Source organism: Chitiniphilus shinanonensis DSM 23277 (assembly GCF_000374805.1).
GTDB lineage: Bacteria > Pseudomonadota > Gammaproteobacteria > Burkholderiales > Chitinibacteraceae > Chitiniphilus > Chitiniphilus shinanonensis.
Map to the genome: position 1 here is coordinate 115,344 of NZ_KB895342.1, position 50,912 is coordinate 166,255.

The 50,912-nt window shown below is 68.1% G+C and carries 45 protein-coding genes (1 of these 45 only partly in view); 23 read left to right on the forward strand and 22 right to left on the reverse strand.

Features of this window, described 5'->3' with window-relative positions; genetic code table 11:
- The 7 genes from C556_RS21655 to C556_RS0110195 all read right to left on the reverse strand — a co-directional run.
- Positions 1 to 673, reverse strand: partial view of a bifunctional diguanylate cyclase/phosphodiesterase gene (locus tag C556_RS21655; protein WP_018748144.1) — the start only. 2,390 nt of this gene lie to the left of the window's left edge; only the first 673 of its 3,063 coding nucleotides appear in the window; it begins with the start codon at positions 671 to 673; its stop codon lies off the left edge, out of view.
- Positions 674 to 805: 132 nt separating this feature from the next.
- Positions 806 to 1,750 carry a septal ring lytic transglycosylase RlpA family protein gene (locus C556_RS24095; protein WP_018748145.1) on the reverse strand — a complete coding sequence of 315 codons (945 nt, stop codon included), beginning with the start codon at positions 1,748 to 1,750 and terminating at the stop codon, positions 806 to 808.
- 254 nt (positions 1,751 to 2,004) lie between these two features.
- A complete protein-coding gene (rodA, locus tag C556_RS0110175; RefSeq protein ID WP_026262981.1) occupies positions 2,005 to 3,117 on the reverse strand; it encodes a rod shape-determining protein RodA in 1,113 nt (370 codons plus the stop codon).
- Entirely contained in the window at positions 3,110 to 5,062 is a 1,953-nt protein-coding gene (gene mrdA, locus C556_RS0110180; protein ID WP_157236081.1) for a penicillin-binding protein 2, read from the reverse strand. Before mrdA ends, rodA begins: the two co-directional genes overlap by 8 nt.
- 11 nt (positions 5,063 to 5,073) lie before the next feature.
- Complete coding sequence (gene mreD, locus C556_RS0110185; RefSeq protein WP_018748148.1) at positions 5,074 to 5,580, reverse strand: rod shape-determining protein MreD; 507 nt, start codon at positions 5,578 to 5,580, stop codon at positions 5,074 to 5,076.
- The gene (gene mreC, locus C556_RS20045) at positions 5,580 to 6,461 is read right to left on the reverse strand and encodes a rod shape-determining protein MreC (protein ID WP_018748149.1); all 882 of its coding nucleotides are present in this window, start codon (positions 6,459 to 6,461) and stop codon (positions 5,580 to 5,582) included. Before mreC ends, mreD begins: the two co-directional genes overlap by 1 nt.
- 161 nt (positions 6,462 to 6,622) lie before the next feature.
- Positions 6,623 to 7,669, reverse strand: a complete 1,047-nt coding sequence (locus tag C556_RS0110195) for a rod shape-determining protein (protein WP_026262982.1) — start codon at positions 7,667 to 7,669, stop codon at positions 6,623 to 6,625.
- A 374-nt stretch (positions 7,670 to 8,043) separates the two neighbouring features.
- On the opposite strand from C556_RS0110195, the gene gatC reads away from it, so the two are divergent.
- From gatC to C556_RS0110285, 17 genes are all read left to right on the forward strand, one after another.
- Positions 8,044 to 8,331, forward strand: coding sequence for an Asp-tRNA(Asn)/Glu-tRNA(Gln) amidotransferase subunit GatC (gene gatC / locus C556_RS0110200; RefSeq protein ID WP_018748151.1), 288 nt, complete (start codon positions 8,044 to 8,046; stop codon positions 8,329 to 8,331).
- On the forward strand, positions 8,328 to 8,918 hold the full coding sequence (lpcA, locus tag C556_RS0110205) for a D-sedoheptulose 7-phosphate isomerase (RefSeq protein ID WP_018748152.1): 591 nt from the start codon (positions 8,328 to 8,330) through the stop codon (positions 8,916 to 8,918). The genes gatC and lpcA overlap by 4 nt, the downstream gene beginning before the upstream one ends.
- A gap of 64 nt (positions 8,919 to 8,982) precedes the next feature.
- The gene (gene gatA, locus C556_RS0110210) at positions 8,983 to 10,434 is read left to right on the forward strand and encodes an Asp-tRNA(Asn)/Glu-tRNA(Gln) amidotransferase subunit GatA (protein WP_018748153.1); all 1,452 of its coding nucleotides are present in this window, start codon (positions 8,983 to 8,985) and stop codon (positions 10,432 to 10,434) included.
- A gap of 143 nt (positions 10,435 to 10,577) precedes the next feature.
- A complete protein-coding gene (gene gatB, locus C556_RS0110215) occupies positions 10,578 to 12,005 on the forward strand; it encodes an Asp-tRNA(Asn)/Glu-tRNA(Gln) amidotransferase subunit GatB (protein WP_018748154.1) in 1,428 nt (475 codons plus the stop codon).
- A gap of 276 nt (positions 12,006 to 12,281) precedes the next feature.
- Positions 12,282 to 12,911, forward strand: coding sequence for a glutathione S-transferase family protein (locus tag C556_RS0110220; RefSeq protein ID WP_018748155.1), 630 nt, complete (start codon positions 12,282 to 12,284; stop codon positions 12,909 to 12,911).
- 275 nt (positions 12,912 to 13,186) lie between these two features.
- Positions 13,187 to 14,224, forward strand: a complete 1,038-nt coding sequence (dusB, locus tag C556_RS20050; RefSeq protein ID WP_051083228.1) for a tRNA dihydrouridine synthase DusB — start codon at positions 13,187 to 13,189, stop codon at positions 14,222 to 14,224.
- Complete coding sequence (locus tag C556_RS0110230) at positions 14,221 to 14,484, forward strand: helix-turn-helix domain-containing protein (RefSeq protein WP_018748157.1); 264 nt, start codon at positions 14,221 to 14,223, stop codon at positions 14,482 to 14,484. Before dusB ends, C556_RS0110230 begins: the two co-directional genes overlap by 4 nt.
- 201 nt (positions 14,485 to 14,685) lie before the next feature.
- Entirely contained in the window at positions 14,686 to 16,248 is a 1,563-nt protein-coding gene (purH, locus tag C556_RS0110235) for a bifunctional phosphoribosylaminoimidazolecarboxamide formyltransferase/IMP cyclohydrolase (protein WP_018748158.1), read from the forward strand.
- Positions 16,249 to 16,261: 13 nt separating this feature from the next.
- Positions 16,262 to 16,837: a hypothetical protein gene (locus tag C556_RS0110240; protein WP_018748159.1), complete on the forward strand. Its 576-nt coding sequence runs from the start codon at positions 16,262 to 16,264 to the stop codon at positions 16,835 to 16,837.
- 21 nt (positions 16,838 to 16,858) lie between these two features.
- The gene (gene purD / locus C556_RS0110245; RefSeq protein WP_018748160.1) at positions 16,859 to 18,133 is read left to right on the forward strand and encodes a phosphoribosylamine--glycine ligase; all 1,275 of its coding nucleotides are present in this window, start codon (positions 16,859 to 16,861) and stop codon (positions 18,131 to 18,133) included.
- A gap of 273 nt (positions 18,134 to 18,406) precedes the next feature.
- Positions 18,407 to 19,654, forward strand: coding sequence for a glutamyl-tRNA reductase (gene hemA / locus C556_RS0110250; protein WP_026262984.1), 1,248 nt, complete (start codon positions 18,407 to 18,409; stop codon positions 19,652 to 19,654).
- A 66-nt stretch (positions 19,655 to 19,720) separates the two neighbouring features.
- Complete coding sequence (gene prfA, locus C556_RS0110255) at positions 19,721 to 20,797, forward strand: peptide chain release factor 1 (protein WP_018748162.1); 1,077 nt, start codon at positions 19,721 to 19,723, stop codon at positions 20,795 to 20,797.
- A gap of 187 nt (positions 20,798 to 20,984) precedes the next feature.
- Positions 20,985 to 22,712, forward strand: coding sequence for a diguanylate cyclase (locus tag C556_RS0110260; protein WP_018748163.1), 1,728 nt, complete (start codon positions 20,985 to 20,987; stop codon positions 22,710 to 22,712).
- A 113-nt stretch (positions 22,713 to 22,825) separates the two neighbouring features.
- The gene (locus C556_RS20055; RefSeq protein WP_018748164.1) at positions 22,826 to 24,568 is read left to right on the forward strand and encodes a GGDEF domain-containing protein; all 1,743 of its coding nucleotides are present in this window, start codon (positions 22,826 to 22,828) and stop codon (positions 24,566 to 24,568) included.
- Entirely contained in the window at positions 24,565 to 25,626 is a 1,062-nt protein-coding gene (locus tag C556_RS21660) for a hypothetical protein (protein WP_157236083.1), read from the forward strand. The genes C556_RS20055 and C556_RS21660 overlap by 4 nt, the downstream gene beginning before the upstream one ends.
- Positions 25,627 to 25,856: 230 nt before the next feature.
- Complete coding sequence (locus C556_RS0110280; RefSeq protein WP_018748166.1) at positions 25,857 to 26,924, forward strand: type II asparaginase; 1,068 nt, start codon at positions 25,857 to 25,859, stop codon at positions 26,922 to 26,924.
- Between the two features lie 133 nt (positions 26,925 to 27,057).
- A complete protein-coding gene (locus C556_RS0110285) occupies positions 27,058 to 27,402 on the forward strand; it encodes a YgiW/YdeI family stress tolerance OB fold protein (protein WP_018748167.1) in 345 nt (114 codons plus the stop codon).
- A gap of 57 nt (positions 27,403 to 27,459) precedes the next feature.
- On the opposite strand, the gene C556_RS0110290 is transcribed toward C556_RS0110285, so the two are convergent.
- On the reverse strand, positions 27,460 to 28,377 hold the full coding sequence (locus tag C556_RS0110290) for a LysR family transcriptional regulator (RefSeq protein WP_018748168.1): 918 nt from the start codon (positions 28,375 to 28,377) through the stop codon (positions 27,460 to 27,462).
- Positions 28,378 to 28,469: 92 nt separating this feature from the next.
- Between C556_RS0110290 and C556_RS0110295 the strand changes: the two genes are divergently transcribed.
- From C556_RS0110295 to C556_RS0110320, 6 genes are all read left to right on the forward strand, one after another.
- The gene (locus C556_RS0110295) at positions 28,470 to 29,573 is read left to right on the forward strand and encodes an alkene reductase (protein ID WP_018748169.1); all 1,104 of its coding nucleotides are present in this window, start codon (positions 28,470 to 28,472) and stop codon (positions 29,571 to 29,573) included.
- Complete coding sequence (locus tag C556_RS0110300) at positions 29,570 to 30,583, forward strand: zinc-binding alcohol dehydrogenase family protein (protein WP_018748170.1); 1,014 nt, start codon at positions 29,570 to 29,572, stop codon at positions 30,581 to 30,583. The genes C556_RS0110295 and C556_RS0110300 overlap by 4 nt, the downstream gene beginning before the upstream one ends.
- A 459-nt stretch (positions 30,584 to 31,042) precedes the next feature.
- Positions 31,043 to 32,896 carry a ribonuclease catalytic domain-containing protein gene (locus C556_RS20065; RefSeq protein WP_018748171.1) on the forward strand — a complete coding sequence of 618 codons (1,854 nt, stop codon included), beginning with the start codon at positions 31,043 to 31,045 and terminating at the stop codon, positions 32,894 to 32,896.
- A gap of 4 nt (positions 32,897 to 32,900) precedes the next feature.
- Complete coding sequence (locus C556_RS0110310) at positions 32,901 to 33,482, forward strand: hypothetical protein (protein WP_018748172.1); 582 nt, start codon at positions 32,901 to 32,903, stop codon at positions 33,480 to 33,482.
- Positions 33,483 to 33,589: 107 nt separating this feature from the next.
- The gene (gene panD, locus C556_RS0110315) at positions 33,590 to 33,973 is read left to right on the forward strand and encodes an aspartate 1-decarboxylase (RefSeq protein WP_018748173.1); all 384 of its coding nucleotides are present in this window, start codon (positions 33,590 to 33,592) and stop codon (positions 33,971 to 33,973) included.
- Between the two features lie 244 nt (positions 33,974 to 34,217).
- Complete coding sequence (locus C556_RS0110320) at positions 34,218 to 35,114, forward strand: carbohydrate kinase family protein (protein ID WP_018748174.1); 897 nt, start codon at positions 34,218 to 34,220, stop codon at positions 35,112 to 35,114.
- Between the two features lie 78 nt (positions 35,115 to 35,192).
- On the opposite strand, the gene C556_RS0110325 is transcribed toward C556_RS0110320, so the two are convergent.
- The 14 genes from C556_RS0110325 to C556_RS0110390 form a co-directional block, all read right to left on the reverse strand.
- Positions 35,193 to 36,446, reverse strand: a complete 1,254-nt coding sequence (locus C556_RS0110325; RefSeq protein ID WP_018748175.1) for an EAL domain-containing response regulator — start codon at positions 36,444 to 36,446, stop codon at positions 35,193 to 35,195.
- Positions 36,443 to 37,606 carry a protein-glutamate methylesterase/protein-glutamine glutaminase gene (locus tag C556_RS0110330; RefSeq protein WP_018748176.1) on the reverse strand — a complete coding sequence of 388 codons (1,164 nt, stop codon included), beginning with the start codon at positions 37,604 to 37,606 and terminating at the stop codon, positions 36,443 to 36,445. The genes C556_RS0110325 and C556_RS0110330 overlap by 4 nt, the downstream gene beginning before the upstream one ends.
- Entirely contained in the window at positions 37,603 to 38,118 is a 516-nt protein-coding gene (locus tag C556_RS0110335) for a chemotaxis protein CheD (protein WP_018748177.1), read from the reverse strand. The genes C556_RS0110330 and C556_RS0110335 overlap by 4 nt, the downstream gene beginning before the upstream one ends.
- Positions 38,118 to 38,939: a CheR family methyltransferase gene (locus C556_RS0110340; protein ID WP_018748178.1), complete on the reverse strand. Its 822-nt coding sequence runs from the start codon at positions 38,937 to 38,939 to the stop codon at positions 38,118 to 38,120. The genes C556_RS0110335 and C556_RS0110340 overlap by 1 nt, the downstream gene beginning before the upstream one ends.
- On the reverse strand, positions 38,940 to 39,452 hold the full coding sequence (locus C556_RS0110345) for a chemotaxis protein CheW (protein WP_018748179.1): 513 nt from the start codon (positions 39,450 to 39,452) through the stop codon (positions 38,940 to 38,942).
- A gap of 45 nt (positions 39,453 to 39,497) precedes the next feature.
- The gene (locus tag C556_RS0110350) at positions 39,498 to 41,246 is read right to left on the reverse strand and encodes a methyl-accepting chemotaxis protein (protein WP_018748180.1); all 1,749 of its coding nucleotides are present in this window, start codon (positions 41,244 to 41,246) and stop codon (positions 39,498 to 39,500) included.
- A 130-nt stretch (positions 41,247 to 41,376) separates the two neighbouring features.
- Positions 41,377 to 41,922 carry a chemotaxis protein CheW gene (locus C556_RS0110355; protein ID WP_018748181.1) on the reverse strand — a complete coding sequence of 182 codons (546 nt, stop codon included), beginning with the start codon at positions 41,920 to 41,922 and terminating at the stop codon, positions 41,377 to 41,379.
- 92 nt (positions 41,923 to 42,014) lie between these two features.
- Positions 42,015 to 43,646, reverse strand: coding sequence for a methyl-accepting chemotaxis protein (locus C556_RS0110360; RefSeq protein WP_018748182.1), 1,632 nt, complete (start codon positions 43,644 to 43,646; stop codon positions 42,015 to 42,017).
- Positions 43,646 to 45,844 carry a chemotaxis protein CheA gene (locus C556_RS0110365; RefSeq protein ID WP_018748183.1) on the reverse strand — a complete coding sequence of 733 codons (2,199 nt, stop codon included), beginning with the start codon at positions 45,842 to 45,844 and terminating at the stop codon, positions 43,646 to 43,648. Before C556_RS0110365 ends, C556_RS0110360 begins: the two co-directional genes overlap by 1 nt.
- A 107-nt stretch (positions 45,845 to 45,951) precedes the next feature.
- Positions 45,952 to 46,269 (reverse strand): STAS domain-containing protein, encoded by a 318-nt coding sequence (locus C556_RS0110370; protein ID WP_018748184.1) that lies wholly within the window; start codon positions 46,267 to 46,269, stop codon positions 45,952 to 45,954.
- 391 nt (positions 46,270 to 46,660) lie between these two features.
- Positions 46,661 to 47,029, reverse strand: a complete 369-nt coding sequence (locus tag C556_RS0110375) for a response regulator (RefSeq protein WP_018748185.1) — start codon at positions 47,027 to 47,029, stop codon at positions 46,661 to 46,663.
- A gap of 72 nt (positions 47,030 to 47,101) precedes the next feature.
- Positions 47,102 to 48,202, reverse strand: a complete 1,101-nt coding sequence (locus C556_RS23855; RefSeq protein ID WP_083930540.1) for a methyl-accepting chemotaxis protein — start codon at positions 48,200 to 48,202, stop codon at positions 47,102 to 47,104.
- 340 nt (positions 48,203 to 48,542) lie between these two features.
- Positions 48,543 to 49,991, reverse strand: coding sequence for an ATP-binding protein (locus tag C556_RS0110385; protein WP_018748187.1), 1,449 nt, complete (start codon positions 49,989 to 49,991; stop codon positions 48,543 to 48,545).
- Positions 49,992 to 50,159: 168 nt separating this feature from the next.
- A complete protein-coding gene (locus tag C556_RS0110390; protein WP_018748188.1) occupies positions 50,160 to 50,876 on the reverse strand; it encodes a response regulator in 717 nt (238 codons plus the stop codon).
- Between the last annotated feature and the right edge of the window lie 36 nt (positions 50,877 to 50,912).

A 50,912-nucleotide genomic window follows, 5' to 3' on the forward strand; every position in this document is an offset into this window, starting at 1 on the left:
ACAGCAAGGTGGTGCCGTCGTCGCGGAACACCCGCAGCGTGGTGCCGCGCTGGGCGTCCAGCGAGCGGTAGAAGTTGGCGAAGTAGCCCGGCGACAGACCGGCCATCAGCACGCCGGAGAACGACGCGCCCGGCCCCGACAGGCCGGTGACGATGGGGATCACTTCGCCGCCGCCGCCCGGATCGGGGCTCGCTTCGGCGATGTAGTTGGGCGTGCCCGGCAGCGCGCGGATGGCCCGGAAGTAGCGCTCGTTGCCGAGGTTGAGCTGCGGCGTGGGATAGGTGCGGGTGGTGGCGGCCAGGTGGCCGTCCTCGTAGATCACCGCCAGCGAACCCAGTTGCGGATAACGCACCACCACCCGTTGCAGGTAGGCATACAGGCACTCGTCGTCGCGCGCGGCGAGGCACTTGCGGAACAGGGTGTCCTGCTGGATGGAGAACAGCGCGTTGACCGACGATTCCATGGTCCGGCCGACGTGTTCCTCGCTGGTGCGCGCGAGGGTGAGCAGGTACAGCTCGGCCTTATTCTGGGTTTCCTGGTAGCTGCGCAGGGTGGACCAGCCCAGCGCACCCAGCGTGAACAGCATCACCACGACGGACAGCACCACCAGCAGGACGCGGATGCGTGCAAACGAATGACCGTCGTCTTGCTCCAGGGCAGGCGGCGGAGTCACAGGTTTCGTCTCCTCGTGGACAGGGGTGGTGGATGATGAACGGCGCCCGCTCCACGCATTCTTGGGGCAAAGCGCCGGGGCTGGCAAGCGGCAGTCATCCGCCTGAAACAACGGCGCGTCGCGCCGCCGCGGCTATCTGCCGATCACCGCCGTCAGATCGTGCGCGTCGGCCAGCTGCCGGGCCGCCAGTTCGGCGGCGCGCCGGTCGGGATACGGCCCCAGCCGCACCCGGTGCACGGTGCCGGCGGTCTGGATCACCAGCGGCGAGCCCGGCGGCAGTTCGCCGGCCAGCCGCGCGTGGAACGCCTCGGCGTTGGTGCGCGACGAAAACGCGCCCAGTTGCAGGTAGACCCCGCCACCGCTGTCGGCAATCGGCGCGGGCAGGGGCGCCGCCACCGGCGCGGTGGTCTCGACCTGCGTGGCGACATTGGCCGGCGGCGGCGCGCCATTGGCGGCCAGGCTCTCGACCACCACCTCGCTGCTGCCCTGCATGGCGTAGCCCAGGCGGCAGGCGGCGACGAACGACAGGTCGATCACCCGCCCCTTGTGGAACGGGCCGCGGTCGTTCACCCGCACGATCACGCTGCGGCCGTTCTTCACGTTGGTGACGCGCGCGTAGCTGGGAATCGGCAGCACCGGCGACGCCGCGGTCATGGCGAACATGTCGTAGACCTCGCCGCTGGAGGTCTTCTGCCCGTGGAACTTGCGGCCGTACCACGAGCCGACGCCCTGCGCGCGGTACTCGCCGGCCTGCCGGAGCGGGGTGAAGCTCTGGCCGAGCACGGTGTAGGGATTGTTGGCGAAGCGGTGCAGCGGCTCGGCGCGCGGCGTCGCCTCCGGCACCAGATCGATCCACGGCGGCAGATCGAGCGGACCGTCGTCCTTGTAGAACGCACCGTTGCCGGCGCGGGCATAGACGCAGGGGTTGTTGCTTGGCTGCTGCGCCAGCACCGGCGGCTCGCCCCCCGGCCTGGCCGCCACCGGCGGCTGCGGCTGGGACGGCGCCGGCGCGCGGCTGGGCGTGCTGGAGCAGGCGGCAAGCAACGCGGCACAGCCGCCCAGGCAAACGATCTTCAAGCTGGCTTTCAAGCGGACACCTCGCGCGAACCTGCGAACGGACATGAACTTCAAACCCCACATCTTGAAACACAGAGCACACGGAGAACACAGAGAAAGGCGGGAGAAAAAGCCGGGAAGGGAGCGAGGCCGGGAATAGCCTGGACCGCCCTCACCTCTGTTTTTCTCTGTGGAACTCCGTGTTCTCTGTGTCCTCTGTGTTTCAAGATGTGGGGTTGGTTTCACACCCTTCCCTCTTCTCCCTTCCCACCCACCTACCCCTTCATCAGCTTGCGGTCGCGCTGGATGCTCATCAGCAGGCCGAAGCTGGCCAGGATCGACACCATAGAGGTGCCGCCATACGAGATCAGCGGCAGCGGCACGCCGACCACGGGCAGGATGCCGGACACCATGCCCATGTTGACGAAGACGTAGGTGAAGAAATTGAGCGCGATCGAGCCGGCCAGCAGGCGGCCGAAGGTGGTGGATGCGCCGTGCGAGATCATCAGCCCGCGCGCGATCACCAGCAGGTACAGCAACAGCAGCAGCGCGTTGCCCACCAGGCCGAATTCCTCGCCGAACACGGCGAAGATGAAGTCGGTGGTGCGCTCGGGAATGAAGTCGAGGTGGGTCTGGGTGCCAGCCAGCCAGCCCTTGCCGAACCAGCCGCCCGAGCCGATGGCGATGGTGCCCTGGATGATGTGGTAGCCGGCGCCCAGCGGATCGCTGGTCGGGTCCAGCATGGTGGCCACGCGGCGGCACTGGTACTCGTGCAGGATGTTGATGCACAGGTTCCAGTGGGTGACCACGTAGGCCAGCCCGCCGAAGGCGGCGGCGCCGGCGGCGATCAGCCGCCACGACAGGCCGGCGAAGAACAGCACGTAGAAGCCGCTGGAGGTGATCAAGAGGCCGGTGCCCAGGTCGGGCTGCTTCAGGATCAGCCCCACCGGCACCACGATCAGCAGCGCGCCGACCACGAAATGCCGCCAGTTCAGGTGCACCTCGTGCAGATGGAAGTACCACGCCAGCATCAACGGCAACGCGATGCGCATCAGCTCCGACGGCTGGATGCGGGTGATGCCGATGTTCAGCCAGCGCGTGGCGCCGTGGCTGGTCACGCCGAAAAACTCCACCGCCAGCAGCAGCAGCACGCCGACCAGGTAGGCGGGCAGCGCCAGTCGCATCAGCGTCTGCTGGCGGATGTTGGCGATGCACCACATCAGCACCAGCGAAATGCCCATGAAGGTGAGCTTGTCCGACACCCGGTCGACGTCCTGGTTGGACGCCGAGTACAGCAGCACCGCCGACACCACGAACACCAGCAGCGTGAACAGCAGCAGCCACGGATCGATCGGCTGCTTGAAACGTTCCCACAATCGCTTAATCACCGGTGCGCTCCGCGGATGGCTGTTCGACGACGGACGCGTTCTGCGCCACCGGGTCTTCGGGCTTCTTGCCCAGCAGGTAGAAATCGAGCACCTTGCGCGCGATCGGCGCGGCGGCCGCGGCGCCGAAGCCGCCGTTCTCCACGATCACCGCCAGCGCGATGCGCGGCTGCTCCACCGGGGCGAAGGCGATGAACCACGAGTGGTCGCGCAGCCGTTCGTGCACGCTGCGCGCGTTGTACTTGCCGCCCTTGAGCGAGAACACCTGCGCGGTGCCGGTCTTGCCGCCGGCGGTGTAGCCGGCATTGCGGAACGCGTTGGCGCCGGTGCCGTTGGTGATGACGCTGGCCAGACCGCGGATCACCCGCTCGATGTTCTCGCGCTTCCACGGCAGCGTGCGTTCGGGACGCGGCTCCACCTGGGTCAGCTCGCCAGTATTGGGATCGACGATCTGGTTGACCACGTGCGGCCGGTAGGCGACGCCGTAGTTGACCAGCGTCGCGGTGGCGTGCGCCATTTGGAGCGGGGTGTAGCTGTTGTAGCCCTGGCCGATGCCGATCGACACCGTTTCGCCGGCGTACCACTTCTGCTGCGCCGGGTTCTTGAAGCGCTTGCGCTTCCACTCGGCGCTGGGCAGCACGCCGGGACGCTCGCCGGGCAGGTCGATGCCGGTGCGCTGGCCGAAATCCATCCCGCTCATGAAGTTGGCGATGTAGTCGATGCCCATCTGCACCGCCAGCTGGTAGTAGTAGGTGTCGCTCGACACGGTGAGCGAACGGTCGAAGCTCATGCTGCCGTAGCCGCCGGCCTTGGAGTCGCGGAAGCGGTGGCCGCCGAACACGAAGTAGCCGGGATCGGCGATGGTCTGGTGCACCAGCGGGAAATTGCCCTCCAGCGCGGCCATCGCCATGAACGGCTTGAAGGTGGAGCCGGGCGGATACTCTCCGCGCAGCGCGCGGTTGAGCAGCGGCTTGTCCAGGCTTTCGTTCAGTTCCTTCCAGGTCTGCGGGTCGATGCCGTCCACAAACAGGTTGGGGTCGAACCCCGGCTGCGAGACGAAGGCCAGCACGCCGCCGGTGGCCGGCTCGATGGCGACCAGCGCGCCGCGCCGGCCGGCCAGCAGGCGCTCGGCGACCTCCTGCAACTTGATGTCCACCGACAATTGCAGATCCTGCCCCGGGCGCGGCGACACCCGGCGCAACGTGCGCACCGCGCGGCCGTTGGCGTCGATCTCGACCTCCTCGAAGCCGGTAGTGCCGTGCAGGTAGCGCTCGTAGCTGGCCTCGATGCCGATCTTGCCGATGTGCTCGCTGCCGCGATAGTTGGCCAGCGTGCCCGCTTCCTCCAGGTCGGCCAGGTCGCGGTCGTTGATGCGCCCGATGTAGCCGATCAGGTGCGAGGCGATCTGGCCGTAGGGATAGTGGCGGAACAGCCGCGCCTTGATCTCGACGCCGGGAAAGCGATAGCTGTTGGCGGCGAAGCGCGCCACTTCCTCGTCGGTCAGCCGGGTCTTGATCGGCAGCGACTCGAAGTCCTTGCTTTCCTCCTGCAGCTTCTTGAAGCGGCGGCGATCCTTGGGCGTGATCTCGACCAGCGTATTGAGCGCGGCGATGGTGGCTTCGAGGTTGCCGATGCGCGACGGGGTGATTTCCAGCGTGTAGGCGGAAAAGTTGTGCGCCAGGATCACCCCGTTGCGGTCGCGGATGATGCCGCGCGACGGCGGCACCGGCACCAGCGAAATGCGGTTGGCCTCGGCCAGCGTCATGTACTTGTCGTGCTGGATGCCCTGCAACCAGAAGAAACGCGCCAGCAGCACGCCGAACAGCAGCAGCACGAAGCCGGCCGCCGCCACCAGCCGCAACTCGTAGGCGCTGCGCGCCTCGCGGTCGTTCTTCAGCTCGTTGTTGCTGCTGCGCCGTGTTTTGCCCCGCGTGGGGGCACCGAACATGGGGCGGTGCTTCATAGCGATTCGGGCACGCTCTTACGCTGGTATACCAGCAGCAGGTTGGAGATCGGCACCCACAGGAACGCCGACAGGAACGGCCCGATGAAGTAGCTGACGCCCACCATGTCCGCGCCGGTGATCAGCCGCAGCACCGCCATGATCACCTGCGCCAGCAGCAGCAGGCCGAGCATGGCCAGCGCCTGCTGCCAGAACGGGAAGATGTTGATCTGGCGCGAGCGCGACAGCACCAGGTAGACGATCACCGAATACGCCAGCGTGTGCTGGCCCAGCATGTTGCCGTCGGCCACGTCCATGGCCAGGCCGAACACGAAGGCCCAGCCGACGCCGACGCGGCGCGGCTGGTTCAGCGTCCAGTACAGCAACATCAGAGCGACGAAGTCGGGCGCGAAATGGCTGCCGATCAGCTGCCATGGCAACAGGTTGAGCAGCAGCGCGCCGATCAGGGTCAGCAGGATCAGGCTGGGGCGTACCGGGCGCGGCAGATGGCTGGTAACGGGCATCAGGCACCTTTGGCGGCGGGTTCCGACGCGGCCGGATAAGGCGGCGGCGACGGCGGATTGTCGAGGATCAGCAGGAAGCGATGGCTGTCGATGCCGGCCACCGGCTGGCACTGGATGCGCGGAAACGGCGAGCCGCTGGGGCGCTCGATATGCGTCACCCGCGCCACCGGCAGCCCCGGCGCGTACAGGCCGTCCAGGCCCGACGTCACCAGCAGGTCGCCCGCCTTGATGTCGGCGTTGGGCGGCAGGTAGCGCACCTCCAACGGCTGGCCGGCGCCCATGCCGTAGACCACGGTGCGCAGGCGGCTGCGCTGCACCATCACCGGCACCGCGTGGTTGCGGTCGGTGATCAGGCGCACCTCGGAGGTCATCGGCTGCACCCGCACCACCTGGCCGACCACGCCCTCGGTATCGACCACGATCTTGCCCGGCTTCACGTCGCCGTTGACGCCCAGGTCGACGATCAGCTTGGCGGAGAACGGATCGCGCCCGCTGTAGAGGATCTCGGTCAGGCGGCTGCCCTGCGAGCTTTGCTGCTGACGCAGCGCCAGGCCGCGCAGTTGTTCGTTCTCGGCGAGCAGCGCATCGACGCGCATCGCCTTGGCGCGCGCCACCAGGATCTGGTCGTTCAGCTTGCGGTGTTCGGCGATCAGCACCGCCTGGCGGGTGAAGAAATCGCGGGCCTCGTGGAAGGCGGCGAACGGCGCGGTGGCCAGCCATTGCAGCGGGTACAGCACGAACGACACCTGTTCGCGCACCCGGCCCAGCACCTGGAAGTGGACATCGCCCACCATCAGGGCGACGGAGAGCGTCGAAAAGATCAAAAGCCGCGTCAGCGGCTTCGGCCCTTGCTTGAAGAAGGCGGGTTGAGTGGCTTGCATGGACGATCGATAGGCCAGGTGTCAGGCACGGGAAGGCGGGCTTGCCGCCCTCCCCTCTACGAATTGGGAACCACTAACAAAACCCGGCGAAGCGGCCCCGGCAGGAAGCGAACCGCGGCCAGGAGGGCTCTGTCAGCGGCTCAAAGCCGCTGAACCCGCGTTCAGTCGTTGATGAAGATGGCCACGCCACCCTTGTCCAGCTTTTCCAACGCCCGACCGGAGCCGCGCACCACGCAGGTCAGCGGATCGTCCGCCACGATCACCGGCAGGCCGGTCTCTTCCATCAGCAGGCGGTCCAAATCGCGCAGCAGCGCGCCGCCGCCGGTCAGCACCATGCCCTTCTCGGCGATGTCGGCGCCCAGTTCCGGCGGGGTCTGTTCCAGCGATTGCTTCACCGCCGACACGATCTGGTTCAGCGGCTCGGTCAGCGCTTCCAGGATCTCGTTGGACGAGATGGTGAACGAACGCGGAATGCCCTCGGCCAGGTTGCGGCCCTTCACTTCCATCTCGCGCACTTCGGCGCCGGGGAAGGCCGAGCCGATGCGCTTCTTGATGTCCTCGGCGGTGGTGTCGCCGATCAGCATGCCGTAGTTGCGCCGGATGTAATTGATGATGGCTTCGTCGAACTTGTCGCCGCCGACGCGTACCGACGACGCGTACACCACGCCGCCCAGCGAGATCACGCCCACCTCGGTGGTGCCGCCGCCGATGTCCACCACCATCGAGCCGGTGGCTTCCTCGACCGGCAGGCCGGCGCCGATCGCCGCGGCCATCGGTTCCTCGATCAGTTCCACCTTGCGCGCGCCGGCGCCCAGCGCCGATTCGCGGATGGCGCGCTTCTCCACCTGGGTGGAGCCATAAGGCACGCAGATCACGATGCGGGGGGGCGAGCTGAACAGTCGGCTCGGGTTCACCTTCTTGATGAAGTGCTTGAGCATCTGCTCGGTGATGGTGAAGTCGGCGATCACGCCGTCCTTCATCGGTCGGATCGCGGTGATGCTGCCGGGAGTGCGGCCCAGCATCTTCTTCGCTTCGGCGCCCACGGCCAGGATGGTCTTCTTGCCCGACGGGCCGCCTTCCTGCTGGATGGCGACGACGGACGGCTCGTCCAGCACGATCCCCTTGCCCTGCATGTAGATCAGGGTGTTGGCCGTGCCCAGGTCAATGGCGATATCGTTGGCGAAATAGCCGGAAAGCATACCTAGCATCGTGTTCTCGCAATTCAGAATTCGTGGGGCAGAACGACACGGCAAAACCGCGCCGGTGAAGGATTCGTATGGGCCGCGGCGCGCATGGCGGTGCGTGGATTCCGCATCGCACCATGCCCGGAAAGGGCGGCCCAACGCCCGTTTGGGCGAAACAAACCCGGTATGATACCCTAAGAGCCCGCCTCGGTAGGCATCCGCGACACGCCATCCGCGCAAAAATCCACCCGGCATCGGGTGGTACGCAAGCGCAGCGCGATGCGCGAGCGCGCCACCGGGTCCGACGGTCGCCCAGCAGGGCGCCGCCACGGCCCCCGCCGCCCCGGAACGCCGCGCCTCCAGCCCCGGCGCAGCCCCCAAGCAGCAAGGAAAACCACATGTCGCTGTCCCTCGACGACGTCAAACGCATCGCCCGGCTGTCCCGCATCGCCGTCACCGACGACGAACTGGCCGCCACCCAGACCCAGCTCAACCGCATCTTCGGCCTGATCGAGGAGATGCGCGCCGTGGATACCACCGGCATCGAACCGATGTCGCACGCCCAGGACGTGGTGCTGCGGCTGCGCGACGACGCAGCCACCGCGCCCAATCGCCGCGAGGCCTTCCAGGCTGTCGCCCCCGCCGTCGAGGACGGCCTCTACCTCGTGCCCAAGGTGATCGAATGAGCCTCTCCGCCATCCGCCAGCATTTCGACGAAGCCGCCGCCCTGCTGGAGCGCGTGCGCACCGACGACGCCTTCCTCGCCGCCGTGGACGCCGCCGCCGCCGTGCTGGTGCACGCGTTCAAGCACGGCCACAAGGCCATCTCCTGCGGCAACGGCGGCTCGCACTGCGACGCCATGCACTTCGCCGAAGAGCTTTCGGGCCGCTATCGCGGCGACCGCCCCGCCATGCCGGCGATGGCGGTGTCCGACCCCACCCACATCACCTGCGTCGGCAACGACTACGGCTTCAACGAGATCTTCGCCCGCCAGGTGGCCGCGTTCGGCCAGGCCGGCGACGTGCTGTTCGGCATCACCACCAGCGGCAACTCGGCCAACGTGATCCGTGCCGTCGAAGAAGCGCGGGCCCGCGGCATGCAGGTGATCCTGCTGATGGGCAAGGACGGCGGCAAGCTCAAGGGCGTGGCCGACGTCGAGATCGTCGTGCCGCACTTCGGCTATGCCGACCGCATCCAGGAAATCCACATCAAGGTCATCCACACGCTGATCGACCTGGTCGAGCGCGGCATGGGCTACGTCGACCAGGCATAACGCCGCCCGCACCGGCGGCGCCCCCGGGGGCCGCCGCGACCAGATCGCAAACAGGTTCCAACCAATGATCGAATCCTCCCTCAAGCAACTGTCCGCCGCGCTGGCCGCGCGGCAGGTGTCGGCCGTGGAGCTGGCCGGCGAATTCCTCGCCCGCGCCAAGCAGTACAACGGCGAGTTGAACGCCTACATCACGCTCGACGAGCAGAAGACGCTGTCCGAGGCGCACGACGCCGACGTGCGCCGCGCCGACGGCACCGCCGGCCCGCTCACCGGCATCCCGGTGGCGCACAAGGACATCTTCTGCCAGGAAGGCTGGCTGACCACCTGCGGCTCGAAGATGCTGGGCAACTTCGTCTCGCCGTATTCCGCGCACGTGATCGAGCAGTGCCGCGCCGCCGGCCTGGTCACGCTGGGCCGCACCAACATGGACGAATTCGCCATGGGCTCGTCCAACGAGAACAGCGCTTTCGGCCCGGTGAAAAATCCGTGGGACAAGAACGCCGTGCCCGGCGGCAGCTCGGGCGGCTCGGCGGTCGCGGTCGCCGCGCGCCTGGCCCCCATCGCCACCGGCACCGACACCGGCGGCTCGATCCGCCAGCCCGCCGCGTTCTGCGGCGTCACCGGCATCAAGCCCACCTACGGCGTGGTCAGCCGCTTCGGCATGATCGCCTACGCCAGCTCGCTCGATCAGGGCGGTCCGTTCGCCAAGAGCGCCGAGGATTGCGCGCTGTTGCTGAACGTGATGGCCGGCTTCGACGAGCGCGACGCCACCAGCCTGCAACGCGAGCGCGAGGACTACAGCCGCGACCTGGAGCGCCCGCTGGCCGGGCTGCGCATCGGCCTGCCGCGCGAATACTTCGCCGACGGCCTGGCCGGCGACGTGGCCGCCGCCATCGACGCCGCCATCGCCGAATACAAAAAACTGGGCGCGCAGATCGTCGAGGTCAGCCTGCCCAACACCCGGCTGGCGATCCCGTCGTACTACGTGATCGCGCCGGCCGAGGCGTCGAGCAACCTCAGCCGTTTCGACGGGGTGCGCTACGGCCACCGCGCCGCGGACTTCGACGGCCTGGTCGGCATGTACGAACAGACCCGCGCCGAAGGCTTCGGCTGGGAAGTGAAGCGTCGCATCCTCACCGGCACCTACGTGCTGTCGCACGGCTACTACGACGCCTATTACCTGCAGGCGCAGAAGATCCGCCGCATCATCGCCAACGACTTCCAGGCCGCGTTCCGCGACTGCGACCTGATCGCCGGCCCGGTGGCGCCGACCACGGCGTGGAACCTGGGCGAGAAGTCGGACGACCCGGTCGCCATGTACCTGGCCGACATCTACACCCTGGGCGTCAACCTCGCCGGCCTGCCCGGCATGAGCGTGCCGGCCGGCTTCGGCGCCGACGGCCGCCCGGTGGGCCTGCAACTGATCGGCAACTACTTCGACGAGGCGCGCCTGCTGAACGCGGCGCACCGCTTCCAGCAGGCGACCGACTGGCACCTCAAGGCGCCGGCGCTGTAAATCAAGACACCTGGGAAGGGAGAAGGGGGAAGAGGGAAGGGGAAAACCGCAAGGCACGCACGGACATTGCCCGTTGCGCCGCATGGCTTTGACCCTTCTCGCTTCCCCCTTCCCGCTTCCCGCCAAAAAGCGAGACGCCAACAATGAAATGGGAAGTCGTCATCGGGCTGGAAGTGCATACCCAGCTCACCACCAGTTCGAAGATCTTTTCGCCGGCCAGCACCGCCTTCGGCGCCGAGCCCAACACCCAGACCGCCGTGGTGGATATCGCCCTGCCCGGCGCGCTGCCGGTGATGAACCGGGCCGCCGTGGACAAGGCGATCCAGTTCGGCCTGGCCATCGGCGCCCGCGTCAACCGCAAGTCGGTGTTCGCGCGCAAGAATTACTTCTACCCCGACCTGCCCAAGGGCTACCAGATCAGCCAGTTCGAGCTGCCCATCGTCGAGGGCGGGCAGATCGCCATCAACGTGGACGGCGTGGAAAAGGTGATCAACCTGACCCGTGCCCACCTGGAAGAGGATGCCGGCAAGAGCCTACACGGCGACTACCACGGCGCCACCGGCATCGACCTCAACCGCGCCGGCACGCCGCTGCTGGAGATCGTCTCCGAGCCCGAGATGCGTTCGGCGGCCGAGGCCGTGGCCTACGCCAAGGCGCTGTATTCGCTGGTGACCTGGATCGGCATCTGCGACGGCAACATGCAGGAAGGCAGCTTCCGCTGCGACGTGAATGTGTCGGTGCGCCCCGAGGGCCAGGCCGAATTCGGCACCCGCCGCGAGATCAAGAACCTCAACAGCTTCCGCTTCATCGAGCAGGCGATCCGCGCCGAAGTGCAGTGGCAGATCGAAACCATCGAGGACGGCGGCAAGATCGAGCAGGCCACCGTGCTGTTCGACCCGGACACCGGCGAAACCCGCATGATGCGCAGCAAGGAAGACGCGCACGACTACCGCTACTTCCCCGATCCGGACCTGCCGCCGCTGGTGATCGACGAAGACTGGATCGAGCGCGTGCGCAACGCGCTGCCCGAGCTGCCGCACGACATGCAGCAGCGCTTCGAGCGCCAGTACGGCATTCCCGCCTACGACGCCGTCACCCTGACCGCCAGCAAGGCGCTGGCCGGCTACTACGAGGCCACCGTCGCCGCCGGCGCCGATGCCAAGCTCGCCAGCAACTGGATCATGGGCGACATCTCCGCCACGCTGAACCGCGAGGAGCAGGACATCACCGCCTGCCCGGTGAGCGCCGCCGCGCTGGCCGCGCTGATCGGCCGCATCGCGGACAAGACCATCAACAACAAGACCGCCAAGGACGTGCTGAAGAAGATGTGGGAATCGGGCGACAGCACCGATGCCATCATCGAGCGCGACGGGCTGAAGCAGGAAAGCGACAGCGGCGCCATCGAAGCCATCGTGCTGGAAGTGATCGCCGCCAACCCCAAGTCGGTCGAGGAATACCGCGCCGGCAAGGAAAAGGCGCTGAACTCGCTGGTCGGCCAGGTGATGAAGGCCAGCCGTGGCAAGGCCGACCCGGCGGTGGCGCTGGAGCTGCTCAAGCAGAAGCTGGCCTGAGCGCCAGTTCAAGCGCTTTTCGCGACAGCCCGCCCGCAGAACGCCCCGCCTCGCCGGGGCGTTTTGCCATGCATCCGCCGTCAGCATGGCGTCACCGCCGCCGATGACGCGCCGCAGCATCCGCGCCGCCCATCGGCCCACCGGCGGTCGTCCCCGCCCTCGCGCCAGCCATGTCGTGGGGAGACGCGCCGCCCAACCAAGCTGACAATTCCACACCCGCCCGGCCCGGAGCAGAGGAATAGAATGGACCTCCAATCCAATCCGGGAGGCTTTCCGATGCAGCTGGTCATTGGCAACAAGAACTACTCGTCCTGGTCGCTACGGCCCTGGCTCGGCATGAAGGTGGCGGGCATCGCCTTCGAAGAGATCCTGATCCCGCTGTACCAGGCGGGCAGCAAGGCCGAGATCCTGCGCCATTCGCCCAACGGCAAGGTGCCGGCGCTGAAGGACGGCGACCTGCTGGTGTGGGATACCCTGGCCATCGCCGAATACATCGCGGAGAAATTCCCCGACCGCCACCTGTGGCCGCAGGACATGGCGGCCCGCGCGGTGGCGCGCTCGGTCTGCGCCGAGATGCACTCCGGCTTCACCACGCTGCGCAGCCAGTGTCCGATGGACATCCGCGCCAGCAAGCAGGCGACGCCCAGCCCCGATCTCCAGAACGACGTGGACCGCATCGTCGCCATCTGGACCGACTGCCGCGCCCGCTTCGGCAACGGCGGCGCCTTCCTGTTCGACAGGTTCTCGTGGGCCGACGCCTTCTTCGCGCCGGTGGTCACCCGCTTCGTCACCTATGGCCTGGCCGTGCCCGGCGACGCGCGCCGCTATATGGACACCATCCTGGCGCTGCCCGCCATGCAGGAGTGGATCGCGGCCGGGCGCGCCGAGCCGTGGGAAATCAACTAGGCCCGAGCCGCTGAACATGGACCGGCCCCGCCTGAGCGAACCGCCCCCGACCGTCGCCGCGCACCCGGCGAGGGTCGCGGCGATCGAACGGCGGGCCGGCCCGACCGCCGCCTTCGCGCGGCGTGGCCACCCGGGCCGCCCCGCCCTCTTCCCCAGCGGAATCCGCCGCACCGCGCAGCCCGCCCGGGCCCATCCGCTGCGCGCGCCGGTTGCCCAAAAAATAGGCAGGCGTTAGAATGCCGGCCTTTTTGCCCCCGCCGCCCCTGCCCAGCGCCATGCGCATCGGACCGTACCAACTGCCCAACCGCCTCGCCGTCGCCCCGATGGCCGGGGTGACCGACCGCCTGTTCCGGCAACTGTGCCGGCGCTTCGGCGCGGGCTATGCCGTGTCCGAGATGATCACCGCCAACAACGCGCTGTGGGACAACGCCAAGACCCGGCGCCGCATGGACCACACCGGCGAGCCCGAGCCGATCGCGGTGCAGATCGCCGGCTCCGATCCCGAGCAACTGGCGCAGGCGGCGCGGCTCAACGTCGAGTTCGGCGCCCAGATCATCGACATCAACATGGGCTGTCCGGCCAAGAAGGTGTGCAACAAGCTGGCCGGCTCGGCGCTGTTGCAGAACGAGGCCCTGGTCGGCGAGATCCTCGACGCCGTGGTCGGCGCGGTGGACGTGCCGGTCACCCTCAAGACCCGCCTGGGCTTTCGCAACGGCGAAGAGAACATCCTGCGGGTGGCGCGCCGCGCCGAAGCGGCCGGCATCGCCGCCATCGCCATCCACGGCCGCACCCGCGAGGACATGTACACCGGCAGCGCCCGCTACGCGCTGATCCGCGAAGTGAAGCGCACGCTCGGCATCCCGGTGATCGCCAACGGCGACATCGCCACGCCCGAGCAGGCCAAGGCGGTGCTGGACGCCACCGGCGCCGACGCCATCATGATCGGCCGCGCCGCCCAGGGCCGGCCGTGGCTGTTCCGCGAAATCGCGCACTACCTGGAGACCGGCGAGCACCTGCCGCCGCCCCGGGTGAGCGAGATCAGCGCCGTGCTCCAGGAACACCTGGACGCGCTGTACGGGTTCTACGGCGAGTATTCCGGCTGCCGCATCGCCCGCAAGCACATCGCCTGGTACACCAAGGGGTTACCCGGCGGCAACGCATTCCGGCAGGCCATGTACCGGCTGGAAACCACCACCGAGCAAAAAAGGGAAACGCAGGCCTATTTCGATGGGCTGGCGTTGGAGAGTGACTACCTGCAATACGTCGAACCCACGGAGGAGACCATGCAGCGAGAACAATCGGGGGACGCATGAACCAACTAGCCGAACGCGTATGCATACGCGAAGGCGATCCCATCGCCGAGGCCATCGTGGCTTCGCTGGACCAATACTTCCACGACCTGGACGGCGAGCCGCCGTGCGCCGTCTACGACATGGTGCTGGCCCGCATGGAAAAACCGCTGCTGAGCCTGGTGCTGGAACGGGTGGGCGGCAACCAGACCCGCGCCGCCGAGATGCTGGGCATCAACCGCAACACGCTGCGCAAGAAGTTGCAGACCTACGACATGCTGTGACCCCCGGATGAACCAGCGCCCCCCGCCCGACCACCGCCTTGCCGCCCGCGCCACGCGCCGGCCGAAGCCGCCGCCGGCCGGGGCCCGCTGAGTTCGCCACCGATTCCAGGCAACCGCCGCGGCGGATGCCCGCAACACCCGATCTTCCAAACCAGAACCCGCACCCCAGCCCAGGGCGGTGCCCAGAAACCGAGGAACGACATGAGCAAAATCCAACGTGCGCTGATCAGCGTGTCCGACAAGACCGGCGTGCTCGACTTCGCCCGCGCACTCGCCGCGCAAGGCGTCGAGATCCTGTCCACCGGCGGCACCGCCAAGCTGCTGGCCGACAACGGCGTGGCGGTGATCGAAGTGGGCGACTACACCGGCTTCCCGGAAATGCTCGACGGCCGCGTCAAGACGCTGCATCCCAAGATCCACGGCGGCATCCTCGGCCGACGCGACCTGGAGGCGCACGTCGCCACCATGGCCGAGCACGGCATCGGCAACATCGATCTGGTGTGCGTCAACCTGTACCCGTTCGAGGCCACCATCGCCAAGCCCGACTGCACCTTCGAGGACGCCATCGAGAACATCGACATCGGCGGCCCGGCCATGGTGCGCAGCGCGGCCAAGAACCACGCCCACGTCGCCATCGTCACCGACGCCACCGACTACGCCCCGCTGGTCGCCGAGATGCAGGCCAACGGCGGCGCACTCAGCCTGGCCACGCGCAAGAACCTGGCCAAGAAGGCGTTCAGCCACACCGCCGCCTACGACGGCGCCATCTCCAACTACCTGACCGCGCTCACCGACGAAGGCGAGAAGGTGGCCTACCCGAACCGCCTCAACCTGCAATTCACCAAGGTGCAGGACATGCGCTACGGCGAGAACCCGCACCAGAGCGCCGCGTTCTACCGCGACCTGCATCCGGCCCCCGGCAGCCTGTCGGCCTACGTGCAGCACCAGGGCAAGGAGCTGAGCTACAACAACATCGCCGACGCCGACGCCGCGTGGGAGGCCGTCAAGCAGTTCGCCGAGCCGGCCTGCGTCATCGTCAAGCACGCCAACCCCTGCGGCGTGGCCGTCGCCGGCGACACCTACAACGCCTATCGCCTGGCGTTCGCCACCGACACCACCAGCGCCTTCGGCGGCATCATCGCCTTCAACAAGCCCATCGACGTGGAAACCGTCGAAGCGGTGAGCAAGCAGTTCATGGAAGTGCTGATCGCCCCGGGCTACACCCCGGCCGCGCTGGAACTCTTGGCCAAGAAGGTGAACGTGCGCGTGCTGGAAGTGCCGATCGAATCCGGCGAGAACAAGTACGACCTGAAGCGCGTCGGCGGCGGCCTGCTGGTGCAGACCCCGGACAGCCACACCCTGCTGCTGGCCGACCTCAAGGTGGTCACCAAAAAGCAACCGAGCCCGGAACAGCTGAAAGACCTGCTGTTCGCCTGGAACGTGGCCAAGTTCGTCAAATCGAACGCCATCGTGTTCTGCGGCCACGGCCAGACCCTGGGCATCGGCGCCGGCCAGATGAGCCGCGTGGACAGCACCAAGATCGCCGCGATCAAGGCCCGCAGCGCCGGCCTGGAACTGCGCGGCTCGGTGGCCGCGTCGGACGCCTTCTTCCCGTTCCGCGACGGCGTGGACGTGATCGCCGAGAATGGCGTGGCCGCCATCATCCAGCCGGGCGGCTCGGTGCGCGACGAGGAAGTGATCGCCGCGGCGGACGAGCACGACATCGCCATGGTATTCACCGGCATCCGCCACTTCCGTCACTGATCCGGTCCCTCCGATGAAACGACACTGGTTCGCCGCCGCCGCCCTGTTCCCTGCCCTGATCGCCCCCGCGCAAGCAGTCGATTGCGACAGCATGAGCAACGTCGGCGACTGGGCGACCAGTGTCTGCACCCACTTCGGCCGGATCGCCGACGAAGGCAGCTGGGACCTGTACGTCACCGGCTACACCTGGCACGACCCGCACACCTGGACCGACGAAAAGCGCGCCGAGCTGAACGCCAACGCCTGGGGCGGCGGCATCGGCAAGCACCTGACCGACGAGCACGGCAACGACGAAATGCTGTACGGCCTGGCCTTCGCCGACTCCCACAACCATCCCGAGCTGATGGTGGGCTACGGCAAGCTCTGGCTGTGGCCATCCGCCAGCGAACTCTCGGTCGGCGCGGGCTACACGGTGGGCCTGACCACGCGGAACGACATCCTCGGCGGCGTGCCGTTTCCCTTTATCCTGCCGCTGGTGGCGTTGCGCTACCGGCGTGCCTCGGTGATGGGCACCTTCATCCCATCACTCAACAGCAGTCTCAACAGCGGCAACGTCGGCTTCCTGTTCGGCCGCTACGAATTCAAATAAAGCGGGGTTGAAAACAAAGTCATGAATATTCTCGTCATCGGTAACGGCGGCCGCGAGCACGCGCTGGCGTGGAAGCTGGCGCAGAGCCCGCGCGTCGCCAAGGTGCTGGTCGCGCCGGGCAACGCCGGCACGGCGCTGGATCCGCATCTGGTCAACGTCGCCGCCGGCACCATTCCCGAATGGCTGGAGCTGGCCCGGCGCGAGCAGGTGGCCTTTACCGTGGTCGGCCCCGAAGCGCCGCTGTCGCAGGGCGTGGTCGATGCCTTCCGCGCCGAGGGCCTGCGGATCTTCGGCCCGACGCGCGCCGCCGCGCAGCTGGAATGGTCCAAGGATTACGCCAAGGCGTTCATGAAACGCCACGGCATCCCCACCGCCGCCTACGAAACCTTCGGCGACGCCAGGGCCGCGCACGACTACATCGCCGCGCGCGGCGCACCCATCGTGATCAAGGCCGACGGCCTGGCCGCCGGCAAGGGCGTGGTGGTGGCGATGAGCGTGGACGAAGCGCACGCCGCGGTGGATTCGATGCTGGAAGGCAACAAGTTCGGCGACGCCGGCGCCCGCGTGGTGATCGAGGACTTCCTCGAAGGCGAGGAAGCCAGCTTCATCGTGATGGTGGACGGCAAACACGTGCTGCCGATGGCCTCCAGCCAGGACCACAAGCGCCTGCTCGACGCCGACCAGGGCCCCAACACCGGCGGCATGGGCGCCTACTCGCCCGCCCCCGTGGTATCGCCCGAGGTGCACGCCCGCGCCATGCGCGAGGTGATCCTGCCCACCGTGGCCGGCATGGCCAAGGATGGCATCGACTACACCGGCTTTCTCTACGCCGGCCTGATGGTCGGCGCCGACGGCTCGGTCAAGGTGGTGGAATTCAACTGCCGCTTCGGCGACCCGGAAACCCAGCCGATCATGATGCGGCTCAAGAGCGATCTGGTGGAGCTGGTCGAAGCCGGCATCGACGGCCGGCTGGATCAGGTCGAGGCCGAGTGGGACCGCCGCGTGGCGCTGGGCGTGGTGCTGGCCGCCGCCAACTACCCCGAGACCCCGCGCAAGGGCGACGTCATCGCCGGCCTGCCCGGCGATCTGGACGACGTCCAGGTGTTCCACGCCGGCACCGCCCTCGACGAGGAAGGCCGCCCGGTCACCGCTGGCGGCCGCGTACTGTGCGTGACCGCGCTGGGCGAGAACTTCAGGATGGCGCACAAGCGTGCCTACGAGCTGGTCGAGCAGATCGACTTCTATGGCATGCAGTACCGCAGCGACATCGGCTGGCGCGCCATTTCGCGGAAGTAAGCCCACCAACCCCAAATCTTGAAACACAGAGAACACGGAGAACACAGAGAAAAACGGGAGGAAAGCGCCAGAAAGACAGCGAGTACTGCGGGCAGTCGGGTATCTCGCCTTTGTTTTTCTCTGTGACCCTTCGTGTTCTCTGTGTTCTCTGTGTTTCAAGACTTGGGGTTTGGAGTCCCCTGTCCGCTGTGTTTCAGATTTGGGGGTTCGGGGTCCCCCCGGTTTTTCGCGTTACAATCATCGGCTTTCCCGCTCCGCCCAGTCGCATCCGCGATGAATCTCGTCGTCCTTGGCATCAACCACGAAACCGCTCCGCTCGCCGTACGCGAACGGTTGGCGTTTTCACCCGCAGAACTGGCGCCCGCATTGTCCGGGCTGACCAGCGCGCGCGGCGTGGCCGAGGCTGCCATCGTCTCCACCTGTAATCGCACCGAGCTGTACGTCAACGCCCGCGAGGCCGATGCCGTGCTGGAGTGGTTCGCCGCCAGCCGGGGGCGCGAGGCGCGCGAGCTGATGCCGCACCTGTACCGCCTCAGCGACGTCGATGCCGCGCGGCATGCCTTCCGCGTCGCGGCCGGACTCGATTCCATGGTGCTGGGCGAAACGCAGATCCTCGGCCAGCTCAAGGACGCCGAACGGGTGGCGCGCGAGGCCGGCAGCCTGGGCGTGTTGCTCAACGGCCTGTTCCAGCGCGCGTTCCAGGTGGCCAAGGAAGTGCGCTCCGAAACCCGCATCGGCGCCGCGTCGGTGTCGATGGCGGCGGCGGCGGTGAAGCTGGCGGAACGGCTGTACCCGTCGGTGAGCGAATGCTCGGTGCTGTTCATCGGCGCCGGCGAGATGATCGAGCTGTGCGCCGCGCACTTTTGCGCCCAGCGGCCGCGCGCCATGGCGGTGGCCAACCGCACGCTGGAACGCGGCGCGCGACTGGCCGAGCAGTACGGCGGCAGCGCCATGCTGTTGTCCGATCTGGCCGAGCGCATCGCCGAATTCGACATCGTGGTGTCCTGTACGGCCGCACCGCTGGCCATCGTCGGCAAGGGGACGGTGGAGCGGGCGCTCAAGCGTCGCAAGCACCGCCCGATGTTCATCGTCGACCTGGCGGTGCCGCGCGACGTGGAGCCCGAAGTGGCCGACCTGCCCGACGCCTACCTCTACACGGTGGACGACCTGGCCGAAGTGGTGCGCGAAGGCTTCGCCGCGCGCCAGAGCGAGGCCGAGGCCGCCGGGCTGATCGTCGAGGCCGGCGTCGAGGAATTCCGTCAGTGGCTGGCCGGGCGCGCACTGGTGCCCACCATCCGCGAACTGAAGGACCATGCCGACCGCATCGCGCGCCACGAGCTGTCCAAGGCCCGCAAGCGGCTGGCGGCCGGCGACGATGCCGACGAAGTGCTGGAGCGCCTGAGCGAGCAATTGGCCGCCAAGCTGCTGCACGCGCCGCTGGCCACGCTCAACGCCGCGCCGCCCGAAGAGCAGGAACCGCTGCTGCGCGCCACGCGGCGGATCTTCCGGCTGCACGATTAGCAGTTCGTCCCACCCTACCGAACCCCTTGCCGCGCCCCCGCCGGGACGCGGCCCACGGACCTGACCATGAAACCGTCGATCGTTCAGAAACTGGCCCAGTTGGCCGACCGCCTGGAAGAAGTGAGCGCCCTGCTCGCCGCCGAGGACGCCACCCGCGACATGGACCAGTACCGCAAGCTCACCCGCGAGCATGCCGAGCTGGAGCCGGTGGTGGCCCTCTACCACCGCTTCGAGCAGACCCAGGCCGACCTCGCCACCGCGCAGGAACTGCTGGACGATCCCGACATGAAGGATCTGGCGCAGGAAGAGATCGCCAACGCCAACGCCGCGCTGGAGCAGCTGGAAGTCGAATTGCAGAAGGCGCTGCTGCCGCGCGATCCCAACGACGAGCGCAATATCTTCCTGGAAATCCGCGCCGGCACCGGCGGCGACGAATCCACGCTGTTCGCCGCCGACCTGTTCCGCATGTACAGCCGCTACGCCGAGCGCAACCGCTGGCAGGTGGAGATCGTGTCCGCCAGCGAATCGGACCTGAACGGCTACAAGGAAGTGATCGCCCGCGTGGCCGGCTACGGCGCGTATTCGCGGCTGAAGTTCGAATCGGGCGGCCACCGGGTGCAGCGCGTGCCGGCCACCGAGACCCAGGGCCGCATCCATACCAGCGCCTGCACCGTGGCCGTGCTGCCCGAGGCCGACGAGCTGGAGGAAGTGAACATCAACCCGGCCGAGATCCGCATCGACACCTTCCGCGCCAGCGGCGCCGGCGGCCAGCACATCAACAAGACCGACTCCGCCGTGCGCATCACCCACCTGCCGACCGGCATCGTGGTCGAGTGCCAGGACGACCGCAGCCAGCACAAGAACAAGGCGCGCGCGATGGCGGTGCTGGCGGCGCGCATCAACGACAAGCAGCGCTCCGAGATCCAGGCGCGCGAAGCCGCCACCCGCAAGAGCCTGATCGGCTCGGGCGACCGTTCCGAGCGCATCCGCACCTACAACTTCCCGCAGGGGCGGATGACCGATCACCGCATCAACCTCACCCTGTACAAGCTCGACGCCATCATGGACGGCGACCTGGAGGAACTGACCCAGGCGCTGATCAACGAGCACCAGGCGGAACTGCTGGCGCAACTGGCCGAGTAAACGCGGCCGGAAAGCCCTTTCAGCCGCCGCGCACGGCGGTTGCCGGCGCCCGCGACGCGCGTCCGTGCGGACGGCACGCCTGTCGCGCTGGCACGGGCGGGCCCTCCATCTGCCGTTCGGCGGCCCTGGCCGGCCCCGTTAGGATGGCCCGGATCGACGCGCCCTCCCCGCGTCCCCGGGCCAAACCATGCGCACACTTTCCGGCGATCTGAAATTCAAGGCAGGCTCGCTGCTCATCCTTGCCATCGCCAGCCTGCTGGCGGGTCAACTGGTGTGGTCCCATTACCAGGACTACCGGCGCAACCTGGACAACCTCGACAATCTGCGGCTCTACCACAGCGCCCTGCTCGCCACCAACCTGCTGTCGGCGGAGCGCGGGCCGGCCAACAACCTGCTGGGGACCCCACAGGCCAGCAACGGTGCCCGCGCGCTCCAGCTGGCCATGGCGCGGGCCGCGAGCGATGGTGCGCTGGCGGAGCTGGCCCGGCTGCTGACGCTGCATCCGCCGCTTCCCTTCCAGCCCAAGCACCAACTGGATCAGCTTCAGCAATCGCTGCGCGAGGCGCGGGCCCAGGTGGACCACCTGGCCATGCTGCCGCTGAGCCAGCGGAGCAACAGCGCCATCAGCCAGGCCATCGAGCACATGTTCCAGGCGGTGGACCGACTCGAAGCCGTCGTCACCGTCATCGGCAACCACGCCGCCAAGGCCGATCGCAGCCTGTCCGACGCCATCCTCATGGCGCAGGTGGTCAGCAACATGCGCGAATACGCCGGGCGCGTCGGCTCGCTGCTGATCGGCCCGCTGGTCCACCAACAGCCGTTCTCGATAGAGGAACTTCGCCGCATCACCAACCTGCGCGGCCGGCTGGAGGAAATGAACATGCAGCTCAACCACCAGATCGGCGACTACTGGGATCGCCCCGGCATGCTCCAGGCGCGCGACCGGGTGACGCAGCAGTATTTCGGTGCCGGCAACGCCATCGTCCAGAGCGTGCTGCGCCAGCGGGACAGCGGCCGATACAGCGACAACGCCGTCAGCTTCACCGAACGCTACGTGCCGACCATGCTGCCCATCGAACAACTGCGCGACCGCATCATCGACAGCAGCGGCGAACAGGTCGCCCGCGACCTGGACATCGCGCGCCGGGGGATGCTGCTCGCCACCCTCCTGGCCTGCGGCATCGCCGGCAGCATCGGCTCGCTGCTGTACTTCGCACGCCATCGCCTGCTGATGCCGCTGCTGCATGCCCGCAAAGAGATCATCGACCTGGCCAATGGCAACTGCCAGCAGCCCAGGCGCCCCCGTAGCGGCCAGGAAGTGCGGGAGCTGTTCGACGCCATCGATATCCTGCGCATCCACCAGCAACAGCGTGACCTGCTGGAAAAACGCCTGAGCGCAATGACGCGACAGTTCAAGCGCCAGGCCGAGACCGACGCGCTCACCGGCGTCAGCAACCGCCGCGCGCTGGAAGAACTGGGCGAGCAACTGGTGCTCGACGCCGCGCTCGGCGGCTGGCAGATGGGCCTGCTGCTGTTCGACATCGATCACTTCAAGCAGGTGAACGACCTGCACGGCCACCCCGCCGGCGACGAAGTGCTGCGCGCCGTGGCGCAGCGGGTCCGCATGGCCTGCCGCGGCGAGGACAACATCGGCCGCTTCGGCGGGGAGGAGTTCACGGTGTTGATTCCACGCACCGACACCACCGCCGCCCACCTGCTGGCGGAAAAACTGCGGCAACTGATCGCCGACACCCCCATCGTCCTGGCCGACGGCAAGGCGCTGTCGATCACCGCCAGCTTCGGCATCGCGGTGAGCCACGCCGATTGCACCTGGGCCAAACTGGTGGCCACGTCCGACCGGGCGCTCTACGCCGCCAAGCGCAACGGCCGCAACCGGGTGGAAAGCACTGCCTGAAGGTGCGGGGGGCTACCCGTATGCCGTGCAGAAACAGGTACGACACGGCGCTATCCGCCGCCTAGCATGGACTCCCACCGCCCATCCGGTACACCGCGGCCAAGCCACCAGCCATGAACGCGCTTTCCATCGACCAGAAATTCCGTACCGGCTCATTGCTCATCATCGGCATCGCCCTGCTGCTGGCGGGCCAGCTGGCCTGGAGCAACTTCGAGCGCTACCGGCGCAATCTCGACAACCTGCACAATCTGGCGCTCTATCGTGCCGCACTGGAGATCGCCAACGCGGCCTCCGCCGAGCGCGGTCCATCCGGCAGCCTGATGGACAACAACGGCACCGCCAGCGAGGCGTGGCGGCAACGGCTCGCCAAAGCCAGAACCCGGACCGACCTGGCGCTGGACCGGGTGGCCACGCTGCTGGCGCAGCACCCGGAATCACTGCCCGCCGCCGGCGACACGCTGGCCGAAGTGCGCCCCGCGCTGGATCAGATGCGCATGCTGATCGATTCGCTGGCCGCACAGCCGCTCTCCGAGCGCAGCGAGATCGAGATCGCCTACGCCATCGAGCGGATGTTCAGCGTGGTGGACCGCGTGAAGCCCTTGATCGTGGAGATCGGCAACCATGCGACCAAGGCCGATCGCAACGTCGCCGACGCCGTGCTGATGGCGCAGATGGTCGGGAACATGCGCGAATACGCCGGCCGGCTCGGCTCGCTGTTCATCGCGCCGCTGGCCACCCGGCAACCCATCGAACTGGCGCTGCGGCGACGCATCGGCAACATGCGCGGCCGGCTCGACGAGCTGAACGGCCTGCTCGCCCGCCAGGTCGGCGGCTACTGGGATCGCCCCGAGATCGAGCAGGCGCGGTTCGCCATCTCGCAGCAGTACTTCGGTGGCAACGAGCAGTTCCTGGAATCCATCCTGCGGGTCGGCCGGCACAGCGGCGACTATCCGCTGAGCGCGGCCGGCTTCGTCCAGCGTTATGTGCCGACCATGCAGGCCATGGAGCAACTCAAGCACCTCATCATCGAGACCGGCGCCGAGGCGGCGGCCGCCGAACGCGATGCCGCGTGCTGGGGCATGCTGTTCGCCCTGCTGCAAGGCATCGCCATCGCCGGGGTGCTGTCCCTGCTGCTGCGCACCGGCCGCTGCCGGCTGCTTCGGCCGCTGCTCCAGGCGCGCCGGGCCATCGTCGAGCTGGCCCACGGCGATACCGCACCGATCACGCGACCGCACGCCGGCAGGGAAGTCGGCGAGCTGTTCGACGCCATCGACATCCTGCGTGCCTGCCAGCAGCAGCGCGACCTGCTGGAAAAGCGCCTGACCGCGCTGACCCGCCAGCTCAAGCAACAGGCCGAGACCGACCCGCTCACCGGGGTCAGCAACCGGCGTGCGCTGGTGGAACTGGGCGAGCAACTGCTGCTGGGCGCTTCGCTGGGCGGCGGGCAGATGGGCCTGCTGCTGTTCGACATCGATCATTTCAAGCGGGTGAACGACCTGTACGGCCATCCCGCCGGCGACGAAGTGCTGCGGGTCGTGGCGCAGCGGGTCCGCGCCGCCTGCCGCAGCGAGGACAACGTGGGCCGTTTCGGCGGCGAGGAATTCACCGTGCTGGTGCCGCGCACCGACCAGGGGGCCGCGCGCGTGCTGGCCGAGAAGCTGCGCTGCCTGATCGCCGAGGTTCCCATCGTGCTGGCCGATGGCCAGTCGCTCACCGTCACCGCCAGCTTCGGCATCGCCCTCAGCCGGGCGGAAGACGACTGGATCGCCCTGCTGGCCATGGCCGACCAGGCGCTCTACCTCGCCAAGCGCAACGGCCGCAACCGGGTGGAAAGCGCCAACGACACGGCGGATTGATCGCGGCGCGGGGGCTTCGTCGCCGTGCGGCTTCCCCCGGTCGGAACAGCCCGGAAAGCGCGCCGCGAACGATGCAGGACGATCTATACCGATCCGATCAAGCGATCGGGGCATCCGCCATGGATTCGGGCAAACGGCAAAAGGCGGCCTTTTACTGGGCACACGAAGGTGGCGGCGATATCTTCGAGCAGGCGGCGGGCAGCAACCTGCCCCGCATCCGCAAGGCCGCGCAGGATCCGACGGCCCGCGGCCCGGTTCCGGTGATCGCCCGCAATGAAACCGTCTTTGCCGACCTGAGCGCCGCCAAGCAGCAGACGATATCCAACGCACTGTCCGAAATGACGTCGATCCGCAAAAGCATCGCGGACACCGGGCCGCAGATCGACACCATCAAGCAGACCAGACGCCGATTGAAAGCCATGGACCCCAACTACGTAAAGGGACAGCCCTATCCCGAGAACCCGCAGCCGGTGAAACCTCGATTGACCGAATTGCTCCAGCAAACCACGGCACTGAAGCAGAACGCCCGCAACCAGCGGGCGCAGGCCCAATCCAGTCTCTCGGCCTGGCAGGAGCGCCACGACGCCTTCGCGGCGACCGAGATCAAGCATGCCGGGGACGTGGGCATGGCTTCGCTCCACCCCCAGCACACCAAGCTGTACGTGCTGGGGCACGGCAACGCCGGATACGACGCCTTGCAGACCACGCCGGATGACGGCGTCTTTGCCCTGACCGACGTCGCCAAGGGCCTCAAGCAATCGGGGCTGAACCCCGATTTCGAATCGATCCGCATGACCTCGTGCCACTCGGCGGACGCGGTCAAGCCCACCCACTTCCTCGCCGACCCGCCGGCGATCCACGACGGCGCGCGCGCGCCCGCGCAGACGCTGGCCAACGCCCTGAAGGCGGAAGGGTTCACCCAACCCAAGGTCACCGGCTACCAGGGCCAGGGGATCAACATCCCCCCCGGCACCACCATCACCCGGAGAATCGAAAGTGGTGATCCCAACCCGGTGAAGCGCAGCACGGTGGCCAAGGTGTTCACGCCGGAAAAGTAGCCATTCGCCAAGGGGCCGGCAGTCGTCTTGCTGCCACTTCGCCCCCCCTGCTTTTCGCCATGCTTTTGCCAGCCTGCCGTTGTCGTAAATAATTTCCCTATTCGGATTTCTGGCAATACCCGTGTCATGCAAGGCACGCGCATGATCGCCGCAGGTCGTCATCCACGCGACCACCAAATCGAGCAGGCCCGACGCGCTACCGCGCGCATTGGCCTCCACAGGAGATCAGCATGCACCTTGCACAACTTGCCCGGCGCGGCTTCGCCGCCGCCGTTCTGTGTGGCGCCGGTTTCGCCTTCGCGGCCGACCTGCCCAATGTCGCCATCCTGGCCACCGGCGGCACCATCGCCGGCACCGGCGCCACCAGCACCACCACCGTCGGCTACACCGCCGCCAAGATCGGCGTGGAAAAGCTGATCGAAGCCGTGCCCGAGCTGAAGACCATCGCCAACGTCAAGGGCGAGCAGGTGTTCCAGATCGCCAGCGAGAACATGACCAACGACTACTGGCTGACGCTGGCCAAGCGGGTCAACACCCTGCTCAAGCAGTCGGACGTGGACGGCATCGTCATCACCCACGGCACCGACACCATCGAGGAGACGGCGTACTTCCTCAACCTGGTGGTCAAGAGCGACAAGCCGGTAGTGATCGTCGGCGCCATGCGCCCGGCCACCGCCATCAGCGCCGACGGCCCGATCAACCTGTTCAACGCGGTGGGCGTGGCCGGCAGCAAGGAAGCGAAGGGTCGCGGCGTGCTGGTGGCGTTGAACGACGAAATCCAGGGCGCGCGCGAAGTGACCAAGACCAGCACCATGCTGGCCAACACCTTCCGCGCACCGGAGCTGGGCAACCTGGGCTACGTGGTGCGCGGCAAGCCGGTGTTCTACCGCGCCACCGCGCGCAAGCACACCACCCAGACCGAATTCGACGTCAGCAAGCTCGACAAGCTGCCCGAAGTGGACATCGTCTACGGCTACGCCAACGCCAAGCGCCTGCCGGTGGACGCCTTCGTCGCCGCCGGCGACGTCGGGCTGGTCCACGCCGGCACCGGCAACGGCAGCCTGGCCAACCCGGTGAAGGAGGCGTTGCAGGAGGCACACGCCAAGGGCGTGGTGATCGTGCGCAGCTCGCGCACCGGCAGCGGCATCACCGCGCGCAACGGCGAGGCCAACGACGACGAGCTGGACTTCGTCGCCGCCGATAACCTGAACCCGCAGAAGGCCCGCATCCTGCTGATGCTGGCGCTGACCAGGACCCGCGACACCCAGGAAATCCAGCGGATGTTCCAGACCTACTGATCGGCGGCGCCGCCGCATCGAACCGGCGCCTGGACGCGCGACGCAACCATTGCCGTTTGTGAAATCGTCCCTCCAGCGCGCCCGGGATCGCCGGCTACACTGCCCAGCGGCATTTTTCTTCACAGGAGGCGACATGAAATCGATCAAGACACTCGCAGGCATCCTGGCCCTGGCATCCGGCATGGCGATGGCGGCCTACGTCGGCCCGGACCACGCGGCCAAGGTGACCACCGCCGCCGATGCCGCCAAGGCTGCCGACGACACGCTGGTGGTGCTGGAAGGCAACATCGTGCGCAAGCTGGACAAGGATCACTACGAGTTCCGCGACGCCAGCGGCACCATCAAGGTGGAGATCGACCACGACAAGTGGCCGGCGCAGGACGTGGACGCCAAGACCCGCGTGCGACTGACCGGCGAAGTGGACAAGGGCCTGATCAACACCGATGTCGACGTGAAGCAGGTGGAAATCCTGCCCTGAGCCCGGGCCACGCCGACCCCCAACCCCGGCCTTCGCCGGGGTTTTTCATGGGCCGGGTCAGGGCGAATCGCCCCGGGACAGGCCGGCCGCCTTGCCCAGGCAGAAATCCCAGAACGCGCGCACCCGCGGCGACAGCAGGCGGCCGCCGCTGCGCACCAGGTACAGCGGCGCCGGCTCGCCCTGCCAGTCGGACAACGCCGCCACCAGCCGGCCGGCAGCCAGATCGCCCGCGACATCCAGCCGCGATTTGTACGCCACGCCGCAGCCGCGCCGCGCCCATTCGCTGACCACCGCGCCGTCGTTGGCGTAGCGGCTGGGCCGCATCGACACCGTGGTGGCCTCGTCGTCGCGGTTGAAACGCCAGCTCACGTGCACCGCGTCGCGCAGCGCGAACGCCAGGCAGGCGTGGCCGAGCAGTTCCTGCGGATGCGCCGGCAGCGGATGACGCGCCCAGTAATCGGGGCTGGCGACCGCGACGCGGCGGTTGTCGGCCACCAGCGGCGTGGCGATCAGCCCGGTTTCGCGCGGCGGGCCGTAGCGCAACGCCAGGTCCAGCGATTCGGCCACCAGATCGTCCACCCGGTCGCGCAGGGTCAGCATCGGCACCACGCCGGGGTGCCGCGCGACGAATTCCTCCACCCAGTCGAGCACGTACTGGCGCCCGAAATCGGACGGCACCGACAGCCGCAAAGGCCCGGACAATTCGCCGCGCTGCGCCGCCAGCTCGTCCAGCCCACTCGCCAGCGCGTCCTGCGCCGCGTGGGCGCTGCGATACCAGATCTCGCCTTCGGGGGTCAGCGTCAGCCGCCGCGTGCTGCGCTGGAACAGCCGCGCGCCCAGCTGCGTCTCCAGGCGCTTGAGCGCCAGCGACAGCGCCGCCGGGGTCTGGCCCAGGTCGCGCGCGGCAGCCGACAGCGAGCCACGCTCGACGATGCGCAGGAACCATTGCCAATCGGCGAAGCCGGGCCCGACCATTAAATTTTCCTTGAAAATGTTTTCGCGATTATCGGCTTTTTCATAAGGGATCGACACGGCAAGATGCGCCCATCCCCCACTGGAACCCCAACATGAGCCGCTACCTGTTCACCCCCTACCGCCTGGGCGGGCTCGACCTCGCCAACCGCATGGTGATGGCGCCGATGACCCGCGCGCGCACCGACCAGCCCGGCAACGTGCCCAACGCGCTGATGGCCGAGTACTACGCCCAGCGCGCTGGCGCCGGGCTGATCGTCACCGAGGCCACCCAGATCAGCGCCGGCGCGCAGGGCTATTCGTTCACGCCCGGCGTGCACACGCCCGAGCAGATCGCCGGCTGGCGCGGCGTCACCGACGCGGTGCACGCGGCCGGCGGCCGCATCTTTCTGCAACTGTGGCACGTCGGCCGCGTATCGCACCCGGTGTTCCACGGCGGCGGCCAGCCGGTGGCGCCGTCGGCGATCCAGCCGCGCGATACCCAGGTCTGGGTGGCGGACGAGGATGGCGTCGGCCGCATGCTCGACTGCCCCACGCCGCGCGCGCTGAGCGTGGCGGAGATCGCCGACATCGTGGCGGACTTCCGCCGGGCCGCGCGCAACGCCATCGACGCCGGCTTCGACGGCGTGGAGATCCACGGCGCCAACGGCTACCTGATCGACCAGTTCCTGCGCAGCACCTCCAACCAGCGCACCGACCAGTACGGCGGCAGCATCGACAACCGCCTGCGCTTCCTGCGCGAAGTGGTCGAGGCCGTCACCGCCGAGATCGGCGCCGAGCGCACCGGGCTGCGGCTGGCGCCGTACATCACTTTCAAGGACATGGCCGACCCCGGGATCATCGACACCATCCTCGCCGCCGCCGACTGGCTGTCGGGGCGCATCGGCTACCTGCATCTGTCCGAAGCCGACTGGACCGACGCGCCGCAGGTGCCGGACACCTTCCGCATCGCGCTGCGCCAGCGCTTCCCCGGCACGCTGATCGTCGCCGGCCGCTACGACGTGCTGCGCGCCGAAGCCATCCTCGAAACCGGCTGGGCCGACCTGGTCGCCTTCGGCCGCCCCTTCGTCGCCAACCCCGATCTGCCGGCGCGGCTGCGCCACGGCTGGCCGCTGGCCGAACTCGACCCCGCCACCCTGTTCGGCGGCGGCGCCACCGGCTACACCAGTTACCCCAACGCCCCGGAGACCCATCCATGAAAGCCGTCGCCCTCACCCGCTACCTGCCGATCGACCACCCCGAGGCGCTGCTGGACGTGACGCTGCCCGACCCGGTGCCGGCCGGCCGCGACCTCCTGGTGCGCATCGAAGCCATCGCGGTCAACCCGGTGGACACCAAGGTGCGCGCGCCCAAGGACAAGGTCGAGGCCACGCCGCGCGTGCTCGGCTGGGACGCCGCCGGCACCGTGGTCGCCGTCGGGCCGGAGGTCACGCTGTTCCGCCCCGGCGACGCCGTCTTCTACGCCGGCGACATCACCCGCCCCGGCAGCAACGCCGAACTGCAATTGGTGGACGAGCGCATCGTCGGCCACAAGCCGGCCACGCTGGACTTCGCCGCCGCGGCCGCGCTGCCGCTGACCGCCATCACCGCCTGGGAAGCATTATTCGACCGCCTGGGGGTACGCCGTGGCGGCGAGGATGCCGGCAGGACGGTGCTGATCATCGGCGGCGCCGGTGGCGTGGGCTCGATCGGCATCCAGCTGGCGCGCCTGGCGGGGTTGACGGTGATCGCCACCGCGTCGCGCCCCGCCTCGCGCGAGTGGGTGACCCGGCTGGGCGCCAGCGCCACCATCGATCATCGCGGCGACCTGCCGGCGCAACTGGCCGCGCTGGGCCACCCCGACGTCGATTACGTGCTGTGCTTCAACGACACCGACCAGCACTTCGCCGCCATGGCGCAGGTGATCGCGCCACAGGGCAAGGTGTGCAGCATCGTCGAGAACGCCACGCCGCTCGATCTCAACCTGTTCAAGAGCAAGAGCGCCACCTTCGTCTGGGAATTCATGTTCACCCGCGCGATGTATCGCACCGCCGACATGATCGAGCAGCACCGGCTGCTGGACGACGTGGCGAAGCTGATCGACGCCGGCACGCTGCAAAGCACCGTCGGCGCGCACTTCGGCCGCATCGACGCCGCCAACCTGCGCCGCGCCCATGCCGCGCTGGAGGCCGGCGATACCATTGGGAAGATCGTGCTGGCGGGATTTTGAACGTCTTGGTTTTTCTTTCGACATTGCGGTCAAGCCAACGACAGTAAGCCCCTGGCAAAGCCAGGCGCGCATTGCCTCTGGTCTGCCTGCAACGACGTTCCCTGATCGACTCCACTCCCCCCGCCCTCGCCGCCGCGCCTCGGTTTCTCTTTCAGCCCCGCTCCTGCACCCAGGATGGCAAGCCCTCGGCCAAGCCGAGGGCGCGTCATTTCCGGTTTGCCAGCCACGGCGCTTCCTGATCGACTCCACTCCCCCCGCCCTCGCCGCCGCGAGGGAGCCTCGCGTTGCTCGGGGCTGATCCGCGCGCAGGGTTGATCGCCGTGACGCCATGCCGTGCGGTCGGGGCGACGTGCGGCGGGGTGTGGCCGTTGCTCGGCGCGCCTTGTTTATCAACGCCTTAGCCTGCCAGCGCCATCTGGGCTGATGTATAATCCGCCGTTTTTTGCGCAAGGGCTGGGCATGCACGTTCTGTACGAGGAAGACGGCTTCAAGGTCGCCACGGTGAAGGAATCGCAACCGGCGAGCCTGATGGTCGAGGACGTGCGCGGCAAGCGCAGCAAGGTCAAGGCCGCCAACGTGCTGCTCAGGTTCGAGCGGCCCGATCCCGCCACCCTGTGGAACGAGGCCGAGGCGCTGGCCGCCGAGATCGACCTCGACTTCCTGTGGGAAGTGTGCGGCGGCGACGAATTCGCCTTCGAGGACATCGCCGCCGAATACTACGGCGCCGGTCCCAGCGCGCCGCAGCAGGCGGCGGTGCTGATGCGCATCGCCGGCGCGCCGATGTACTTCTACAAGAAGGGCCGCGGCCGCTACAAGCCGGCCCCGGCCGAGAACGTCAAGGCCGCGCTGGCGGCAATGGTGCGCAAGCAGCGCGAGGCCGAGCAGATGGCCGCGTGGCAGGCCGAGCTGGCCGCCGGCAAACTGCCCGACGCCTTCGTGCCGCTGCTGCCGCGCCTGCTGCACCGCCCCGACAAGAACGGCATCGAATGGAAGGCGCTGGCCGCCGCCGCCGATGCCGCGCACACCTCGCCGTTGCGCCTGCTCGATCACGTGGGCGCCATCCCCGACGTGGCGCAGTACTTCCTCGACGGCTTCCTGCTCGAATTCTTCCCCCACGGCCGCGAAGCCCAGGCCGAGGGCGACTACCCGCCGCCGGCCGACCTGCCGCTGGCCGAAGTGCGGGCGTTCTCCATCGACGACTCGACCACCACCGAGATCGACGACGCCTTCAGCATCGTGCCGCTGAAGAACGGCAACACCCGCGTCGGCATCCACATCGCCGCACCCACGCTGGGCGTCGCCCCCGGCACGCCGATGGACCAGCTGGTGTTCGACCGGCTGTCCACCGTGTACTTCCCCGGCGACAAGATCACCATGCTGCCCAACGCGCTGGTCGAGCAGTACACGCTGAAGGAAGGCGCCGCCCGCCCGGCGATGAGCCTGTACCTGGAGCTGTCGCCCGGCTTCGACGTGATTTCCCACGAAAGCCGCATCGAAATGGTGCCGGTCGCCGCCAACCTGCGCCACGACGAGATCGAGCCGCACTTCAACGAAGCCACCGCCGGCTTCGAGACCGAAGGCGCCGACTACCCGTGGAAGGCCGAACTCAACTACCTGTGGCGCTTCGCCGGCGAGCTGGAAGGCCGCCGCGGCAAGGCCGATCCCAACGCGCCGGTGCGGCTGGACTACAGCTTCTACATCGACACGCTGGACGACGGCAGCAAGAAGGTGCGCATCGTGCCGCGCAAGCGCGGCTCGCCGATGGACAAACTGGTGGCCGAGCTGGCCATCCTGGTGAACAGCACCTGGGGCAAGGATCTGGCCGACGCCGAGATCGCCGCCGTCTACCGCTCGCAGGGCAACGGCCGCGTGCGCCTGACCACCCAGCCCGGCCCCCACCTGAGCCTGGGCGTGGAATGCTATGCCTGGAGCTCGTCGCCGCTGCGCCGCGCCATCGACTTCATCAACCAGCAGCAACTGCTGGCGCTGCTGCGCAACGAAAAGCCGCGCTTCGGCAGGAACGACGCCGAGTTGTACGCCGCCATCGGCGCCTTCGACACCGCCTACGCCGCCTATGCCGACTTCCAGGACAAAATGGAGCGCTACTGGTGCCTGCGCTACCTGGAACAAGAGAACATCAACGAAATGACCTGCACCGTCATCAAGGAAAACCTGGTGCGGGTCGGCGGCACGCCGTTGGTGATCCGCGTGCCGGGGCTGCCGGAATTACCGGTTGGCGCCACGGTCAAACTGAACCGCCTGGCTACGGACTATCTTGAATTGACGCTCGATAGCCGATTGGCCACGATGTGACGTGATGATGCTGCCCAAGAAACCGCTGAACCAGATGCTGCCGGTGCGCTTTCGCAACGGCGAGCAGATCCGCCAGTTCTCCAAGCCCTGCGTGCGCTGCGGCCACATGCTGAACGCGCGCGACATGCGCGGCGCCGCCCGCCTGATCGACGACCACCTGGCCATCTCGGTCAACGCCCGCTGCCCGCAGTGCGGCGAGTCGTTCGGCGTGGCGTGCATCGTGGACAACCAGAAGCGCGTGCGCCGCGTGCTGGTGCCCGCGCTGCTGTTCGGCTGGTACCTGCGCAGCCTGCCGCCGCAACGCGGCGAGGACGGGCGCATGCACAGCGGCGAGCCCGCCGAGCCGGCGCCGGCGATGGAGCTGCCCGAAGCGCCCGCCGCCCAGCCGCTGGCGCCGCCCGCGCCGCAGCCGCGCGACGTGGAACGCGCCGAGGAGGCGGTGGGCCGCTACCAGGGCCAGCCGATCCCGGCCTGGGTCAAGGTGGACGGCCAGACCTTCACCTTCGAACGGGTGGCCCCCGGCGGCAAACCCCGTCCCGGCGAGTTCCTGCTCGACGATTGTCTGATCTATCGCCTGGGCCATTGAAACCGGGCTTGATCGAACGCACATGTTGGTGGTCAGGGGGAATCCAACCCTTGGCTTTTCGGGTCAACGTCTTATACTCACGACTTTTTCCGGCGGAGGCTTTCGTCATGCAACGCTCGATGCTCAAATCCAAGATCCACCGCGTGACCACCACGCATGCCGAACTGCACTACGAAGGGTCGTGCGCCATCGACGAAAACCTGCTCGAAGCCGCCAATATCCGCGAGTACGAGCAGATCCACATCTGGAACGTCGACAACGGCGAGCGTTTCTCCACCTACGCCATCAAGGCCGCGCGCGGCTCGGGCATCATCTCGGTGAACGGCTCCGCCGCCCGCCGCGCCCAGGTGGGCGACCTGCTGATCATCGCCACCTTCGCCGACTATACCGAGGCCGAGCTGGCCAACCACAAGCCGTCGCTGGTGTACGTGGACGAAGCCAACCGCATCGCCAACACCAAGAACGCCATCCCGGTGCAGCAGGCCGCCTGAGCCTTCTCGCCCCGCCCCGGAAAGGCCGCCTCGCGCGGCCTTTTTCATTGCGCCGCGCCGCGGCGATCCCCTCCCGTCCGCGGCACTTCCGGCCACGCCTTGCCGCCCCGGCTTCCGCTGGCCCCGGCAGTCTGCAAGAGCACGCAGCACCAGCGCCGCCAATGGCGCAAGTCGGGCGATGGCCCGATGGCCGGCCGCCAGCGCATACTTCACGATCACAGCTTGTCAGGCAGGAAGGATCATCATGAGCACGCGATTTGTGGTCTTCGGCGAAGCCCTCACCGACTTCATCCGCGAAGAAGGCGCGCACTGGCGCGCCGTGGCCGGCGGCTCGTGCTGGAACGTGGCGCGGGTGGGCGCGCGGCTGGGCGTGGGCACCGGCTTCGCCGGCGCGGTCAGCCGCGACGTGTTCGGCGACGAGCTGGCGCAGCTGAGCGCCGACGCCGGGCTGGACCTGCGCTTCCTGCAACGGCTGGACAAATCGCCGTTCCTGGCCATCGTGCCGTCCAAGCATCCGCCCAGCTATTTCTTCGTCGGCGACGACAGCGCCGACCTGCACTTCGACCCCGAGCGCCTGCCGCAGGGCTGGCTGGATGCCGCGCAGACCGTGCATTTCGGCTCGATCAGCCTGGTGCGTCAGCCGCTGGCGGCGCGATTGCTGACGCTGGCCCGGCAGGTGAAGGCCGCCGGCCGCGCCATCTGCTTCGACCCCAACCACCGCGACCTGATGGACCAGCGCTACACGCCCACGCTGCAGGCGATGGCCGGGCTGGCCGACTACATCAAGGTCTCGGACGAAGACCTCGCCAAGCTCTTCCCCGCCCAGGATGCCGCCCAGGCCCTGGCGACGCTGCGCGGCTGGGCGCCCGACGCGCAGATCCTGTTCACCCGCGGCGGCGACGGCATGACGCTGCTCACCCCGCAGGGCGACCACAGCCGGCCGGTGTTCCCGGTGCAGGTCGCCGACACCGTCGGCGCCGGCGACGCCAGCATGGGCGGCTGGATGACCTCGCTGCTCACCCGCCCCGACGCCACGCCGGCCGCCCACCTGGACTTCGCCGCCGCCACCGCCGCGCTGGCCTGCACCCACCACGGGGCGTATGCGCCGACGCGGGAAGAAGTGGAACGACTGCTGGGATAAGCACGGCGGACAACACCCGCCGTCGAGCGGGTCGCATGGGGCCGGTAAGGCACCCCGTGCGGATGCCGGTCCATCCGGTCAACTCCGCCCGTGCACCCGCCCCTCTCTCAGCGCCCGCAGATGCTGGGTGTGCTGGCGCAGCCAGGTCGGCAGGTCGTCGCCGGGCATGGGGCGGGCGATCAGGTAGCCCTGGCCCAGGGCGCAGCCGAAGTCCTGCAACAGCCGCCAGTCCTCGATCGTCTCCACGCCTTCGGCGACGGTGACCAGGTTCAGGCGGTTGGCCATGTCCAGCGCCGATTGCAGGATCACCCGCAGGTGGTGGCGGTCGCTGGCGCCGCTGACGAAGGAGCGGTCGATCTTCAGCTCGGTGAACGGGATGCGCGCCAGCTGCTGCATCGACGAGAAGCCGGTGCCGTAGTCGTCGATCGACAGGCCGAAGCCCTTCAGCCGCAGCCGCGCCAGGGTGCCCAGCGCGGCGCCCAGGTTGGCGACCACCGAACTTTCGGTGATCTCCCACACCACCTGTTCGGCGGCCAGCGCGTGGTGCTCCAGCAGGGTGGACGCTTCGCCGACGAAGGTGTCGGCGTCCAGCAGCAGCGGCGACAGGTTGACGGCCACGCTCAGTCGCAGGCCGTGGCGGTTCCAGCGCGCGGCCTGGGCGCAGGATTGCTCGGCGATCGACAGCGTCAGTTCGTGGATCAGCCCGCCCTGCTCGGCCATGGGGATGAACAGGTCGGGCGCGATGGTGCCCAGTTGCGGGTGCAGCCAGCGCGCCAGCGCCTCCACGCCCTTGACCACCCCGGTACGCACGTCCACCTTGGGCTGGAAGTACGGCTTGACCTGGCCCGCGTCCAGCGCGGCCTTGAGGTCGGCCAGGGTCACCGCCGGCCGGTCGGCGCTGGCGCGCGGCGGTGCGCTGCGGCCGAAGCGTTGCAGCGCGGCGGCCAGTTGCGCCAGGTTCAGCGGCTTCTGCAGCGCGGCCAGCACGTGCAGGCCCAGCGCCTGCGACATGGTCTCCACCGAGTTGATCAGCGCGCTTTCGCGGCTGGACGCCACCACCAGCGGCGCGCTGACGCCGCGGCGCTGCAAGTGCTGGATCAGCTCGACGCCGTCCATGCCCGGCATTTCCAGGTCGATCAACAATACGCTCGGCGGCTCCGGCAGGTGCGCCAGCAATTCCAGCGCCTCGACGCCGTTGCCGGCCTCGTGCACCAGTTCCAGCCCCAGCTCGCGCAGCAGGTTCACCGCGTGATCGCGCTGCACCCGGCTGTCGTCCACGATCAGCACCGAGCGCACGCCCCAGTTGGTGGTCAATTGCGGATCGGGGCTCATCGCGCGTGCCGCTCGATCAGGCCGGCGATGCGATCCAGCGGCACCACCTCGCTCACGCCGCCGAGCTGGATCGCCTCCTTGGGCATGCCGAACACCACGCAGCTGGCTTCGTCCTGCGCGTAGGTGGTGGCCCCGCTGTCGTGCATTTCCTTCATGCCATGCGCGCCGTCGTCGCCCATGCCCGTCATGATGAACCCCACTGCATTGCGTCCCGCCGCCTTGGCCACCGAGCGGAACAGCACGTCCACCGAGGGGCGGTGCCGGCTGACCAAAGGGCCGTCCACCACTTCGACGAAGTACTGCGCGCCGCTGCGCTTGACCACCATGTGCTTGCCGCCGGGCGCGATCAGCGCGGTGCCGGCGACGATCCGGTCGTTGTGCGCCGCTTCGCGCACTTCGATGCGCGACAGGCCGTTGAGCCGTGTCGCGAAACTCTTGGTGAACTGCTCGGGCATATGCTGCACCACCACCAGGCCGGGGCTATTGGGCGGCAGCGCGGTCAGCACCACCTCCAGGGCCTGGGTACCGCCGGTGGAGGTGCCCAGCGCCATGATCTTGTCGGTGGTGGGCAGGTGGTGCGTCTGCCGCGAGCTGGGCGCGTCCAGGATCACGTCCGCGTTCAGCTTGGGCGCGGCGTAGCGCTCCTGCACCGCCGCGTCGCCGCCGCCGTTGCCGCGCGGGCGCGCCTCGGCGCGCGCGGCGGGGGCGCCGGTGGAGAACTGCGGCGGCGGGGCCGACAACGGCGGCGGGCGCAGCCGGCTCAGCCGCGCCTGCGACGCGCCGCGGATCGCCGTCACCAGGTCGGCCGAACTGTCCTGCAGAAAGTCCTTCAGGCCAATGGTGGGCTTGGTGATGATGCCCAGCGCTCCGGCGGCCAGCGCGTCCATGGTCACTTCGGCGCCGCGCTGGGTCAGCGTGGAACAGATCACCACCGGCGTCGGGCGGATCGCCATCAGCTGTTTGAGGAAGGTGATGCCGTCCATGCGCGGCATTTCGATGTCGAGCACGATCACGTCGGGCCAGTTGGCCTTCATCTTCTGCATGGCGAAGATGGGATCGGACGCGGTGGCGATGACTTCGATGTCGCGATGCCGGCCCAGCACCTCCTGCATCACCTGGCGCACCACGGACGAGTCGTCGACGATCATCACCTTGATCATGCGTTCAGCCCTCCCCGGGCGTGGCTGGGGCGCGGCACCGCGCCCATCAGCGGGTGGCCCCGTCGCACCCAGACGTCGCCCTGCCCCAGGTCGACGCGCAGGAAGCGGTAGCCGGCCCCGCCCAGGTCGCTGCTCAGCAAGGGGATGTCGGCATCGTGCAGCAGTTGTTCGGCGAAGCGGGCGTTGGCCTCGCCGACACCTTCGCTGACGCTTTGCGAATCGAACACCCGCGCGCCGCCGAACAGCTTGGCCTCGAAATCGTGGGTGGCGCAGCCACGGCGGTGCGCCTGCGCCAGCAGCAGGCCGAACGCCTCGGCGCCGTAGCGCCCGTCCTGGGTCAGGCCGCCGCGGTTGTGGCGCAGGCGCTCGGGCAGCAGGAAGTGGCAGACGCCGCCCACGGCGCGGGCGCGGTGGCGCAGCACGATGGCGACGCATGACCCCAGCAGCGTTTCGACCAGCACCTGGCCTTCGCCGAAATACAGTTCGCCGGGGTTGAGATAGATCCTGCGCATCAGTGTGGTTTCCGATAGACCGACGGCACCACGGTTTCCAGTGCCACCGGCATGCCGTGCAGCGATTCCGAATGCCCGACGAAGAGATAACCACCGGGTTTCAGGTGTCGCACGACGTTGTTCACCACGTTGATCTTGGTCGGTAGATCGAAATAGATGATGACGTTCCGCAGCAGCACCAGGTCGAACGGCCCCAGCCGTTGCGGCAACGCGGTGAGGTTGAGTTGGGAGAAGGTGATGCGCTCGCGCAGCGCCTTGCTCACCAGGAACTGCCCGGCGTATTCGCCCTGGCCGCGCAGGCAGTAGCGCCGCAGGTAGTCGGGCGGGATCTTCTCGCCGCGCGCCATCGGGTAGAGCCCGCGCCGCGCGCGCGCCAGCACCCGCTGGCTGATGTCGGAGCCGAAGATGCTCCAGTCGCGCTCGCCCAGCACGTCGTGCAGCAGCATGGCCACGCTGTAGGCTTCCTCGCCGCTGGAACTGGCGGCGCTCCACACGTTGAACGGCCGCTCGGCCGGCCAGCGGGCCAGGATGCGCTGGCGCACGAAGTCGAAGTGCTTGGTCTCGCGGAAGAAGTAGGTTTCGTTGGTGGTGACGAGGTCGATGGCGTACTGGCGCTCGGCCTCGCCGCCGCGGCTGGAGATCAGCCGGTGGTATTCGCGGAAGCTGCCCAGCTCCAGCTCGCCGATGCGCTTGCCCAGGCGCGCGGCGATCAGCGCCTTCTTGCCTTCGGACAGGTGCAGGCCGATCTGGTCCTTGAACAGCGCCTGGAACAGCTTGAGTTCGTCGGCGCTGAGCGAGGTGGGGGCGTGGGCGACGGTCATTCAGGACTCCAGGGCGGCGGCGGGCTGGGCGGACAGCCCGGTCAGCGCCGCCAGATCGTCCAGCGACAGGATCTGCCGCAGGTCGAGCGCGATCACGAAGCGGGTGCCGGCGCGGATCAGGCCCTCGACGAACTCGGCGCGGATGCCGCCGACCAGCGCCGGCGGCGCCTCGATCTGGCCCGCCTCCACCGTCAGCACCTCGTGCACCGCCTCGACCAGCACGCCCAGCGGCGGCGCGTTCCCGGCATCGGGCAGTTCGACGATCACCACGCAGGTACGCCGCGCCAGGCCGGTGCGCCCCTTGCCGAAGCGCACCGCCAGATCGATCACCGGCACCACGGCGCCGCGCAGGTTGAGCACGCCGCGCAGGAATTCCGGCAGCAGCGGGATCTCGGTCAGGCCGTTGAATTCGATGATTTCGCGCACCTGCGCCACCGGCAGGGCGAACTGCTCGCCGGCCAGCCCGAAGCTCAGGTACTGGCGCGCGGCGGCTTCGGCATGGACTGGGCTCATCGGCGGGCTCCGTCGGCGTAGGGGAAGAAGAGCGGCATGGCGGCCTCAGAAATGCCCGAAGGCCAGTTCGTCCACCTCGCCCTCGGCCTCGCGCGGGACGGGCGGCGCCGCCTTGACGCTGGCCTTGCCCGGGGCGCGCCGCTGGGGGCGGCCGCTGGACGGCACGCGGAAGAAGCCGATCAGCTCCTGGAGCTGCGCGGCCTGGGCGCTCATCTCCTCGGCGGTGGACGACAGCTCCTCGGCGGCCGACGCGTTCATCTGCGTGGTCTGCGCCAGCTGGCCGATGGCGGCGTTGATCTGCTCCAGCCCGCCGGCCTGTTCGCGCGAGGCGGCGCTGATCTCCTGCACCAGGTCGGCGGTCTTGCGGATCGACGGCACCATCTGATCGAGCAGTTGCCCGGCGCGCTCGGACAGGCTGACGCTCTCGTCGGCGACGGTGATGATCTCGGACGCGGCCACCTGGCTGCGCTCGGCCAGCTTGCGCACTTCGGCCGCCACCACGGCGAAGCCCTTGCCGTGCTCGCCGGCGCGCGCGGCCTCGATGGCGGCGTTCAGCGCCAGCAGGTTGGTCTGGTAGGCGATGTCGTCGATGATGCCGATCTTGCTGGCGATCTGGCGCATGGCCGCCACGGTCTGGCGCACCGCCTCGCCGCCCTGGCCGGCGTCGCCGGCGCTCTGGCTGGCCATGCCGTCGGTGACGCGGGCGTTCTCGGAATTCTGCGCCACGGTGGAGGTGATCTCCTCCACCGCCGAGCTGGTCTCCTCGACGTTGGCCGCCTGCTCCGAGGCGTTCTGCGACAGCCCCTGCGCCGAGGCGGAGATCTGCTCGGACGCCGACGCCAGCGAGCCGGCGGCGGTGTTCACGTCGCTGATCACGCTGTTGAGCCGGGTGACCATCTCGCGGATGTGATACAGCATGCTGATGGTGTCGCCGGGCTTGACCGGCACCTGCACCGTCAGGTCGCCCTTGGCCACCTGTTGCAGCACCTGGGCCGACAGCCGCAGGTGCTCGATCATCTGGGCGATGCTGTAGAGCATGCTGGTCTCGTCGCCGTCGCGCACCTTCACGTTGGTCGACAGATCGCCCTCGGCCACCTTGCGCATCACCTTCACCGCCTCGTGCGGCTCGCCGCCGACCTGGCGGGTGATCAGGCGGGTAAGGATGAAGCCCATGCCCAGCGACAGCAGGAAGGCCACGGCGACGGCGATCAGCGTGGTGCGGCGCGCCTCGGCCAGTTGCGCCTCGTTCTGCGTGTTGGCGGCGGCCGCCTGCTTCTGGTTGTGCCCGGCCAGGGTGCGCAGCGTGCCGTCCACCCGCTCGATGGCTTCGCGCAGGCTGCCGTTGACCAGCGTGGCCGCCTGCTCGCGCTGGCCGGCGCGCATCAGGTCGATGGCGCGCTGGGTCTGTTGCAGGTAGGGGCCGAGCTGCGCCTTGAATTCCTCGCGCATCGCCTCTTCCTGTTCGGTGGCCTTGGTGTCCAGGTACAGCGCCCAGTTCTTGTTGAAGTCGGCGAGGTAATGCTCGCCGCGCTGTACCGATTCGTTGAACAGTTGCGGGTTGTCCATCTGCGACAGCAGCCGCACCGTGGCGCGGCCGTGCACCACGATGGAGACGTTGGCCTGCGACAGATAGCTGATGCCCAGCAGGTTGTTGCGGTAGACATTGCGGGCATTCGCGCCGATGTCTTCCATGTTCTGCAGGCCCCACCAGCCGATGCCCAGGGTGAGCAGCGACGAGATGAGGAACGCGCACAGCAGCTTGACACCGAGTTTCAAACGCATGAACCAGCCCATGGGATCTCTCCTGACGATGTGAATCCCGCCCCCGCGGTCCTCGCGTTGCCGCATCCCGCGCCGCCGCGGGATGGCTGCTCCCTGATCGCCTGCGCGTCGCACGTCCTCTGCGGGACGTGGCGACGCTCGTTCATTCGCCGGCCGTGGCGCCGGTTTCGGCGGCCATGCCGATCAGCGTGGCCAGCTCGTCCACCGACAGCACCAGCCGGATGTCCAGCGCGATGACGAAGCGCTGGTCGAGATTGATCATGCCTTCGATGAATTCGGCGCGGATGCGGGCGCCGAACGCCGGGCGCGGCTCGACCTGGCCCGGCTCCACCGTCAGCACCTCGTTCACCGCGTCCACCAGCACGCCCAACAGCAGCATCTGGCCTTCCTGCTCCAGCTCGATGATGACGATGCAGGTGCGGCGGGCGATCTCGGTGCGCTCGCGGCCGAAGCGCACCGCCAGGTCGATCACCGGCACCACGGCGCCGCGCATGTTGATCACCCCGCGCAGGAAGCCCGGCATCAGCGGGATCTCGGTCATGCCGCCGAACTCGATGATTTCGCGGATCTGCTCGATCGGCATGGCGAACAGTTCGCCGCCCAGGGTGAACGTCAGGTACTGGCGGCTGGCGCCGCGCTCGGCCAGGGCGGTGGCGCCGCCCTGGGTCGGAAGATTGGCATTCGACATTGCAGTCACTCGAAGCAGTTATGGAACGGGGTGGATGACCGGGGCGGCTTGCGTGTCGCCGCATGGCACGGCCAGGTCATCCGCACGCCTCCTCAAAACCGGGTGAACGACGCTTCGTCCACGCCTTCCTCGTCGCGGCGCAGGCGCGGCGTGGGGGCCGCGCGCCGGGGCGCGGAGCGCCGTGCCGGGGAGCCGGCCTCGCCGCCGCCGTCGATACGGAAGAACTGGATCATTTCCTGGAGCTGGATCGCCTGCGCGCTCATCTCCTCGGCGGTGGACGACAGTTCCTCCGATGCCGAGGCGTTCATCTGGGTGGTCTGCGCCAGCTGGCTGACCGCGGTGTTGATCTGGTCCAGGCCGGAGGTCTGCTCCAGCGAGGCGGCGCTGATCTCCTGCACCAGGTCGGCGGTCTTGCGGATCGACGGCACCATCTGGTCCAGCAGTTGCCCGGCGCGCTCGGCCAGGGTGACGCTGTTGCCGGCCACCGCGCCGATCTCCTGCGCGGCGATCTGGCTGCGCTCGGCCAGCTTGCGCACTTCGGCCGCCACCACGGCGAAGCCCTTGCCGTGCTCGCCGGCACGCGCGGCCTCGATGGCGGCGTTCAGCGCCAGCAGGTTGGTCTGGTAGGCGATGTCGTCGATGATGCCGATCTTGTCGGCGATCTGGCGCATCGCGGCCACGGTCTGGCGCACCGCGTCGCCGCCCTCGCCGGCGTCGCTGGCGCTCTTGCTGGCCATGCCGTCGGTGACGCGGGCGTTCTCGGAGTTCTGCGCCACGGTGGCGGAGATCTCCTCGACCGAGGCGCTGGTCTCCTCGACGTTGGCCGCCTGCTCCGAGGCGTTCTGCGACAGCGCCTGGGCCGAGGCCGACACTTCCTCGCTGGCCGAGGCGATGGAGTTGGCGGCGGAGCGCACGTCGCCGATCACGCTGGTCAGCCGCGAGATCATCTGCTGCATGCTGTAGAGCATGCTGTCCTCGTCGCCCTGGCGCAGCCGCACGTCCACCCGCAGGTCGCCGTCGGCCACCCGTTGCAGGATGCGCACGGCCTCGGCCGGCTCGCCGCCCACCTGGCGGGTCACCATGCGCGCCAGCAGCACGCCCAGCGCCACCGCCACGGCGAAGGCGATCAGCACCACCACGATGGTGGTGGTGCGCACGTTGTCGAGCAACCGCCGGTTTTCGGCGGCGGCATCGGCGGCCTGCTTTTCGTTGTCCTGGGCGATGGCCTCGTACAGCTCGTCCAGCTTGCGCAGGTGCAGCCGCAGTTCGCCGTTGGCCAGCGCCAGCGCTTCCTGGTTGCGGCCTTCCTTCACCAATCGCAGCACGTCGTCGGTCATGCGCAGGTATTCGACGAACACCGGCTCCAGCTGGGTGCGCAGCTTGGCCTCGTTCTCCGAGGGCCGCGTCTGCATGTAGGCGTCCCAGTATTTCTTGTTGTCGGCCAGGTAGCTGTCGGCGCGCTTGACGGTGGCGGCGTATTCGTCCGGGTTGTCCAGCTGGGTCATCGCCCGCACGATGGTGCGCGCGTGCAGCACCTGCGCCAGGTTGGCGCGGTCCAGGTTGGCGATGCCGTTGAGATTGGTGACGTAGATATCCTCGCCGCGGTCGCCGATGCGGCTGGCGTTGAACAGGCCCCAGCCGCCGATCAGCAGCGTGAGCAGCGCGCACAGGAAGAACGCGCACAGCAGTTTGGCGCCGAGGCGCATGTTGGAAAACCAAGCCATTACGAATTACCCCCTGTCTGTTCGGGCATCGATGTGGCCTGGCCCTGCCAGGCCAGCGCTGCCTGTGCCCTGGAGGCGCGCTGTACGAGATTGGGTACGTCGAGGATCAGGGCGACGCGGCCGTCGCCCAGGATGGTGGAGCCGCTGATGCCGCGCACCTGGTTGAACAGCAGGCCCAGCGGCTTGATCACCGCCTGGAATTCGCCCATCAGCCGGTCGACCACCACGCCGGCGCGATGCTGGCCGTACTGCACCACCACCAGGCTTTCGCGCACGCCGGTGGCCGGCGGCAGGTCGAACAGTTCGCGCAGCCGCACGAACGGCAGCGGCTCGCCGCGCAGCTTGACGATGTTGTGGCGGGTGTCGTGCCCGCCGACGTCGATGCACTCGACCACCAGCTCCAGCGGGATGACGAAGGTGGATTCGCCCACCATCACCTGGAAGCCGTCGATGATGGCCAGCGTCAGCGGCAGGCGGATGCGCACCGTGGTGCCCTGGCCGGCGCGCGACAGGATCTCCACTTCGCCGCGCAGCGCTTCGATGTTCTTGCGCACCACGTCCATGCCGACGCCGCGCCCGGACAGGTTGGTCACCGTCTCGGCGGTGGAGAAGCCGGCCTCGAAGATCAGGCGGAACACTTCGCTGTCGCTCAGCACCTGGTCCGGCTGCACCAGGCCGCGCTCGATGCCTTTCTTCAGGATGCGTTCGCGGTCCAGCCCTTTGCCGTCGTCGGACACCTCGATCACGATGCTGCCCGACTCGTGATAGGCGTTCAGGCGCAGGGTGCCGCCGGCCGGCTTGCCGGCGTCGACCCGCGCGGCGGTCGATTCGATGCCGTGGTCCATGGCGTTGCGCACGATGTGCATCAACGGATCGGACAGTTTTTCCACCATCGATTTGTCGAGTTCGGTGTCGGCGCCGGTGACCACCAGCTGGATCTCCTTGCCCAACTCGCGCGAGATGTCGCGCACCACGCGCGGAAAGCGCTGGAACACCTCGCCGATCGGCACCATGCGCAGCGTCAGCGCGGCGTCGCGGATCTGCTCCACCAGGGTGGACAGCGCCTGCGACACTTCCTCGAACTGCGGGTCCTTCTGCTTGCGCGCCAACAGGTTGGTGGCGGCGCCGGCGATCACCAGCTCGCCCACCAGGTCGATCAGCGCGTCGAGCTTGTTGACTTCGACCTTGATGAATTTCTGTTCCTGGGCGCGCTTTTCCTCGCCCTGCTTCTGCTTGGTCAGCGCGGCGGCGACCACCGCCTGCGGCACCACCTCGCGCTCGACCAGCAGCGTGCCGATGGGCTTGGCCGGCACCGGCTCGGCGGCTTGGTGCGCCAGCACCTGTTCCAGTTCGGCCTGGGTCAGCGCGCCGCCCTTGACCAGGATCTCGCCCAGCCGCCCGGCCGGTTCGGGCAGCGCGCCGATCAGCGAGATGTACTCGGCCACCTTGCCGTGCGGCGGCAGGATGCGGATGTCGCTGTCCTCGCGCACGAACTCGAACACGCCCTCGATGGTCTGGCGGTCGACCTCGCTGGCGAAGTCGATCTCGAAGCCGAGGTAACAGCTTTCGGCGTCGAACTCCTCGGCCGGCGGCATCGCGTCCGGCAGGGTGACGATATGGACGATGCGCCCCAGCGTGCCGAGGTAGCGCAAGAACGACATCGGGTCCATGCCGTGGCGCAGCACGTCCGGCGAGAAGCGCAGCGACAGGTGCCAGTTGTCGCTGCTGACCGATTCGCCGCCCTCCACCTCGACCTGGCCGGCAGCCTCGGGCGCGGCGGTCGCCACCGCCACCGGCGCCTTGGGCGCGGCGCCCGCGCCCAGCAGGGCGTTGAGGGCGTCCTCCAGCCGGGCGCGCCGCTCGGGATCGGGCTCGATGTCCTCGCGCCGCGCCTCGATGGCGTCGACCAGCGCGGCGATGTAGTCGCTGCACTCCAGCAGCAGCGCCATCAGCGGTTCGTCCAGCGGCTGGGTGCCGTTGCGCACCCGGTCGAGCACGCTCTCGACGATGTGGGTGAAGCCGACGATGCGGTCGAAGGCGAACAGCCCGGCCGAGCCCTTGATGGTGTGGGCGGCGCGGAAAATGGCGTTGATCGCGTCCGGGCTGGCGCCTTCGGCTTCGATTTCCAGCAGCGCGTTCTCCATCGCCGCCAGCAGTTCGCGTGCTTCCTGCACCAGCGCGTCGCGCGCCATGTCCATGTCCACGGTCTGTCTCCTCGGACCAGATTGCGAATCTCGGTCTTGCCGCGCCCTGTGGGCGTCTCGTGTCTTGCCGGGCGCCTCGCGGCGCCCACCCCCGGCAGGCGTCAGCCGCCCTTCGGCAACAGCACCGGGTCGCCCAGCGCCCCGGCCAGATCCAGCAGTTCCAGCGCCGACAGCACCGGCCCGCTGTGCCCGCCATAGCTGACGCTGCGCCCCTGCCGCGCGGCCTCGCGCTTGAGCAGCAGCAGCAACTGCACCCCGGCGGTATCGATGTCCTCGATGCCGCCCAGATCGACGTTGAGCGCGTCGCCCGCCGCCAGCGCGGCCAGCAGCTCGTCCTTCAGCCCCGCGGCGTGCATCACCGTCAGCTCGCCATGCAGCCGATAGGCCCCCGCTTCGTGTTCATGCGGCGTCAAAGGCATTCCGTTCCTTCTCCTGTCCACTTCGCCACGCACCGAGCGCGCAACTCAAGCCGTATCCCGATTCCCGCAGCACAGCGCGCCAGCAACCTCAAACCCCACCAGCAACGCACCACCACCACCCAGCCACACTCACCGATGCCACAGCACGAGCAACGCGAGGCTCCCTCGCGGCGGCGAACAGCCCTCAGGCCAGCAATCCTTCGAGTTCCACCACCCCAACCGCAGCCCGCCGATGCCACAACACGAGCAACGCGAGGCTCCCTCGCGGCGGCGAGGGCGGGGGGAGTGGAATCAATCAAGGATGCCGGTACTGATACACCACTACCCGGCCGCGCCCGGCTCCGCCGGGTGCTAGCTGCCCTTCAACCCGCAGCTGTCACATCCACCAAAGCTAAGGCATCACAAGCTTCGCCACCGCATCCAGCAAAATCGGCGGCTGGAACGGCTTGAGCACCCAGGCGCGCACGCCGGCGGCCTTGCCCTCCTGCTTCTTGGTCTCGTCGCCTTCAGTGGTCAGCATGATGATCGGCGTGAACTTGTAGCTGGGCAGCTGCTTGGCCGCCTTCACGAAGCTGATGCCGTCCATGTTCGGCATGTTCACGTCGGAGATGATCAGGTTGTATTTGCGGCCGTCCAGCTTGCCCAGCGCATCGCGGCCGTCGCTGGCCTCCACCACGTCGTAGCCGGCGCCCTTGAGCGCGATGCCGACGGTCTGTCTCAGGCTGAACGAGTCGTCCACCACCAGAATGGTCTTGCCCATCTCACGTTCCTCTCTTCATCGCCGCGCGGCCTGGCCGCGCCGATTGCCACTGGAAACCGCGGGGCGCGGCCCCTAGAAGAAGTCCACCTGCGAGGTCGCCACCTTGGCCTTGGCGCTGCCGGCGTGCACCTGCCGCTGCTCCATGGTGGTGTAGGTACGCTCCAGCTCGGCCAGCCACTGGCTGCGCGCCGGCAGGTCGCCGCCGTGGGCCAGCACGCCGGCCAGCTTGTCCATGTCGCGCTCGACGTGCTCCAGGATCTGGCTCACCCGATCCTGGAATTGCAGGTTGACCAGCACGTCCTGCACTTCCTGCTCCACCGCGCGGCTGTCGCTCTCCAGCTGCGCCACGGTCTGGCCCAGCCCTTCGGCGGCGGTGCTGAAGTGCTGGAGCACCTGGCCGATCACGGTCTTGGATTCGCCGATCATCTCGGCCTCGTCGGCCGACAGCCGCTGCGCCGATTCCAGCGCGCCGGAGATGGTGACGTTGATCGAATCCACCTTGCTGCGGATGCGCTTGCCGGTCTCGCCCGACAGGTTGGACAGCTTGCGCACTTCGTCCGCCACCACGGCGAAGCCACGGCCGGATTCACCGGCGCGCGCGGCCTCGATGGCGGCGTTCAGCGCCAGCAGGTTGGTCTGCCCGGCGATCTCGCCCACATCGCTGGCCATGCGCTTGAGTTCGTCGTTGAACTGGCCCAGGCCCTCGATCTCGCGCAGCAGCATTTCCCGTGCCGAGAGCACCTGTTCCAGCGAGGACACGATGCGGTCGAGCATCTCGCCCGACTGCTGGATCACGCCCAGCATCTGGGCGTTCTGCCCGCCGGCCCCGGCGCCGAGCGTGCCCGACAGCCGCTGGCTGATGCCGGCGAAGCGCATCGCCAGCGTGTCGATGGCTTCGCGGGTCTGACCGCGCGCCAGGTCGACGTGGCGGTGCCATAGCGGCAGCACGTCGCGCACCAGGTCGGCCAACGGGGTTTCGGGTGGGGTTTCGGGCTCGCGGCGGACTTCGACGGGCGGCGGGGGCGGTGCGGTGAGCGACCAGCCCAGGCCCAGCATCAGCACCCCGTTGATCACGCCGGCCGCCAGACCGGCAGTCCAGCTTGAGGACAGCAAGGTGAAAGCAATAAGCTGAAGGACAACCAGGCCCAGGAGGGATGCGCGTGGAAACGTCATGCTGACGACTCACCCTTTCGAAACGGCTGTTTTTGATTTATCCACCGCGTTTCAAACGCGACCGGATTCCCAGCGTAGTAATAAATTTTGGTTATCCCAACACTTTTCTTTTCCGTTTGACGATGCGCAAAGAAAGAACCCGCGCGGCAGGAACCGACAACCGCATGCAAATATCATCGAATTCTGATGTTCGTGACAAGTGCTAGTTATCAGTAAAGCGCGGGAATTGACCAACGGCGGCAATACGGCAAATGGCAATTCGCCGGATCGGGATAGCGATGTTCAATAGGATGAACATTCGGCGGAAGACGTTGTAATCACGACAAAATACTTGTCAGCTTTACAACGCTTCGCCGATCAGGAGGACGCGGGCGACCAGGCCGCCGTCAGGATGATTGGTCAGCAGCAGCTCGCCACCGTGGGCATGGATGATGTTGCGCGCGATGCCCAGGCCCAGCCCCATGCCCGACTGGTTGCTCTGGCGGCCGTGCTCCAGGCGCACGTAGGGATCGAACAGGGTGTCGAGCGCTTCGTCGGGCACGCCGGGGCCGTAGTCGCGGATGGTCAGCTCGACGTTGTCGCCCTGCTCAGACAGCAGCACCTCGGCGCGGCCGCCGTACTTGATGGCGTTGTCGAGCAGGTTGCTGAGCGCGCGCTTGAGCGCCAGCGGCTTGGCGATCACCGTCACCGGCCCGCCCGCCAGCGCCACTTCGTGCCCGGCCAGCTTGGCGTCGGCGGCCAGGCGTTCGAGCAGCAGGTCGAGCCGCACGGCGGTGCGGTTCTCGTGGATGTCGGCGTCCTTCACGCTTTGCAGCGCGCCTTTGACCATCAGTTCCAGCTCGTCCAGATCCTCGTGGAAGTCGGCGCGCGCGGCGTCGTCGTCCAGCAGTTCGGTACGCAGCTTGAGCCGGGTGATGGGGGTGCGCAGGTCGTGCGAGATCGACGAGAACAGCCGCTCGCGGTCGTCGATGTAGCGCTGGATGCGCGCCTGCATGGCGTTGAAGGCGCGCGCGGTCTGCACGAATTCGCGGCTGCCCGACTCGGCCACCGGCTCGGTGCGCGCGCCCTGCCCGAAGCTCTTGGCCGCCGCCGCCAGCTCGGCCAGCGGCCGGGTCAGCCAGCCGACCACCGACACCGACAGCAGCAGCACCGCCAGCAGCGTCACCAGTTGCAGGCCGACGCGGTCCAGCGTGATCGGGTTGGCGCTGTCGAGGAAGTACGGATCGGGCATCAGCGCGGCCAGGTACACCCAGCCGGACGATTCCAGCTCGGCCTGGATCACCAGCACCGGCGCCGGGCGCGGGCGGACGATCAGGGTGTGCTGCACCCAGTCGTCCGGCAGATCCTGCAAGGTGACGCCGTCGTTGCTCACCGGCAGGCCGTCCGGCCAGGCGAAGGCGACGCGGTAGTCGACCAGACGCGGCAGCTCCTCGCGCAGCTTGGTGCGCACTGTTTCCAGCACCACGTGCGACAGCTCGGTGTCCTCGATCGGCGTCACCGGCACCGGCGCGCTGTTGACGTTGACGTAGAAGCGCGTGCCGCCCATCTCGCGCAGTTGTTCGATCAGCAAGGGGCGGTAGTTGGTGGGCAGGCTCTTGAAGAAGCGGATCGCCGCCGCCGCGCTGCCGCCCAGGTGCAACGCCGCCTCCGCCGCCTCGCCCTCGGCCTGCTGGCGGATCTGCTGCGCCCAGATCAGGTTGGCGATCAGCTGCGCCACCAGCACGCCCAGCACCATCACGATGGTCAGCCGCCCCAGCAACGACCGCGGCACCAGCCGCGCGATCAGCATGGGCGCTCCGTGGAGGGGGTGAAGTCGAAGGCCAATTCAAACCTTGGACCACAGAGGACGGTGAGAGCACGGAGGGCCACAGAGAAAACCGGACAGCGATCGGGTTTCCTCACCGGGCCTCTGTGTTCTTCGTGTTCTCTGTGGTCCAAGGTTTGAATTTCCAGCAGCTCAAGCATGCGACGTCACCACGTCGGCGGAGAACACGTAGCCGCTGCCGCGGACGGTCTTGATCAGCGCGGCCTGGCGGCCGTCGTCGTTCAGGCGCTGGCGCAGGCGGCTGACCTGCACGTCGAGCGAGCGATCCAGCGGGCCCAGGTCGCGGCCGCGGGTTTCCTCGGCCAGCACGTTGCGGTCCAGCACTTCGCCGGGGTGTTCCAGGAAGTACTTCAGCAACTGGAAATCCAGCCCGGTGAGCTTGACCTCGTCGCCGGCCGGGTCGGTCAGGGTGCGGCCGACCACGTCGAGCACGAAGCCCTGGAAGCGGTAGTAGCGCGGCGGCGCGCCGCCATCCTGGCCGGTGCGACGCTGGATCGCCTTGATCCGCGCCAGCAGCTCGCGCGGGTTGTACGGCTTGCCCAGGTAGTCGTCGGCGCCCAGCTCCAGGCCGACGATCTTGTCGGTGTCGTCGGCGCTGGCGGTAAGCATGATGATCGGCACGCGCGAATGCTTGCGCACGTGCGCGCACAGCGCGAAGCCGTCGGTGTCGGGCAGCATCACGTCGAGGATCACCAGCGACAGCTCGTCGCGATAGCGCTCGAACGCCTGCATGAAGCTGGCCCCGTCCTGCGCCAGCCGCACCTCGAACTGGTTCTTCTCCAGATAGGCCTTCAACAGTGCGCGGGTCTTCTGGTCATCGTCGACGATCAGGATTTTGCGGAGAGTCATTTTTTTTGGTTGGTGGGAAGGGGGAAGGGGGAAGGG

Coding starts and splice junctions, on each gene's coding strand:
- C556_RS0110280 (WP_018748166.1), top strand. CDS start 25,857: ATGCACCTTGCACAACTTGCCCGGCGCGGCTTCGCCGCCGCCGTTCTG.
- gatA (WP_018748153.1), top strand. CDS start 8,983: ATGATCGAATCCTCCCTCAAGCAACTGTCCGCCGCGCTGGCCGCGCGG.
- C556_RS0110290 (WP_018748168.1), bottom strand. CDS start 28,377: ATGGTCGGGCCCGGCTTCGCCGATTGGCAATGGTTCCTGCGCATCGTC.
- C556_RS0110330 (WP_018748176.1), bottom strand. CDS start 37,606: ATGATCAAGGTGATGATCGTCGACGACTCGTCCGTGGTGCGCCAGGTG.
- mreD (WP_018748148.1), bottom strand. CDS start 5,580: ATGCCCGTTACCAGCCATCTGCCGCGCCCGGTACGCCCCAGCCTGATC.
- C556_RS0110325 (WP_018748175.1), bottom strand. CDS start 36,446: ATGAGCCCCGATCCGCAATTGACCACCAACTGGGGCGTGCGCTCGGTG.
- C556_RS0110385 (WP_018748187.1), bottom strand. CDS start 49,991: ATGCTGATCGCGCGGCTGGTGCCGCGGTCGTTGCTGGGGCGGCTGACC.
- gatC (WP_018748151.1), top strand. CDS start 8,044: ATGTCGCTGTCCCTCGACGACGTCAAACGCATCGCCCGGCTGTCCCGC.
- purH (WP_018748158.1), top strand. CDS start 14,686: ATGAGCAAAATCCAACGTGCGCTGATCAGCGTGTCCGACAAGACCGGC.
- lpcA (WP_018748152.1), top strand. CDS start 8,328: ATGAGCCTCTCCGCCATCCGCCAGCATTTCGACGAAGCCGCCGCCCTG.
- C556_RS0110295 (WP_018748169.1), top strand. CDS start 28,470: ATGAGCCGCTACCTGTTCACCCCCTACCGCCTGGGCGGGCTCGACCTC.
- C556_RS0110320 (WP_018748174.1), top strand. CDS start 34,218: ATGAGCACGCGATTTGTGGTCTTCGGCGAAGCCCTCACCGACTTCATC.
- C556_RS0110360 (WP_018748182.1), bottom strand. CDS start 43,646: ATGGCTTGGTTTTCCAACATGCGCCTCGGCGCCAAACTGCTGTGCGCG.
- C556_RS0110375 (WP_018748185.1), bottom strand. CDS start 47,029: ATGGGCAAGACCATTCTGGTGGTGGACGACTCGTTCAGCCTGAGACAG.
- hemA (WP_026262984.1), top strand. CDS start 18,407: ATGAATCTCGTCGTCCTTGGCATCAACCACGAAACCGCTCCGCTCGCC.
- C556_RS0110285 (WP_018748167.1), top strand. CDS start 27,058: ATGAAATCGATCAAGACACTCGCAGGCATCCTGGCCCTGGCATCCGGC.
- C556_RS0110345 (WP_018748179.1), bottom strand. CDS start 39,452: ATGAGCCCAGTCCATGCCGAAGCCGCCGCGCGCCAGTACCTGAGCTTC.
- C556_RS0110260 (WP_018748163.1), top strand. CDS start 20,985: ATGCGCACACTTTCCGGCGATCTGAAATTCAAGGCAGGCTCGCTGCTC.
- C556_RS23855 (WP_083930540.1), bottom strand. CDS start 48,202: ATGACGTTTCCACGCGCATCCCTCCTGGGCCTGGTTGTCCTTCAGCTT.
- dusB (WP_051083228.1), top strand. CDS start 13,187: ATGCGCATCGGACCGTACCAACTGCCCAACCGCCTCGCCGTCGCCCCG.
- C556_RS20065 (WP_018748171.1), top strand. CDS start 31,043: ATGCACGTTCTGTACGAGGAAGACGGCTTCAAGGTCGCCACGGTGAAG.
- prfA (WP_018748162.1), top strand. CDS start 19,721: ATGAAACCGTCGATCGTTCAGAAACTGGCCCAGTTGGCCGACCGCCTG.
- mreC (WP_018748149.1), bottom strand. CDS start 6,461: ATGCAAGCCACTCAACCCGCCTTCTTCAAGCAAGGGCCGAAGCCGCTG.
- C556_RS0110195 (WP_026262982.1), bottom strand. CDS start 7,669: ATGCTAGGTATGCTTTCCGGCTATTTCGCCAACGATATCGCCATTGAC.
- C556_RS0110355 (WP_018748181.1), bottom strand. CDS start 41,922: ATGTCGAATGCCAATCTTCCGACCCAGGGCGGCGCCACCGCCCTGGCC.
- gatB (WP_018748154.1), top strand. CDS start 10,578: ATGAAATGGGAAGTCGTCATCGGGCTGGAAGTGCATACCCAGCTCACC.
- C556_RS0110370 (WP_018748184.1), bottom strand. CDS start 46,269: ATGCCTTTGACGCCGCATGAACACGAAGCGGGGGCCTATCGGCTGCAT.
- panD (WP_018748173.1), top strand. CDS start 33,590: ATGCAACGCTCGATGCTCAAATCCAAGATCCACCGCGTGACCACCACG.
- C556_RS0110390 (WP_018748188.1), bottom strand. CDS start 50,876: ATGACTCTCCGCAAAATCCTGATCGTCGACGATGACCAGAAGACCCGC.
- C556_RS0110230 (WP_018748157.1), top strand. CDS start 14,221: ATGAACCAACTAGCCGAACGCGTATGCATACGCGAAGGCGATCCCATC.
- C556_RS0110240 (WP_018748159.1), top strand. CDS start 16,262: ATGAAACGACACTGGTTCGCCGCCGCCGCCCTGTTCCCTGCCCTGATC.
- C556_RS0110310 (WP_018748172.1), top strand. CDS start 32,901: ATGATGCTGCCCAAGAAACCGCTGAACCAGATGCTGCCGGTGCGCTTT.
- C556_RS20055 (WP_018748164.1), top strand. CDS start 22,826: ATGAACGCGCTTTCCATCGACCAGAAATTCCGTACCGGCTCATTGCTC.
- purD (WP_018748160.1), top strand. CDS start 16,859: ATGAATATTCTCGTCATCGGTAACGGCGGCCGCGAGCACGCGCTGGCG.
- C556_RS0110350 (WP_018748180.1), bottom strand. CDS start 41,246: ATGGGCTGGTTCATGCGTTTGAAACTCGGTGTCAAGCTGCTGTGCGCG.
- C556_RS0110300 (WP_018748170.1), top strand. CDS start 29,570: ATGAAAGCCGTCGCCCTCACCCGCTACCTGCCGATCGACCACCCCGAG.
- C556_RS0110220 (WP_018748155.1), top strand. CDS start 12,282: ATGCAGCTGGTCATTGGCAACAAGAACTACTCGTCCTGGTCGCTACGG.
- C556_RS0110340 (WP_018748178.1), bottom strand. CDS start 38,939: ATGACCGTCGCCCACGCCCCCACCTCGCTCAGCGCCGACGAACTCAAG.
- mrdA (WP_157236081.1), bottom strand. CDS start 5,062: ATGTTCGGTGCCCCCACGCGGGGCAAAACACGGCGCAGCAGCAACAAC.
- C556_RS0110365 (WP_018748183.1), bottom strand. CDS start 45,844: ATGGACATGGCGCGCGACGCGCTGGTGCAGGAAGCACGCGAACTGCTG.
- C556_RS0110335 (WP_018748177.1), bottom strand. CDS start 38,118: ATGCGCAGGATCTATCTCAACCCCGGCGAACTGTATTTCGGCGAAGGC.